The organism is Rhizobium mayense, assembly GCF_030272705.1.
In the GTDB taxonomy this organism is placed as follows: domain Bacteria; phylum Pseudomonadota; class Alphaproteobacteria; order Rhizobiales; family Rhizobiaceae; genus Rhizobium; species Rhizobium mayense.
Genome location: NZ_JARFYM010000001.1, coordinates 226,279 through 283,949, shown reverse-complemented (window position 1 = coordinate 283,949; position 57,671 = coordinate 226,279). Strand labels below are relative to the sequence as shown.

Annotated in this window: 52 protein-coding genes, 1 pseudogene and 1 riboswitch (2 of these 54 only partly in view); of the genes and pseudogenes, 26 read left to right on the top strand and 27 right to left on the bottom strand. The window is 59.3% G+C overall.

Annotated elements, in window-relative coordinates:
- The 4 genes from PY649_RS01405 to PY649_RS01390 form a co-directional block, all read right to left on the bottom strand.
- Positions 1–543, bottom strand: partial view of an NAD(P)/FAD-dependent oxidoreductase gene (locus PY649_RS01405; protein ID WP_285866298.1) — the 5' end (the start) only. The gene continues 651 nt to the left of window position 1, outside the view; only the first 543 of its 1,194 coding nucleotides appear in the window; the start codon lies at positions 541–543; the stop codon falls past the left edge of the window.
- An 82-nt stretch (positions 544–625) separates the two neighbouring features.
- Positions 626–1,183 (bottom strand): lytic transglycosylase domain-containing protein, encoded by a 558-nt coding sequence (locus tag PY649_RS01400; protein ID WP_285866297.1) that lies wholly within the window; start codon positions 1,181–1,183, stop codon positions 626–628.
- Positions 1,184–1,450: 267 nt separating this feature from the next.
- Positions 1,451–2,212, bottom strand: coding sequence for an N-acetylmuramoyl-L-alanine amidase (locus tag PY649_RS01395; RefSeq protein ID WP_285866296.1), 762 nt, complete (start codon positions 2,210–2,212; stop codon positions 1,451–1,453).
- Positions 2,209–2,919 (bottom strand): J domain-containing protein, encoded by a 711-nt coding sequence (locus PY649_RS01390; protein WP_285866556.1) that lies wholly within the window; start codon positions 2,917–2,919, stop codon positions 2,209–2,211. Before PY649_RS01390 ends, PY649_RS01395 begins: the two co-directional genes overlap by 4 nt.
- A 288-nt stretch (positions 2,920–3,207) precedes the next feature.
- Here PY649_RS01390 and PY649_RS01385 point away from each other — a divergent pair, with 288 nt between their 5' ends.
- The 3 genes from PY649_RS01385 (at position 3,208) to PY649_RS01375 (ending at position 6,481) form a co-directional block, all read left to right on the top strand.
- On the top strand, positions 3,208–4,419 hold the full coding sequence (locus tag PY649_RS01385; protein WP_285866295.1) for a pyrophosphate--fructose-6-phosphate 1-phosphotransferase: 1,212 nt from the start codon (positions 3,208–3,210) through the stop codon (positions 4,417–4,419).
- Positions 4,420–4,478: 59 nt separating this feature from the next.
- A complete protein-coding gene (locus PY649_RS01380) occupies positions 4,479–5,114 on the top strand; it encodes a LysE family translocator (protein ID WP_285866294.1) in 636 nt (211 codons plus the stop codon).
- 116 nt (positions 5,115–5,230) lie between these two features.
- Positions 5,231–6,481, top strand: a complete 1,251-nt coding sequence (locus PY649_RS01375) for a transglycosylase SLT domain-containing protein (RefSeq protein WP_432761310.1) — start codon at positions 5,231–5,233, stop codon at positions 6,479–6,481.
- Here the strand turns inward: PY649_RS01375 and PY649_RS01370 are convergent.
- The gene (locus PY649_RS01370) at positions 6,475–7,905 is read right to left on the bottom strand and encodes a serine hydrolase domain-containing protein (protein ID WP_285866292.1); all 1,431 of its coding nucleotides are present in this window, start codon (positions 7,903–7,905) and stop codon (positions 6,475–6,477) included. The two genes, PY649_RS01375 and PY649_RS01370, sit on opposite strands and share 7 nt — an antisense overlap.
- Before the next feature lie 188 nt (positions 7,906–8,093).
- On the opposite strand from PY649_RS01370, the gene PY649_RS01365 reads away from it, so the two are divergent.
- The 5 genes from PY649_RS01365 (at position 8,094) to PY649_RS01345 (ending at position 13,438) form a co-directional block, all read left to right on the top strand.
- Complete coding sequence (locus PY649_RS01365; RefSeq protein ID WP_285866291.1) at positions 8,094–9,341, top strand: BtaA family protein; 1,248 nt, start codon at positions 8,094–8,096, stop codon at positions 9,339–9,341.
- Positions 9,338–10,012 (top strand): class I SAM-dependent methyltransferase, encoded by a 675-nt coding sequence (locus PY649_RS01360; protein ID WP_432761309.1) that lies wholly within the window; start codon positions 9,338–9,340, stop codon positions 10,010–10,012. The genes PY649_RS01365 and PY649_RS01360 overlap by 4 nt, the downstream gene beginning before the upstream one ends.
- A gap of 216 nt (positions 10,013–10,228) precedes the next feature.
- Positions 10,229–11,020, top strand: coding sequence for a glycoside hydrolase family 25 protein (locus PY649_RS01355; RefSeq protein ID WP_285866290.1), 792 nt, complete (start codon positions 10,229–10,231; stop codon positions 11,018–11,020).
- A 79-nt stretch (positions 11,021–11,099) separates the two neighbouring features.
- Complete coding sequence (locus PY649_RS01350) at positions 11,100–12,344, top strand: lytic murein transglycosylase (protein WP_285866289.1); 1,245 nt, start codon at positions 11,100–11,102, stop codon at positions 12,342–12,344.
- A gap of 149 nt (positions 12,345–12,493) precedes the next feature.
- Positions 12,494–13,438, top strand: a complete 945-nt coding sequence (locus tag PY649_RS01345) for a DMT family transporter (protein WP_285866288.1) — start codon at positions 12,494–12,496, stop codon at positions 13,436–13,438.
- 464 nt (positions 13,439–13,902) lie between these two features.
- Here PY649_RS01345 and metF read toward each other — a convergent pair whose 3' ends face one another.
- The 4 genes from metF to PY649_RS01325 form a co-directional block, all read right to left on the bottom strand.
- Positions 13,903–14,805, bottom strand: a complete 903-nt coding sequence (metF, locus tag PY649_RS01340) for a methylenetetrahydrofolate reductase [NAD(P)H] (protein ID WP_285866287.1) — start codon at positions 14,803–14,805, stop codon at positions 13,903–13,905.
- 1 nt (position 14,806) lies between these two features.
- The gene (locus tag PY649_RS01335; RefSeq protein WP_285866286.1) at positions 14,807–15,832 is read right to left on the bottom strand and encodes an ArsR/SmtB family transcription factor; all 1,026 of its coding nucleotides are present in this window, start codon (positions 15,830–15,832) and stop codon (positions 14,807–14,809) included.
- 192 nt (positions 15,833–16,024) lie between these two features.
- The gene (ettA, locus tag PY649_RS01330) at positions 16,025–17,674 is read right to left on the bottom strand and encodes an energy-dependent translational throttle protein EttA (RefSeq protein ID WP_285866285.1); all 1,650 of its coding nucleotides are present in this window, start codon (positions 17,672–17,674) and stop codon (positions 16,025–16,027) included.
- Between the two features lie 117 nt (positions 17,675–17,791).
- Positions 17,792–18,541 carry a ribonuclease T2 family protein gene (locus PY649_RS01325; protein WP_285866284.1) on the bottom strand — a complete coding sequence of 250 codons (750 nt, stop codon included), beginning with the start codon at positions 18,539–18,541 and terminating at the stop codon, positions 17,792–17,794.
- Between the two features lie 166 nt (positions 18,542–18,707).
- On the opposite strand from PY649_RS01325, the gene PY649_RS01320 reads away from it, so the two are divergent.
- Genes PY649_RS01320 through PY649_RS01305 form a run of 4 tightly spaced genes read left to right on the top strand, consistent with a single transcriptional unit; the run spans position 18,708 to position 23,495 of the window.
- Entirely contained in the window at positions 18,708–19,640 is a 933-nt protein-coding gene (locus PY649_RS01320; protein WP_285866283.1) for an alpha/beta fold hydrolase, read from the top strand.
- Positions 19,641–19,659: 19 nt separating this feature from the next.
- Positions 19,660–20,619: a DMT family transporter gene (locus PY649_RS01315; RefSeq protein WP_285866282.1), complete on the top strand. Its 960-nt coding sequence runs from the start codon at positions 19,660–19,662 to the stop codon at positions 20,617–20,619.
- Positions 20,620–20,637: 18 nt separating this feature from the next.
- Entirely contained in the window at positions 20,638–21,840 is a 1,203-nt protein-coding gene (caiB, locus tag PY649_RS01310) for a succinate--glutarate CoA-transferase (protein ID WP_285866281.1), read from the top strand.
- Entirely contained in the window at positions 21,837–23,495 is a 1,659-nt protein-coding gene (locus PY649_RS01305; RefSeq protein WP_285866280.1) for a thiamine pyrophosphate-binding protein, read from the top strand. The genes caiB and PY649_RS01305 overlap by 4 nt, the downstream gene beginning before the upstream one ends.
- A 44-nt stretch (positions 23,496–23,539) precedes the next feature.
- Here the strand turns inward: PY649_RS01305 and PY649_RS01300 are convergent, their stop codons facing one another.
- From PY649_RS01300 to PY649_RS01290, 3 genes are all read right to left on the bottom strand, one after another.
- Positions 23,540–23,884, bottom strand: a complete 345-nt coding sequence (locus tag PY649_RS01300; RefSeq protein WP_285866279.1) for a RidA family protein — start codon at positions 23,882–23,884, stop codon at positions 23,540–23,542.
- A 94-nt stretch (positions 23,885–23,978) separates the two neighbouring features.
- A complete protein-coding gene (locus tag PY649_RS01295) occupies positions 23,979–24,317 on the bottom strand; it encodes a protein tyrosine phosphatase family protein (protein ID WP_285866278.1) in 339 nt (112 codons plus the stop codon).
- 72 nt (positions 24,318–24,389) lie between these two features.
- Positions 24,390–25,229 carry a DUF4432 family protein gene (locus PY649_RS01290; RefSeq protein WP_285866277.1) on the bottom strand — a complete coding sequence of 280 codons (840 nt, stop codon included), beginning with the start codon at positions 25,227–25,229 and terminating at the stop codon, positions 24,390–24,392.
- Between the two features lie 229 nt (positions 25,230–25,458).
- Between PY649_RS01290 and PY649_RS01285 the strand changes: the two genes are divergently transcribed.
- A complete protein-coding gene (locus PY649_RS01285; RefSeq protein WP_285866275.1) occupies positions 25,459–26,931 on the top strand; it encodes a L,D-transpeptidase in 1,473 nt (490 codons plus the stop codon).
- A gap of 70 nt (positions 26,932–27,001) precedes the next feature.
- Here PY649_RS01285 and PY649_RS01280 read toward each other — a convergent pair whose 3' ends face one another.
- The 6 genes from PY649_RS01280 to PY649_RS01255 all read right to left on the bottom strand — a co-directional run bounded on the left by PY649_RS01280 (position 27,002) and on the right by PY649_RS01255 (position 34,640).
- Positions 27,002–27,715: a ParA family protein gene (locus PY649_RS01280; RefSeq protein ID WP_285866274.1), complete on the bottom strand. Its 714-nt coding sequence runs from the start codon at positions 27,713–27,715 to the stop codon at positions 27,002–27,004.
- A 249-nt stretch (positions 27,716–27,964) separates the two neighbouring features.
- A complete protein-coding gene (locus PY649_RS01275) occupies positions 27,965–29,113 on the bottom strand; it encodes an iron-containing alcohol dehydrogenase (RefSeq protein WP_285866273.1) in 1,149 nt (382 codons plus the stop codon).
- Positions 29,110–30,495 carry an aldehyde dehydrogenase family protein gene (locus tag PY649_RS01270; RefSeq protein WP_285866272.1) on the bottom strand — a complete coding sequence of 462 codons (1,386 nt, stop codon included), beginning with the start codon at positions 30,493–30,495 and terminating at the stop codon, positions 29,110–29,112. The genes PY649_RS01275 and PY649_RS01270 overlap by 4 nt, the downstream gene beginning before the upstream one ends.
- Before the next feature lie 164 nt (positions 30,496–30,659).
- The gene (locus PY649_RS01265; RefSeq protein ID WP_285866271.1) at positions 30,660–32,030 is read right to left on the bottom strand and encodes a glutamine synthetase family protein; all 1,371 of its coding nucleotides are present in this window, start codon (positions 32,028–32,030) and stop codon (positions 30,660–30,662) included.
- Between the two features lie 149 nt (positions 32,031–32,179).
- Complete coding sequence (locus tag PY649_RS01260) at positions 32,180–33,751, bottom strand: amino acid permease (protein ID WP_285866270.1); 1,572 nt, start codon at positions 33,749–33,751, stop codon at positions 32,180–32,182.
- Between the two features lie 121 nt (positions 33,752–33,872).
- A complete protein-coding gene (locus PY649_RS01255; RefSeq protein WP_432761308.1) occupies positions 33,873–34,640 on the bottom strand; it encodes an N-formylglutamate amidohydrolase in 768 nt (255 codons plus the stop codon).
- A gap of 181 nt (positions 34,641–34,821) precedes the next feature.
- Here PY649_RS01255 and PY649_RS01250 point away from each other — a divergent pair, with 181 nt between their 5' ends.
- The 7 genes from PY649_RS01250 to PY649_RS01220 all read left to right on the top strand — a co-directional run bounded on the left by PY649_RS01250 (position 34,822) and on the right by PY649_RS01220 (position 41,021).
- Entirely contained in the window at positions 34,822–35,694 is an 873-nt protein-coding gene (locus PY649_RS01250; protein ID WP_285866268.1) for a MurR/RpiR family transcriptional regulator, read from the top strand.
- 186 nt (positions 35,695–35,880) lie between these two features.
- On the top strand, positions 35,881–36,984 hold the full coding sequence (locus tag PY649_RS01245) for an ABC transporter substrate-binding protein (RefSeq protein ID WP_285866267.1): 1,104 nt from the start codon (positions 35,881–35,883) through the stop codon (positions 36,982–36,984).
- 73 nt (positions 36,985–37,057) lie between these two features.
- Entirely contained in the window at positions 37,058–37,948 is an 891-nt protein-coding gene (locus PY649_RS01240; protein WP_285866266.1) for an ABC transporter permease, read from the top strand.
- On the top strand, positions 37,945–38,733 hold the full coding sequence (locus tag PY649_RS01235) for an ABC transporter permease (RefSeq protein WP_285866265.1): 789 nt from the start codon (positions 37,945–37,947) through the stop codon (positions 38,731–38,733). Before PY649_RS01240 ends, PY649_RS01235 begins: the two co-directional genes overlap by 4 nt.
- A gap of 11 nt (positions 38,734–38,744) precedes the next feature.
- Positions 38,745–39,806: an ABC transporter ATP-binding protein gene (locus PY649_RS01230; RefSeq protein WP_285866264.1), complete on the top strand. Its 1,062-nt coding sequence runs from the start codon at positions 38,745–38,747 to the stop codon at positions 39,804–39,806.
- A 91-nt stretch (positions 39,807–39,897) separates the two neighbouring features.
- A riboswitch (FMN riboswitch) is annotated at positions 39,898–40,046 on the top strand.
- Positions 40,047–40,136: 90 nt separating this feature from the next.
- A complete protein-coding gene (locus PY649_RS01225; RefSeq protein ID WP_285866263.1) occupies positions 40,137–40,613 on the top strand; it encodes a 6,7-dimethyl-8-ribityllumazine synthase in 477 nt (158 codons plus the stop codon).
- A 57-nt stretch (positions 40,614–40,670) separates the two neighbouring features.
- Positions 40,671–41,021: a VOC family protein gene (locus PY649_RS01220; RefSeq protein ID WP_285866262.1), complete on the top strand. Its 351-nt coding sequence runs from the start codon at positions 40,671–40,673 to the stop codon at positions 41,019–41,021.
- A gap of 3 nt (positions 41,022–41,024) precedes the next feature.
- Here PY649_RS01220 and PY649_RS01215 read toward each other — a convergent pair.
- From PY649_RS01215 to PY649_RS01190, 6 genes and pseudogenes are all read right to left on the bottom strand, one after another.
- Positions 41,025–41,219 (bottom strand): annotated as a pseudogene (locus PY649_RS01215) (UTRA domain-containing protein); the annotation flags it as partial.
- Between the two features lie 106 nt (positions 41,220–41,325).
- Entirely contained in the window at positions 41,326–42,330 is a 1,005-nt protein-coding gene (locus PY649_RS01210; RefSeq protein ID WP_285866261.1) for an ABC transporter ATP-binding protein, read from the bottom strand.
- Between the two features lie 13 nt (positions 42,331–42,343).
- Positions 42,344–43,408 carry a Gfo/Idh/MocA family protein gene (locus PY649_RS01205; RefSeq protein WP_285866260.1) on the bottom strand — a complete coding sequence of 355 codons (1,065 nt, stop codon included), beginning with the start codon at positions 43,406–43,408 and terminating at the stop codon, positions 42,344–42,346.
- Positions 43,405–44,244 (bottom strand): carbohydrate ABC transporter permease, encoded by an 840-nt coding sequence (locus PY649_RS01200; protein ID WP_285866259.1) that lies wholly within the window; start codon positions 44,242–44,244, stop codon positions 43,405–43,407. The genes PY649_RS01205 and PY649_RS01200 overlap by 4 nt, the downstream gene beginning before the upstream one ends.
- A 12-nt stretch (positions 44,245–44,256) precedes the next feature.
- Positions 44,257–45,210 (bottom strand): carbohydrate ABC transporter permease, encoded by a 954-nt coding sequence (locus tag PY649_RS01195; RefSeq protein ID WP_285866258.1) that lies wholly within the window; start codon positions 45,208–45,210, stop codon positions 44,257–44,259.
- Positions 45,211–45,509: 299 nt separating this feature from the next.
- The gene (locus tag PY649_RS01190; protein WP_285866257.1) at positions 45,510–46,769 is read right to left on the bottom strand and encodes an ABC transporter substrate-binding protein; all 1,260 of its coding nucleotides are present in this window, start codon (positions 46,767–46,769) and stop codon (positions 45,510–45,512) included.
- A gap of 550 nt (positions 46,770–47,319) precedes the next feature.
- Between PY649_RS01190 and PY649_RS01185 the strand changes: the two genes are divergently transcribed.
- Both PY649_RS01185 and PY649_RS01180 read left to right on the top strand, forming a co-directional pair.
- Entirely contained in the window at positions 47,320–48,204 is an 885-nt protein-coding gene (locus PY649_RS01185; protein WP_285866256.1) for a glucosamine kinase nucleotide-binding domain-containing protein, read from the top strand.
- A complete protein-coding gene (locus PY649_RS01180; RefSeq protein WP_285866255.1) occupies positions 48,201–48,965 on the top strand; it encodes a GntR family transcriptional regulator in 765 nt (254 codons plus the stop codon). Before PY649_RS01185 ends, PY649_RS01180 begins: the two co-directional genes overlap by 4 nt.
- Positions 48,966–49,044: 79 nt before the next feature.
- Here PY649_RS01180 and metH read toward each other — a convergent pair whose 3' ends face one another.
- Positions 49,045–52,821: a methionine synthase gene (metH, locus tag PY649_RS01175; RefSeq protein WP_285866253.1), complete on the bottom strand. Its 3,777-nt coding sequence runs from the start codon at positions 52,819–52,821 to the stop codon at positions 49,045–49,047.
- 269 nt (positions 52,822–53,090) lie between these two features.
- On the opposite strand from metH, the gene PY649_RS01170 reads away from it, so the two are divergent.
- Positions 53,091–54,347: an AGE family epimerase/isomerase gene (locus PY649_RS01170; protein ID WP_285866252.1), complete on the top strand. Its 1,257-nt coding sequence runs from the start codon at positions 53,091–53,093 to the stop codon at positions 54,345–54,347.
- A gap of 45 nt (positions 54,348–54,392) precedes the next feature.
- Here the strand turns inward: PY649_RS01170 and PY649_RS01165 are convergent, their stop codons facing one another.
- Positions 54,393–54,881, bottom strand: coding sequence for a heme-degrading domain-containing protein (locus tag PY649_RS01165; protein WP_285866250.1), 489 nt, complete (start codon positions 54,879–54,881; stop codon positions 54,393–54,395).
- Positions 54,882–55,124: 243 nt separating this feature from the next.
- Here PY649_RS01165 and PY649_RS01160 point away from each other — a divergent pair, with 243 nt between their 5' ends.
- The 3 genes from PY649_RS01160 (at position 55,125) to PY649_RS01150 (ending at position 57,032) form a co-directional block, all read left to right on the top strand.
- The gene (locus PY649_RS01160; RefSeq protein WP_432761307.1) at positions 55,125–56,096 is read left to right on the top strand and encodes a polysaccharide lyase family 20 protein; all 972 of its coding nucleotides are present in this window, start codon (positions 55,125–55,127) and stop codon (positions 56,094–56,096) included.
- A 135-nt stretch (positions 56,097–56,231) separates the two neighbouring features.
- Positions 56,232–56,528: a hypothetical protein gene (locus PY649_RS01155; protein WP_285866249.1), complete on the top strand. Its 297-nt coding sequence runs from the start codon at positions 56,232–56,234 to the stop codon at positions 56,526–56,528.
- Positions 56,529–56,828: 300 nt separating this feature from the next.
- Positions 56,829–57,032 (top strand): hypothetical protein, encoded by a 204-nt coding sequence (locus PY649_RS01150; RefSeq protein ID WP_285866248.1) that lies wholly within the window; start codon positions 56,829–56,831, stop codon positions 57,030–57,032.
- Positions 57,033–57,259: 227 nt separating this feature from the next.
- On the opposite strand, the gene PY649_RS01145 is transcribed toward PY649_RS01150, so the two are convergent.
- On the bottom strand, positions 57,260–57,671 hold the end of the coding sequence (locus PY649_RS01145) for a sugar phosphate isomerase/epimerase family protein (RefSeq protein ID WP_285866247.1). The gene runs 449 nt beyond the window's last position; only the last 412 of its 861 coding nucleotides appear in the window; its start codon lies off the right edge, out of view; the stop codon is at positions 57,260–57,262.

Here is a 57,671-nt window from a genome sequence, read left to right as displayed (position 1 = left end):
GACGGTTTGCTTGATGATGCGAGCCCCTGCCTTCTCCGCCAGCAGCGACTGCGCCTTCACCAGCCGCCGTGGGCTGATATGACCGGCGCCGTGCGGCTCGAAGACGCCCTCGCTGCCTTGCGCGAAGGAGAAGAAGGGGAATTTCGCCTTCAGCCCCGCATCATCCAGAAGTTCCGTCTGGACGCCGAGCCGAGCGGCGGCAGCAACGACATTATCGACATAGGTATGGGCGCCGCCTCGCTTCGGCCCTACCACGAGGCAGCCGACGGGTGCGTAGAATTGGATGCCGCTGTCGCGCTCGATCTCGGCATAGCGGGCGATCGAGCGGTTGGCGAGCCGCGCCCAATCGGCGTCGGGATCGATGGTTCGGGTGATGCGGCCTTCATCGTAGTGACTGCCGAAAACACCCCGATGGTTCGCGCGGTCTTCGGGTTCGTCCGGGCCGATGACGGCCACTCCATCCACCTGTTTTGCCAGATGGCGGGCGGCAGCCGCCCCCATCATTCCCCGACCGACGACGATGAACCTGAAATCCGCTGCCATGTTATGTCCCTCGCAAATGTTCGCGAACTCGATAACATGGAAAGCGGTTCCGCCCTACCCGCAATCCCCTCGAAAGCAGCCATTAGTCAAGGAGCGCCAGCACCTTGCCGCAATATTGCTGCGAGGTCGGATTCATGTGAGTCGCCGCGTGACCGGCATTGTATTTGAGGATGGTATTACAGGTCGGTCCGCCGCCAAGCTTCTGCGCCATGGCGAGATATTTCATGCCGAACTTGATATTCGTGTCGGGATCGTAAAGTCCCTTGGCGCTGCCGGAATAACCCATCAGCTTTGCGGTGGTGGGCTTGATCTGCATCAGGCCGATCTCGCCGGCGCTGCCGCGCTTTTTTGGATTGAAGTTGCTTTCGATCTGAACAACAGCGGTTGCCAGTTCGACCGGCACGCCGTTCTGCTTGGCGTATTTGGCGATCACGGCTGAGTAGGGATTTTGCGCGGCGAAGGAATTTTCAGCATCGTGCAATTCAGTAGAAGCATTCGGTGCGGCATAGCCGGTGGTTCGCGTGATGATCTTTAGAGGAAGGGTCTGGGTTTTAGTGTCGTGTGGGCCTGCAAAGGCGCAATCATATCCTGTCAGCAGCACGCTCACGCACGCCGCAGCGGCAATAGTCAGATTTTTCATGTAGTCTTTTGTCTCCAGGCGCGGGATCGCGGACAGCACTAATCCATCAGTCCGGCGGGAGGCAAAAAGAGCCGCCGGAGTGCACGGTCCCCGTTAGTCTTTACGGCCGCGCGACACACAAACCAGACTTGCGCGACCGCCGTTAAGCGGGCGTCGTTAGACCAGCGCAATGCGGAGATAATAGGGAAATGATGTGGCGCTGAAGCACGTTACGCATTTTGCGCGCTACGGTTTTTTTAGCATTGCAAAATGGAGATCCGCCTAACCTTACGAAAAGCGAGGCAGTGCGGAGAGCAACCGGTGCAGTGTGTCGATGGTCGAAAAATCGGCGATCCCGTCCACCCTCTCCTGGCGGAAATGACGCTGGAAAGCCTCGACGTCACCCTCCAGCTTCGTGGAGAATTCGCCTGTAATTTCGGTATTGTAACCATAGAGCGAGAGCATGGATTGCAGCGCCTCGATCGGCTGTCCCACATCGCCCTTCTGGAAGAACCGCCCACCGCTGATCGGTGTCGGTTCGACCCAGTGGCCGACCCCTGCTGCGGCCAGTCGCGCCCACGGGAATTTTTCGCCCGGATCGACCTTACGGACAGGGGCGACATCGGAGTGCCCAAGTACACGCTCAGGTGAAATTGCCCAGCGATGGCCGCAATCACGACAAAGTTCGACAACCGCTTCCACCTGCGCGTCGGGAAAGTCGGGCAGCCCGCCCGGATGGCCGGCATTGGCAATTTCAATGCCGATCGATAGCGAGTTGATATCCGCCTCGCTGTGCCAGGCGCTTTTGCCGGCATGCCAAGCTCGACGCTCCTCCGGCACGAGTTGGATCACGCGCCCATCCTCAAAGACGAAGTAGTGGCTCGACACCTGGCTCTCGTCGCGGCAGAGCCAGTCAAGCGCGCCTTCGGCCGTGCCCATGCCGGTATAGTGCAGAAGGATCATGTCTGGCTTTCGCCCATCCTTCCTCTCGCCATGGTTTGCCGATGGCTGCACGCTGGCGCCTAAAAAATCAGCCGAAAAGGAACTCATGCCGCGCGGCGTTCTTTCTCGATTTCCGCGTAGGCTGCGTTGAGTGCCGCCATACGCTCATTGGCGATGAGGTGGAATTCTTCCGGCACGCCGCGCGAGACGAGGCGATCGGGATGATTCTCATAAACAAGGCCATGATAACGGCGGCGGATGGTCGTGAAATCATCCTGGGGCGATACGCCGAGTACCTTATAAGGATCGCGGCCGCCCACACTGACATGGCGGGCCATGATCTGCTCGAACCGCTGCTCGCTCATATGGAAGATCTGGGCGATGTGCTGGAGGAAGGCTATTTCCTTCTCATGAATCAGGCCGTCAGCCTTGGCAATATGGAAAAGTCCGTCGAGCACGTCTTCCAGCACCGGACAGTTCTTCGCGCAGGTCACGCAGAGCGACGACAGCTTCTCGGCATAGGCTTCGTAGCCGGCGACGTCCTGGCGGGCCAGATTATAAAGACGCGCAACGTTCTTCGCCTGATCCGGCGGAAATTCGAAGATCTCGCGAAATGCGTTGACTTCGTTTTCCGTCACCACACCATCGGCTTTCGCCATCTTGGCGGAAAGCGCGATGATGGCGACGGAAAAGGCTACCTTGCGGCGGGTTTCCGGATCGCCTTCGAACAGCGTACGAATGGCTTCAACCACCGCCGACAGGGCATTGCCAGCGGTGCTACCAACAGCATTCAGCAATTTTTCCCAAAACGACATGATGGTCTCAACTACCCCTTCTGAATAAGAAACACGTTGATCAAATAATGGTTGCGATTTCAAGCGGTCCATTGGTCGCATAATCGAAAACACTTTTCACAATTCGGTAATGATGGCGTGTTGGAAGCCGCAATTTGCGATGCCGCACAGTGGGTCATGCCAATGGCCCGATTGAAAAAACAAAGCACGCCTTTCTTAAATTCTTTACTTTACAGCCATGCCCGCCTGTCGCATCCATTCGAACGGCAATCACCGCAATGAAGCAGCCCTGCTGCAAGGAGGATCCCCATGGCCAAACAAAAAGTCGCAATGCTCACCGCCGGCGGATTGGCGCCTTGTCTCTCCTCCGCGGTCGGCGGCCTGATCCAGCGCTACAGCGACGTGGCGCCCGATCTCGACATTATCGCCTACCGCTCCGGCTATCAGGGCGTTCTGCTTGCCGATCGCATCGAGATCACACCCGGGATGCGCGAACGTGCCCATTTGTTGCACCGCTACGGCGGTTCGCCGATCGGCAACAGCCGCGTCAAGCTCACCAACGCCGCCGATTGCGTCAAGCGTGGCCTCGTCAAGGAAGGCGAAAACCCGCTGCGGGTCGCCGCTGAGCGTCTCGCCTCCGACGGTGTCACCATTCTCCATACGATCGGCGGCGACGACACCAACACGACGGCGGCCGATCTTGCCGCCTATCTCGGCGCCAACGGCTACGACCTGACCGTGGTCGGCCTCCCGAAGACGGTCGACAATGATGTTGTGCCGATCCGCCAGTCTCTCGGCGCCTGGACGGCAGCCGAAGTCGGCGCCCATTTCTTCGACAATGTCGGCAACGAGCAGACCGCCGCTCCGCGCACCCTCGTTATCCATGAAGTCATGGGCCGCAGCTGCGGTTGGCTGACGGCGGCGACTGCCCGCGCCTATATCCAGAAGACCAGCGCCAATGAATATGTCGAGGGCTTCATGATGAATGCCGCCATGAAGAGCATCGACGGCCTCTATCTGCCGGAAATGGCTTTCGACATGGAAGCAGAAGCTGACCGCCTGAAGGCCATCATGGAAAAGACTGGCCAGGTAACGCTGTTCGTTTCAGAAGGCGCCGGCCTCGACGCTATCGTCGCCGAGCGTGAAGCTGCCGGTGAAACCATCAAGCGCGATGCCTTCGGTCATGTGAAGATCGATACCATCAATGTCGGCAACTGGTTCCAGAAGCAGTTCGCCACCCTTCTCGGCGCGGAGCGCTCGATGGTGCAGAAGTCGGGCTACTTTGCCCGCTCTGCGCCCGCCAATGGCGAAGACCTGCGTCTCATCCAAGGCATGGTCGATCTCGCAGTCGAAAGCGCACTGAATAAGGTGTCCGGCGTCACCGGCCATGACGAAGGCCAGGGCTGCAAGTTGCGCACCATCGAATTCCCGCGCATCAAGGGCGGCAAGCCTTTCGATCTGTCATCGCCGTGGTTTGCCGAAGTCATGGACCATATCGGGCAAAAATACGCCCAATCCTAATTGACGGATCACAAATCCAATGTCTTTGCTGGCGGCGAATAGGAATAGAGGAGGATTCCATGTCCATCGAAACCTGGCTCGCTTTCGCCGCCGCGTCCTGCATCATGCTGGCAATACCCGGTCCGACCATTCTCCTTGTGATCTCGTATGCGCTCGGCCACGGTCGCAAGACTGCGCTGGCAACGGTGACCGGCGTGACGCTTGGCGACTTCACGGCGATGACCGCCTCGCTCGCCGGTCTTGGTGCACTTCTCGCGACTTCAGCGACTCTGTTTACGATTCTTAAGCTGATCGGCGCAGCCTACCTCATGTTTCTGGGAATTAAGCTCTGGCGTGCGCCGATCGTGACCGGACCGTTGGGCGATAATGACAACCTTCCCGAGGAAAAACCGCTGAAGATTCTGCTGCACGCTTATGTTGTGACGGCGCTGAATCCGAAGAGCATCGTCTTCTTCATCGCCTTCGTTCCGCAGTTTCTCGACATGTCGAAGCCCTTCCTTCAGCAAACTCTTATTTTGGAGGCGACTTTCCTGACTTTGGCGGCATTGAATTCGCTGATTTACGCCTTCGTCGCCGACATGGCGCGTGGTTTCATCCGCAAGGCAAGCGTGCAACGTGCCGTCAACCGGACGGGTGGTACCCTGTTGATTGCGGCCGGTGCAGTCACCGCCGGATACCGCCGGATGGCCGCTTGAGTACGGTGCAGGGTTGCGGGGGGATCACGGATAGGTTAATGGGAGATTCATAAATTTATTGACCCTGTGACTGATTTGCATCGCAGGTTTGGTTTGGTTTTTTCGAAAGTGACAGAATGGTAACGATCGGATTTCCCAGCCTAAAGCGCAGCGTTGCCTTTTCGGCAATGATGTGCGGCGTTCTAGCGGGGTGTGCAAGCACTCAGCAGCAGACGTCTCAGGCAGGACTCCCGTCGGCACAAACCAACGTGCCGCATCCGAATACAAACCCGGCTTCGGTCGGTGCTGCATCGCCTTCAGGCGGCGTAGCGATGGCATCCACCGCACCGGCAGCAGCAGGTCAGCAGATCCAGCCGCAGGCAGCACTCCAGCCGCAGCAGCAGGCGGCGCCGATGCAACAGGCCGTATTGATGAAATCCGACCGGGTTGGCGGCGGTTTTGCTCAAAACGTTGGTGCCGGCTCGGCTGCTCAGAACGTCGGCGTCGGTCCGGTTGCTCAAAACCAGGTCCAAGCAACCCAGGACCGCATGGGTGGTCCGGTGACGAATGTGCCGAACGCAACCAACCAAGGCACCGTCGCTATTGCGACCGCGACCGGCACGCCCGTGGCGAACACATCCGCAGCGGCTGCCTATGCGGCCTCCGACGAGCCGCCGATCCCTGCCGTCGTCGCCATCCCGATCCCGAATCCGGCGCGTCCTGGCGATACCGCACTTCTGCCTGTTGCAAGCTCGGTGGCTGCGGCGCAAGCAACCATTCCGATGACATCGGACGTGGCCGCCATTCAATCCGTCGTCCCGACGCCCCGCCCCGGTGAAAATGCAGCAATCATGGCGCCGACCGAAGTTGCCTTTGCTGCGCCCACACAGATTCCCGGCATGGGTTATGTGGATAACCGCATGCATTACGATTTCAACTTCGATGCCAGCGGCCCCACGGTCGTTCCGGCGGTGCTGCTGCCTCAGAACGACGATTCCTCCGATGTGCCGACCGCTGAGAAGAGCTATGTTTCGAAGCTCATTCAGAAATATGCTAGGCTTTACGAAATTCCGGAATCGCTCATCCACCGCGTCGTTCACCGCGAGAGCCGTTACAATCCGAAGGCCTATAACAGGGCCGGTTATTTCGGCCTGATGCAGATCAAATACAACACCGCAAAGTCCATGGGTTACGAAGGTCCGCCTTCGGGCCTGCTCGACGCCGAGACCAACATCAAATATGCCGCGAAATATCTGCGTGGCGCTTGGATGGTGGCTGACAGCAAGACCGAGAACAAGGAAGTCAATGCCGTTCAGCTCTACGCGCACGGCTATTACTTCGATGCCAAGCGCAAGGGTCTTGAGGACATCGCCCACGGCAATTACTGATTATCCTGGACTACCCTGTCAGCGTCGGCCGGACCTGAGGTCTTGGCCGGCGTCGTTATATCCAGAATCTTCTTCAGCAGAATCTGCGGCTTGTAGTCCACCCAGCCCGGCGTCAGCCCCATGCGCACCAGCACGAGATTGGCCGACGGCACGATGGCGACGCTCTGCCCGTCATGTCCGAGCATCCAGAACGTATCCGTCGGCAGGCCGAACTGCGCGTCGGAGCCGCCGGGACCAGCGAGCCAGGCTTGAACCTGCGTATAGATGCCTTCCGATGACGTCGTCGGGGTGCGCATCGCGCCGACAAAGCCTTCAGGCAACAGGCGCTGGCCCTTCCAGACGCCATCCTGCAGCAGGAATTGCCCGAAGCGCGCCCAATCGCGCGCCGTCGCATAAAGATAGGAGCTGCCGACGTAAGTGCCACGCTCATCGGCTTCCAATACCGCGCTGGACATGCCGAGCGGCGCAAACAGCGCTTCACGCGGATAGGCGATCGCAGCACTCTCATTCGGAAGCCTGTTCATCCAGAGCCTCGACAGCAGCGTCGCCGTGCCGCTGGAATAGCTGAAGCGTTCGCCAACCGCGACCTCTTGAGGCGCGTTGGCGGCAACCCTCGTCGAGTCGGGATCGAGATAAAGCATGCGCGTCACGTCGGAGACGGCGCCATATCCTTCATTGAAGGCCAGCCCGCTCTCCATACCGAGGAGATCGCTGAGCTTGATGTTCTTGCGCACATCGCCGCTCCACTGCGGCAGAAGGTTCTGATCGTCGAAGGACATGCGACCAGAGAGCATCAGACGGCCGATGATGGCGGCATTGACCGTCTTCGTCATCGACCAACCGATCAACGGCGTAGCGTTGGTGAACCCGTCGCCATACGCCTCCGCGACGATACGGCCGTCCTTGACGATAACGATGGCACGCATCGCCGGACCGGCAAAGTCCGGATTGGCGAGGAGTTTCGAAAGCACGACGCCAGTCTCATCCTGATTCAGTGTGACCTTATTGCCGTCCGGCCAAAGGGAATCGCTTTTGGCCACCCGCACTTTATTGAGAAAGGCCGCGCTCCGCGCTGCCTGCAGGTCCCCGTCCGGCACCGTCGTGCAACCGAGCGCGCCACGATAGAGAGCATAGTTCGGTGCAAACATGCCGAGGAAACGGGCGGTTACCACCCCATCGTCTCGATCAACCGAAACATTGACGAGTTTCAGCGCCGGATTACCCGGTGCCTGCACATCATCCGCCAACACCTGCTCGGGATCGCGCTTGGCAATAAAGGTGTTCGAGCAGACGATTTTGGCGGCGTAACCGTCGCCGACCCTCAGCAATTCCGGCGGCGAGACCCAAAGCCAGACAGCACCACCCGCGACAATGATCAGCAGCAGCAGAAAAAGAGCTCCGATCACTCTCGATATCAAACGCATGTCACACCCTCCGAAAGTATTCGGACACAATCAGGAAACGCTGCAATATGAAAGGCCTATCGTCATGGCAGTTCCGCAAATGCCCACATGATGGTCCTTTGGGCGGGTCTACCAACAGCCCACGTCATCAGACTGTAGCATTGCCGAGTTACACGCCCTGAACCTGACAAATTGGTGACAAGACTCAGATGACGGAATTCGCCCCGGATGCCGGTCTCCGCAAGAACCGGAAAGTCAAGGAAGCTGTTCTGCAACACAAGGCCCTGTCGAAAGCCGGCTTTTCCGAGCGTCTGTTCGGCATGCTGTTTTCCGGCCTTGTCTATCCGCAGATCTGGGAGGATCCGGATATCGACATGGAGGCGATGGAGCTTCAGCCCCATCACCGTCTCGTCACCATCGGCTCCGGCGGCTGCAACATGCTCGCCTACCTCTCGCAGAGCCCGGCTTCGATCGATGTCGTCGACCTCAATCGCCACCACATCGCGCTGAACAAGCTCAAGCTCGCCGCCTTCCGGCTGCTGCCGGCTCACGCCGATCTGGTGCGGTTCTTCGGCACGCCCGGCCTCAGCGCCAACAGCCAGGCCTATGACCAGTTCATTGCGCCGCGGCTGGATCCGGCAACGGCTGCCTATTGGGGCGGCCGCGATATGTATGGCCGCCGCCGCGTTACCGTGTTCAACCGCAACATCTACAAGACGGGCCTGCTCGGGCGCTTCATCGGCGCCGCCCACGTGCTGGCGCGCCTGCATGGCGTCCGTCTCGCCAAGATGACGGAAGCGCGCACGGTCCGCGAACAACGGCAGTTTTTCGACAACGAGATCGCGCCGATCTTCGACAAGCCGATGGTGCGCTGGCTGCTCGGTCGCAAGAGTTCGCTTTTCGGCCTCGGCATTCCACCGCAACAATATGACGAACTTGCGAGCCTCGCCGGTGATGATTCCATCTCGGGTGTTTTGAAGCATCGTCTGGAAAAGCTGTCGTGCCACTTCCCGATGCGCGACAACTATTTTGCCTGGCAGGCCTTCGCACGGCGCTATGCCGCCCAGCATCAGGGTCCGCTGCCGACCTATCTGAGGCCCGAGCACTACGCCGCCATTCGCGCCAATGCCGACCGCGTCGACGTCCATCACGCCAATTTCACCGAGCTCTTGGCTTCCAAGCCGGCCGCTTCGCGCGACCGCTATATCCTGCTCGATGCGCAGGATTGGATGAACGACGAGCAGCTCAACCAGCTCTGGGCGGAAATCACCCGCACGGCCCGCGAAGGTGCCCGCGTCATTTTCCGCACCGCCGCCGAAAAGAGCATCATCGAAGGTCGTCTCTCCCCCGCCATTCGCGACCAGTGGGTCTATTTCGAAGAGCGCTCGCAAGAGCTTAACGTCCGCGACCGCTCGGCGATTTACGGCGGCTTCCACATCTACGGGAAAAAAGCGTGAGCCGGGCGGACACAGGTCTTCAGACAAGCTCCAAGAGCCATGCCGGACTGATGGACGGCATGTACCGCTACCAGCGGCACATCTACGACTTGACCCGTAAATACTACCTTTTCGGCCGTGACCGTACCATCGCGCACCTCAACGTGCCTTTCGGTGGCACCCTGCTGGAAGTGGGTTGCGGCACCGGCCGCAACATGTTGCTGGCGCATCGCCGCTTTCCGTCGGCCAAGCTTTATGGCCTCGACATCTCCCAGGAAATGCTGATCTCGGCCCGCAATAATTTTCGCGGCCTGAAGCAGACGCCGGACTTTCGTGTCGCCGACGCCACCGCCTTCTCGGCTGCCGAATTCGGTGTCGCTGGTTTCGACCGCGTCATGATCTCTTACGCTCTCTCGATGATCCCGGATTGGAAGAGCGCAATCGATGCCTCTCTCGATGCGGTTATCCCCGGCGGCGAACTGCACATCGTCGATTTCGGCCAGCAGGAGCGCCTGCCTGGCTGGTTCCGCTCCATGCTGAAGGGCTGGCTGAAGAAGTTCCACGTCACGCCCCGAGCCGACCTCCGCGCCGTGCTGGAAGATCGGATTCAGGCGCGCGGCGCGAAGCTGATGTTCGAAGAAATCGGACGGGGTTACGCATGGAGAGCCGTCGTCGTTAGCCCGGCCGCCTAGCGAAAAGAGTGGAATTCGACATCAAATCCGCTCAAACCGCATTCCAAGTATAAGAATTTACTTGAAGATAACACATTTTTTACGTTGATATGGTGAAAAAGTGGCAAGGGCGGCTGATGACAGCTGAGTCCGTGCCTCTTTTGGGTTTTGGGGACCACACATCACGGAAGCCAAGCTTTGGGGCAGCTAGATTACTCGCGCCATTACGAGATATCCATGCGCAGGCTTCTGTCATGCTTACTGCCGCTCGCCTTTCTCCTCAACAGCTGCACCTTGGGTTATGACAGCTTCCAGACTGCGTCGGTGCCGAAGTCTCGTTTCCAGGATACGAAGCCGCAGGACTTTGGCCGCGATCGTCCCCAACGCCATCCCATCCACGGCATCGATATCTCGAAATGGCAGGGCGATATCAACTGGCAGTCGGTGAAGAGTTCCGGTGTCGCCTTCGTCTTCATCAAGGCGACCGAAGGCAAGGATAGGATCGATCCACGCTTCGCCCAATATTGGAATGAAGCGAGCGCCGCAGGACTTCTGCACGCGCCCTATCATTTCTTCTATTTCTGCTCCACCGCCGACGAGCAGGCCGATTGGTTCATCCACAATGTGCCGAAGGATGCCATGGCGCTTCCACCTGTTGTCGACGTCGAATGGAACCCTGACTCGCCGACCTGCCGCACCAGACCGGCGCCTGGGACAGTGCGCGCCGAAATCAAGCGCTTCATGGACCGCCTCGAAGCATATTACGGCAAGCGCCCGATCATTTATACGTCGGTCGATTTCCACCGCGACAACCTCGTCGGATACTTCAAGGACTATAAGTTCTGGGTGCGCTCGGTCGCAAAGCATCCCAAGGAGATCTACGCCGATCGCAGCTGGGACTTCTGGCAATACACGTCGACCGGTCTGATCCCGGGCATCAAGGGACCAACGGACATCAATGTTTTTGCGGGTTCCGAACAGAATTGGCACAACTGGGTGGCGGCAGTAGAGAAGGAAGGAAATTCTTGAGACTGCCTGAACTTCTCTCTTGCTTCTGTCACAATCTTCTGTGAAAGCGACCCTATTCTACCGGCAAAGAGGATCGCCCATGGACCGCTATACCATTCGACGCAGCGCACTCGCGCTGGTCTTCGCTTCAGCCATGGCAAGCGTGGCAATGGCGCAGAACGCGACCCCCGCCGCCGCGCCGAATGCCGGTGGGACCGGTGCCCCACAGGTGGCTTGCGGCGGGGACCTCTCCACCTTCCTGGCTGGCGTAAAGGCAGAAGCCATCGCCGCCGGCGCGGATGCGGCCGCCGCGGACAAGACGCTGGCCGGCGCGCAGATCGACCCCAAGGTTCTCTCCATGGACCGCGGCCAGGGCGTTTTCCGCCAGACTTTCCTTGAGTTCTCTCAGCGCACTGTCAGCCAGGCCCGCCTCGACATCGGCCGCCAGAAGATGAAGCAGTATGCCGACGTCTTCGCCAAGGCCGAGCAGGACTACGGCGTCCCTCCCGGCGTGATCACCGCTTTCTGGGCCATGGAGACCGACTTCGGCGCCGTTCAGGGCAATTTCAACACCCGCAACGCCTTGGTCACCCTCGCACATGACTGCCGTCGTCCGGACTTCTTCCGCCCGCGCCTGATCGCGCTGATCGAATTGGTGCAGCGGGGCGATGTTGACCCGGCAACAACGACAGGCGCATGGGCCGGCGAAATCGGCCAGACGCAGATGCTGCCTCCCGATATCATTGCCTACGGCACCGATGGTGATGGCGACGGTCATGTCAATCTGAAGACAAGCGCACCCGACGTCATTCTGACCACGGCGAGATTCATCCAGCATCTCGGCTTCCAGCGCGGCCAGCCCTGGCTGCAGGAGGTGACGGTGCCGGATAATCTGCCTTGGGAGAAATCCGGCATCGGCGGGACACTCACGGCTGGCGATTGGTTCCAGCTCGGCGTCAAGCCGCGCGACGGCAACACGAATTTCGGTTCGCTTCCGGCCGCCCTCATCCTGCCGCAGGGCCGCAAGGGCCCTGCCTTCCTGACCTATCCGAACTACAACGCCTATCTCGGATGGAACCAGTCGTTCATCTACACGACGTCTGCGGCCTATTTCGCCACACGCTTCGCCGGCGCTCCGACCTATAGCAAGGGCACACCGGAAGCGGGCCTGAATGATGGCGATATGAAAGCGCTCCAGACCAAACTCGTGGCACGCGGCTACGATGTCGGCAAGATCGACGGCATTCTCGGCTCCGGCACGCGCGTCGCCGTCCAGAAGGAACAGTTTCGCCTGGGCCTTCCCGCCGATGGCTGGGCAACGCAATCGCTGTTGAACGCGCTCTGAGCGCTGCTGCTCTGCTATGAAAGGCGGCCGTTAGGTCGCCTTTTTCATTTTGTGGCGCCGAGATTGGTATCTGGTGATTTTCCGGATCTGATCTAGGGGCGGCAAGAAACGGGTGGCGGCTACCATACCTTTCGTCAAGATAGACTAAAATGGCGGAGGAGCAGACGTTGAACACCACCAATGGCATGAACGGATTGACCTGGGGGCTGCTGCTATTGCTCGGCCTGATCTGGGGCGGCTCGTTCTTCTTCGCCCGTATCGCCGTTCACTACGTGCCACCCTTCACGCTGGTCTTCCTCCGCTTGTCGCTGGCGGCAATGGCGCTGCATGCCTATATCGCCGGCCGTTTCGGGATCTATGATTTGCTGCGAACGCATTGGCGGCAGTTCCTGTTGTTGGGCCTCATCAACAACGCAGTGCCGCATGCGCTGATCTTCGTCGGCCAAACACAGATGGGTGCGGGGCTCGCATCTATTCTGAATGCAACAACGCCGATCTGGACCGTGTTGATCGGCAACCACTTCACCATCGATGAGCGGCTGACTTCCGCCAAACTGGCCGGTTGCCTGACAGGGCTGGTCGGCACGATCGTACTGCTCGGGCCAAGCGTGATGAGCGGAGCCGAGGTTCCGTTCTGGGCGCTGCTACTGCCGGTCCTCGCTGCGATCTCCTATGGCTTCGCCGCGATCTATGCCAAACGCTTCAAAGGCATGGCGCCGCCCGTTATTGCGGCAGGTCAATTGACTTGTTCGGCCGCCCTCATACTGCCGGTGTCTCTTTTGCTGGACCAACCCTGGACCCTGACAACGCCGCCGGCCAGCGCCCTCGCCGCTATTCTCGGCATGGCGCTGTTGTCGACCGCCTTCGCCTATATCCTCTACTTCCGCATCATGGCACTCGCCGGCGCCACCAACGCCTCGCTGGTGACTCTGCTCGTTCCTCCGAGCGCCATCCTGCTCGGCTTTCTTTTCTTGGGCGAAAGATTGGGCATCACCGAAATCGTCGGCATGCTGTTGATCGGTGCCGGCCTGCTCATTCTCGACGGGCGGCTCTACGCGCGCATGCGACCGAACGCGGAGGCGGGCAGCCAATAGCTCGGACAACAGTCTGCCGGACCGCTGTCCAAATTAACCGATTCATGGTTCGGCAGAACACATTCGCCTTAATTCGCCCACGGCTAAATTAACGATGCGTTAAATTTCGTGAGCGACGCGCCACTCAAATTTCCCACATGAAAACAATAGCTTGCTTGACGATCACGATTCAAGATCGGCGTTGAATGCCGCGACGCAGCATCGAATTCGCTTTCCAAGCGACACATTTTCGACATAGAGTTTACCAGTTGACTGAGGAGGAAGACATGGGATTGACGCGATCCATCAACGTCCTAGTGGTCAGTGCAGCGTTCGTATTCGTGCTGACGATGCTTTTCATCTAGCGAAATAACGAACATCGCAGGCAGCCGTACTCCTGAAAGCTAACAAAACAACCTATTCCATTCAAAGAGCGCGTGCCGAAATTCGACATGCGCTTTTTCATATTGGCATCCTGTATGCTGTCAGGCAGCCGCGCCCGCGGGCGCCTCTGCCTTGCGCCGAACGCCCAACCGCTCGAGAACGGCTGAGACAAGCGGCGAGCGATTCATCGTGTAAAGATGAAACTCATTGATGCCGCGACGAACCAGGTCTTCGATCTGCTCCGCGGCAACGTCCGCGGCGATATTGGCCCGCTTATCAGGCTGCTGGTCTAGGCCGTCAAAACGCTCGTCCAGCCAGGAAGGAATGCTGGTACCGCAGGCGCCGGCAAAACGCTTCAATTGCGTCAGGTTCTGGATCGGCATGATACCCGGCACAACGGGGATCTTGACGCCGGCGGCACGAACGCGGTCGTGATAGCGTTCAAAGGCGTTATTGTCGAAGAAGAACTGGGTGAGTGCCCTGTCGGCGCCGTTGTCGGCCTTGCGCTTCAGCATATCGATATCCGCTGCGGTATCACGGCTCTCCGGATGTTTCTCCGGATAGGCGGAGACGGAAATGTCGAAATCACCGCGTTCGCGCAATGCTGACACTAGCTCGGCGGCATTGGCATAGCCGCCGGGATGCGGCTGGTAAGCAGAGCCGACGCCGCCCGGCGGGTCGCCACGCAGCGCCACAAAGCGGCGAACGCCAGCGGCGAGGAAATCGTCGATGACGCGATGCGTCTCCTCCCGCGTTGCACCCACGCACGTCAGATGCGAAGCGGTCGAGAACGGCGTCTCGTGTACCATCCGGCGCACAGCAGACAATGTCGGTGCCTTGGTCGAACCACCGGCGCCATAGGTGACCGAGACAAAGTCCGGGTCCCACTCGGTCAGATCCGCAACCGTATTCCACAATTGCGTCTCGGCTTCTTCCGATTTCGGCGGGAAGAATTCGAAGGAAATGCGGATGCCACGCTGGCCGTTTTCAGTCTTTGAAGACATATCAAGCTCTCCCGGCAAGAACTGGGGACGACTGACGGTCCTGCTCGGCGGCGATCAGCAGCCGCGGGTCGCGTGCCAGCCAGATCGTGACCGTCAGCGCTTGACCGCCTTCCCTCCCCGAATGAAGGTCCAGCACCTGCTCGACATCGAGCCCCGCCATTTTCAACCATTCCGATATGGTCTGATGCGAGAAACCGAGTCTCAGATGCGCATGTTCGTCGCGTAGATATTCCAGCCCATGCGGGGCGAGATCGATGATCACCAGCCGACCGCCGGGCCTGAGCATTCGTGCCGCCTCATTGATGGCGATCTCCGGCTGGTCGAGGAAATGCAGCACCTGATGAATAGTGATCAGGTCGAAATCCTGCGCCTCGAGCGGCAGGTTGAAGATGTCGCCATGCCGCACCGAAGCGGCGGTAATATTCGATCGGTCAAGATTGGCGCGTGCCACGGCCAGCATGTCTCGGCTGGCATCGATGCCGACTGCGCGGCGATAATGGCCCGCCAGCAATTGCAGCATCCGGCCTGTACCGGTGCCGAGATCGAGGAAAGAGTCGATCTGCTGCGGACCTATCAATTCGATCAACGCCTTGTCGACATCCTCATCGGCCACATGCAGCCGGCGCAGTTCGTCCCATTCCGCCGCATTGCGGCTGAAATAGGCTTGTGCCCGCTCGGCACGAATGCGCTTGACGGCGGCAAGCCGCTCGCCGTCGCGCAACAATATCGGATCATTTTCGGCCGCGTGCCGCAGAAGCGTGCGCACAAGGATGACTGCCTTGCCTTCCTGCTTCAGACGGAAATAGGCCCACGCGCCCTCTTGATAGCGGTCAATCAGGCCGGCCTCTCCGAGCAGCTTCAGATGCCGCGAAATACGGGGCTGCGACTGGCCGAGGATTTCGGTAAGATCGGTGACGGTGAGATCGCCGGCAGCAAGAAGCGCCAGCAACCGCAGCCGCGTAGGTTCGCCCGCCGCCTTCAGCACATCCACCAGACCATCCAAACCGAATTTCACCAGATCCGTCATCCACCACCCAATCAAGATATAAAGATATCTTTATGTGATTTGCGCACGATCTGCAAGAGCCAATCGGCTCTGAATAGAATTCAACGTCGGAAATCTGTTAGTTTCTGTCGGCTCGGGAATATGCGCTTCCGATGCGTGGACAAAGAAAACCCCGGACGAGCCGGGGTTCTCGATAAGCCGAAATAGACGAGCTTAGCGCGTCAGCCGCTTGTACGTCACGCGGCTCGGATTGATGCTTTCGACGCCTAAGCGGCGCATCTTGTCCTGTTCGTAATCTTCGAAGTTGCCCTCGAACCATTCGACATGACTGTCGCCTTCGAAAGCGAGGATATGCGTCGCCAGACGGTCGAGGAACATGCGATCGTGGCTGATGATCACAGCGCAGCCCGCAAAGTTTTCGAGCGCCACTTCAAGCGCACCGAGCGTTTCTGTGTCGAGGTCGTTGGTTGGTTCGTCGAGCAGCAGGACGTTGCCGCCGGCCTTCAGCATCTTGGCAAGGTGCACGCGGTTGCGCTGACCACCGGACAGATTACCGACCTTCTGCTGCTGGTCTCCGCCCTTGAAATTGAACGTCGAGCAATAAGCTCGGGAATTCATTTCATACTTGCCAAGCTTGATGACTTCGGCACCGCCGGAGATTTCCTCCCAGACGGTCTTGTTGCCGTCAAGCGCATCACGGCTCTGGTCGACATAACCGAGATGAACCGTGTCGCCGATGCGGATGGAGCCGCTATCCGGCGTTTCCTGGCCGGTGATCATCCGGAAGAGCGTCGTCTTGCCGGCGCCGTTCGGGCCGATGACACCGACGATGCCGCCCGGCGGCAGCTTCAGCGACAGGTCCTCAATCAGGACGCGATCGCCATATCCCTTTGTGATGCCTTCCATCTCGATCACCACCTGGCCGAGACGCTCGCCGACCGGAATGATGATTTGTGCGTCGCCGGGACGCTGATTTTCGGCGGCATTGACCAAATCGTCATAGGCGCGGATACGGGCTTTGGATTTTGCCTGCCGCGCCTTCGGGCTGGAAGCGATCCATTCCTGTTCGCGGGCAAGGGCCTTCTGACGGCTCGCCTCTTCCCGGTTTTCCTGCAGCATGCGCTTTGCCTTCGCCTGCAGATAGGCGGAGTAATTGCCCTCGTAGGGAATGCCACGGCCGCGGTCGAGTTCGAGAATCCAGCCGGTGACGTTGTCAAGGAAGTAGCGGTCGTGGGTGACCATCAGAACGGCACCCGGATAAGCACGCAGGTGTTTTTCCAGCCAGGCGATGGTTTCCGCATCGAGATGGTTGGTCGGTTCGTCGAGCAGCAAAACATCCGGCTGCGACAGAAGCAGCTTGCAGAGCGCCAGACGGCGGCGCTCACCACCGGAGAGGTTGGTGACGTCGGCATCGCCCGGAGGGCAGCGAAGCGCGTCCATCGCCATTTCCACCTGGCTTTCGAGGTCCCAGAGGTTCTGGCTGTCGATGATGTCCTGGAGCTTGGCGCCCTCTTCCGCGGTCTCGTCGGAATAGTTCATCATCAATTCGTTGTAGCGATTGAGGATCTCTGTCTTCTTGGCCACGCCTTCCATGACGTTTTCAAGAGCCGTCTTTGCCGGATCGAGTTGCGGCTCCTGCGGCAGATAGCCGATGGTGGCCCCTTCGGCCAACCAGGCCTCGCCGGTATATTCCTTGTCAAGGCCGGCCATGATGCGCAAAACGGTCGACTTACCGGCGCCGTTCGGGCCGAGAATACCGATCTTGGCGTCGGGATAAAAAGAGAGATGAATATTTTCGAGAATCTTCTTGGCGCCATAGGCCTTATTCAGACCGGCCATATGATAGATAAACTGACGTGCCATAGCTTGGGTTACTCCACGGGGCGGATAACATTTCGAATTGTGCCGCTATGTAGGCGAAACCCCGCCCTCGGGCAACCTTGTCCGAAGGCATTTATAGTGCTCAGTCGTTGCGGGATGTCAGAAACCTGCCGCGTCCACTACACCTCGATCGCAGCCGAATGATGTGCTGCCGGCGCCCTGGATCAATTGCTCGAGACGCGGCTCGCCGCCTTGCGACGGCTGGATGGCGTCCTCCGACAGGCCAATCGTCAGTTCCGAGATCACGCGCACCTTGCCGACTTGGCGGCAGCTCATCTTCACGCGATCGCTGGCGCCATCGCCGAAGCTCTTGTCGAAAGCGGCCTTGATGGTTTCGGCATCAAGCGTCTTGCCGATATTCTGCGCGAAAAGATCACGCACGGCGGAAGCGTTGAGTTCATTGATCAAACCCACTGCACCTCCGAAATAATCATCGGCGCTGAGTTTCGTGCAACTGCCATGTTTGACCCATTCATGCCGCTCCAGACCGGATTGCGTACCGGGCATGACTTTGTCCAGTGCGGCCTTGGTTTCCGCCGATAGCTGCACAGCCGGCAGGTCTTTCCAGTCTCTGCTGCGATCGGACTGCTTCAGATCGTCGGAAACATCGCAATATTCCTGCCGCATCGGCCAAAGACCGTGCAGCGAAAAGTTCTTGGCGTCAAAATCATTCGCCGACTGGCTTCGGCACTCTGCCTTCTTCTGGTTTGTCGCGCAGAAGGCAGGCTCCCAACTTGCCGCCAGAATAAACCGTGTTCGACCCCGACTATTTTCCTGCGCCACCGCACTCGTCGCCATCACCGCCGCAGCCAGAACCGCAACTGCAAATCCCTGAAGCCAATGCCTCATTCCACGCCTCCAAAACAGAACAATATGAGAACAAATAAGCAGTTTGGTTGGCGGGACGCAACCCTGAATCGCAGACGCCAGCGAGATTTATTTCTGTGAGCTTTACCTGCCCTCCATTGCAATCCCACCGGCAATGACCTTTCGTCCCAATGGGGAGGAAGCGCGCATGTTTGCCGAAACGAGGCATCTGGTTAGCCCAACGGGCGCGACGCTCGCCTATCATCATTTGCCAGCGCTGCGCTGCGCGCGCGCCGCACTTCTCATCAGCCACGGCCTTGCCGAACATTCCCGTCGCTATGAACGTTTTGCCGAAGCGATGGCAGCGCGCGGCTTTCATATCTACGCCCACGATCACCGCGGCCACGGCGAGACGGTGGCGGCCGACGCGCCTATCGGGCGCTTTGCCCGGCGAGACGGTGTCGGGCAGGTCATAGCCGATGTGCTGGCCATGCGCGAGCTTGCCGCTACCGCCCATCCCGGCTTGCCGGTCGTCCTCTTCGGCCATTCCATGGGCGGTCTGATCAGCCTCAACGTGGCGGTGGCGCATCCGAACAAGTTTGACGCGGTCACTGTCTGGAACGCCAACTTCAATCCGGGGCTCGCCGGGCGCGCTGCCCAGGTCATCCTGAAAGCGGAACGCATGCTGAAGGGTTCGGACGTTCCGAGCGAGCTGCTGCCGAAGTTGACCTTTGGTGCCTGGGGCCAGTCGATCGCAAACCGCCGCACCGAATTCGATTGGCTGTCGCGCATTCCCGAGGAGGTGGATAAGTACATCGCCGACCCGCTCTGCGGCTTCGATGCCTCGGTCTCGCTATGGCTGGATATCTTCGAACTGACCTTCCGTGCACCACAAAAGACCCACCTCGATCAGCTTCGGCGCGACATGCCGATCCATCTCATCGGAGGCGGGCATGACCCGGCGACGAACAATGGAAAAGCGATTTCCTGGCTGTCAAAACATTTGAAAAAGGCCGGATTCTCGCATATCACCATGGCTATCTATCAGGACATGCGGCATGAGACGCTGAACGAGATCGGCGCGGCCGCGGCCATTTCGGATTTTGCGGACTGGTGTCAGCAAGTGACGGCAAGGGCCTGATTCCCAAAGGAATGTTCGAATGAGTGTCACCGGCAGTTCCCTGCCCCGTCTGCGTCAGTCGGAACTGACGTTCGGCCTGTTGATGATGTTCCTGTCGGTCGCCCTGTCACCGATCGTCGACATCTTTTCGAAGCTTGCCGCGACCACCATTCCGCCGGCGGAAGTCACCGCCGCCCGTTTCATCTTTCAGTGGCTGTTCGCGCTGCCGATGATGGCCCTGCGCGGCCAATGGGGCAGATGGTCTCTGCGCCGCAGCGGGGTGCATGTCATTCGCGCCGGCGTGCTCACATTGTCGATGGTATCCTTCGTCACGACGCTGCAGGTCATGGAGGTGGCCGACGCCATCGCCATTTTCTTCGTCGAGCCGATCATGCTGACCATTCTTAGTAGCATTTTCCTGAAGGAAACGATCGGTTGGCGACGCTATACGGCCTGCGCCGTCGGCTTCTTCGGCGCGATGCTGATCATTCAGCCGAGTTTCGAGGAAGTCGGCTTCGTGGCGTTGCTTCCGATCGTCACCGCACTCTGCGTCGCCGTCTATGTGATGATTACGCGCGTTGTCTCACATAGCGAGGACGCCTGGCCGATGCAGTTCCAAACCGGTATCTGGGGCATGGCCATCTGCCTCGTTCTGCTCGCGATCGGTCACGGCTCGGGCTCGCCGGTCATCGCCTCCGTCATCCCCGATGGTACCGCAATGGCCTATCTCCTGGGCGTCGGCGTCACCGCCGCCGCCTCCGGCATCCTCACAGTCCATGCCTATCGCGCCGCACCAGCCTCGACGCTGGCGCCCCTGCAATATTTCGAGATCGTCTCGGCGACGATCTTCGGCTGGCTGGTCTTCAACAACTTCCCAGGCCTGATCAAATGGGTCGGTATTTTCATCATCATGGCCTCGGGCCTCTATATTCTCTGGCGCGAGCGGCGCTTTGCTTCCAGGCCAGTATCCGATACATCTGAGACCACTTTCGCGCCGTAGCCGCCCATCTGGACCGACATGACCGACAACAAGACCAAGAATCCACCCCTTTCCGGTATTCGCGTCATCGAACTAGCCCGCGTTCTTGCCGGCCCCTGGGCAGGGCAGATGCTGGCTGATCTCGGCGCCGATGTCATCAAGGTCGAGAACCCAGACGGAGGCGACGATACTCGCCATTGGGGCCCGCCTTTCGTCGAGGGCAAGGATGGGGAAAACCTTTCGGCCGCCTATTACCACTCTGCCAATCGCGGCAAACGTTCCGTTGTCGCCGATCTCAAGACCGAAGAGGGCCAGGCCCTTGTTAAGCGGTTGGTCGCAACCGCCGACGTGTTGATCGAGAATTTCAAGCTCGGCGGTCTGGTCAAATACGGGCTGGACTACGAGAGCCTCAAAAAGATCAATCCGAAACTGGTCTATTGTTCTATCACAGGCTTCGGCCAGACCGGTCCCTATGCGGGCCTCGCAGGCTATGACTATATCGTTCAGGGCATGTCCGGCTTCATGTCGATCACGGGCGAGCCGGACGGACAACCGATGAAGGCGGGTGTGGCGATCGCCGATATCTTCACCGGCATCTATGCCGTCTCCGCGATCGAAGCGGCCCTGATCCACGCGCTAAAGACCGGCGAAGGCCAGCTTGTCGACATGGCGCTGCTCGACGTGCAATCCGCCGTACTCGCCAACCAGAACATGAATTACCTGATCTCCGGCAAGGCCCCGACGCGGCTTGGCAATGCCCACCCCAATATCTCGCCCTATGAGGTCGTGCCGACGGCCGATGGCTATCTGATCCTTGCTGTCGGCAATGACGGGCAGTTCCGTCGCCTCTGCGCGATCCTCGGCACCGAGATGCAGGCAAATGATGAGCGCTATGCGACCAACAAGACCCGCGTCACCCATCGCGACGACGTCCGCGCTTTCATCTCGGCGAAAACGCTTTCATGGAAGAAAGCGGATCTGCTGAAAGCCTGTGAGGACAATGCGGTGCCAGCGGGGGCCATCAATACGATCGAAGACATGTTCGCCGATCCGCAGATCCGGGCTCGCAGTCTGCGGATCGATCTCGAAGATGCTGCCGGCACGGTCATCCCGAGCGTGCGGACGCCGGTCGTCTTGTCGGAAACGCCGTTGACCTATACGCGGCCGAGCCCGCGTCTTGGCGAACATCAGGAGGAGGTTCTGGCCGAATTGGCGGAACTGGAGGGAGAGGCAAAAAAATGAAGCATACCGGCGGCCAGCTCATCGTCGAAGCCCTGAAGGCAAACGGCGTCCGGCGTATTTCCTGCGTTCCCGGCGAGAGCTTTCTCGCTGTGCTGGACGCGCTGCATGACAGCGACATCGACGTGCTCGTCTGCCGGCAGGAGGGCGGCGCGGCGATGATGGCGGACGCCTGGGGCCGTTTGACGGGCGAACCCGGCATATGCATGGTCACCCGCGGTCCGGGCGCGACCAATGCCTCCGCAGGCCTGCATATTGCGCGACAGGATTCGATCCCGATGATCCTGTTCATCGGTCAGGTCCAGCGCGATGCGCGCGAGCGCGAGGCCTTTCAGGAGGTGGAATTCCGGCGTGCCTTCACCGAATTTGCCAAATGGGTCGGCGAGATCGACGATGCTGCCCGTATTCCGGAATTCGTCACCCGCGCCTTCGCCGTTGCGACATCGGGCCGGCCCGGTCCGGTCGTGCTGACCCTGCCTGAAGACATGCTGCGCGACGAGGTCGAAGCCCCCAATGCCAAGCGCTATATGCCGGTCGCGGCCCATCCCGGCCGCAGCCAGATCGACGATCTCTATCTGCGGCTGATCGAGGCCGAACGGCCAATGGTCATCGTCGGCGGCACGCGCTGGGACGAGGATGCGGTGGCGGATCTCAGAAGCTTCGCTGAACGCTTCAAGCTGCCGATCGGCTGTTCCTTCCGCCGGCAGATGCTGTTCGATCATCTACACCCGAATTACGCCGGCGATGTCGGTATTGGCATCAATCCAGCCCTGGCAAAGGAGATCAAGGAAGCCGATCTGCTGATCCTGCTGGGCGGCCGTTTCTCGGAAATGCCATCCTCCAGCTATACGCTGATGGACATCCCCTATCCGCAGCAGCAGCTTATTCATATTCATCCCGATCCATCCGAGCTCGGCCGCGTCTACCGGCCGGATCTGGCGATCTGCGCCAGTCCCTCCGATTTCGTGGCTGCATTAGCCGATCTGGAAGCTCCAGCAGAACCGCGTTGGGCAGAGCAGACGGAGCGCATGCATGCCGCCTATCTCGCCTGGTCGAAAACGCCGGAAAAAAGTCCCGGCGACGTGCATATGGGCCGGATCATGGATTGGATCGAGGCTAACACTGTGCCCGACGCCATCTTCACCAACGGCGCCGGCAACTATGCCACCTGGCTGCACCGCTTCCATCGTTTCCGCCGTTTCAACACCCAGGCCGCACCGGCCTCCGGTTCGATGGGCTACGGCTTGCCTGCGGCTGTCGCCGCCAAACAGCTCTTTCCTGAGCGCGAAGTGATCTGCTTTGCCGGCGATGGCTGCTTCATGATGCACGGCCAGGAGTTCGCGACTGCCGTGCAATATCACCTGCCCTTGATCGCCCTTGTCATCAACAACGGCATGTATGGCACCATCCGCATGCATCAGGAGCGGGAATACCCCGGCCGCGTCAGCGCTACAGCCTTGAGCAACCCGGATTTTGCCGCCTTCGCCCGGGCTTACGGCGGCCACGGCGAAACGGTGAAGACCACCGAGGAATTCGGCCCGGCCTTTGAACGCGCACGTGCCAGCGGCAAGCCGGCAATCATCGAGGTCGTACTCGATCCCGAGGCGATCACGCCGTCGCGCACTTTGACGGAAATTTCACAATCAAAAAGCCGGTGAGCGCAAGCTCACCGGCCTTTTCAAAAAATTCACCGAATCTCAGATCAGTCGATCGCGGCGGTGACGATGAACTCGACCTTGTACTTCGGTGCAGCGAGCTTGGCTTCGCTGGTGGCGCGGGCCGGCGTGTTGGCAGGATCGACCCAGGCTTCCCAGGCGGCGTTCATTTCCGCGAAATAGGAAATGTCGGAGAGATAAATCAGCGTCTGCAGGATCTTCGACTTGTTGCTGCCGGCGGCAGCCAGCAGGCGATCGACTTCGCCGAGTGCCGACTTGCACTGGTCGGTGACGCTTTCGCCTTCACCAACCTGGCCGGCGAGGTAGACGGTGTTGCCGTGAATGACAGCGCCGCTCATACGGGCTCCGACGTCGATACGCTTGATGCTCATGGTTCTCTCCTGATGTTGTCCGGTGACGGGTAACAAACCGGGCGCTGCTCATCAGCAACGCCCTTAATCTCTCGCATGTTCGGAACGCGGTGACTTAGCCGCGGATATGATGGGTCTTCTGATAGATCGCGGTCGAGCGCGCACCGGAGCGGCAATAGCCGAGCATCGGCCGCGGGAATTCGTCGAGCGCATCGACCATGCCTTCCACGGCCTCTTCGGTCACGCCCATCGGCCCAACGGGCACATGCGCGATTTCGAGACCGAGTTCCTTGGCACGGGCTGCTATGACTGAAAACGGCGTCTGATCCGGGCTCTCGTTGTCCGGGCGGTGGCAAACGATCGAGTTGAAACCCATGGCCTTGATCTGATCGAGATCCTCCAGGGTGATCTGGCCGGAAACCGAGTATTCGTCATCGATCTGGCGGATATCCATGGTTCATTTCCTCTTTGAAACCGAGGGCCATGGTCTACGCCGCCACAAAGCAAGCGTCAACCGCTCAGACCTTCAGGCGAAGGCAAAGTTGAGTGCGAAACTCCTGGCTTCGCCGGGCTGAAGAATATTGAATTCGCCCGCCTCCTCCAGTTCGCCGCGTGCTGCCAAGCGGTGCGAGACGGGTTCGATGCCGAGGATATGGGCCGGCGCGCGCTGATTGCGCCAGACCTGCAGGAACGGCAACGTATCCGTGCCGAAGCGGACCCGCAGGGATTTGCCGCCGATGGCAGCGATCGGCCCGAGGCGCACTTCCGACCAATCCTCACCCTTCGCCGTCGCCGGCACGCAGAAAAGACCGCCCAATTCCTCACCGAAGGTCCAGGGAAAACCGCCGTTCTCCAGCATCTGGCCGGAGAGGCGCACTCCGTCATCGAACCATTTGGCGCCGACATTCATGTGATACATCAGGAAGACCGGCATAGCCTCGACGCTGGTATTGACGACACGGTCCGTGAGCGAAACCTCGCCTGTCGTGCCGTCGATGCGCCAATGGCGCTCCAGCCGTGCCGTGTGGCGTTCGGCGGTGACGACATCGATATCGGCACGGCACTCGGCATTGCCGTCCTCGAACCGAGTCCACAGGATTTTGGCCGGATGCGAGGAGAAAGAACCGTGCAGCGGATAGCGCCTGCCCTCGAAAGCGCCCGACATCGGTTGCGGATGGCGGATATGATCCGGGCCGCAGGTGAAGAGGAAGCCTTCCAGCGAATGATCGATGCGCGGGTCGCCGTCGTCCGGGATAGCGCGTCCTGGCGCAAGATTGTTGCCGTCGACGATACAGGCGCCGATATCCAGCACAGAACTTTCATCCAATGTCAGTTTCGGTCCCTTGGCCGCGGCAAAATCCATCATCTTCTGCAATCCTCCCTGGTTGGCTCTCGATCGGCCGTCCGTCATCGAAATGGTTTCAAAATGGGACAGGACGAAAATTAATGGTGGTTTCTCTTATCGAACGTTAACTTCGCGCCTTGATCACACAAAATTTTATCTTTTATTCAGCATGATAATCTTTAATTCCATACTGGCGTCAAAATTGCCATGTGTGTGTCGGCTCAGCCATCACCCGAGGGATTCCACAGACGTGAACCGGTTCCTGAAACTAAGCCTTACACTGGCCTTTGCGGCCACGGCATCTGCTCTCGCATTGACTGATGCGCAGGCACAATACTACCGCAACGGGAACAACGACATCATTCTGGTCACCCCCGACGGACGAATCCTCGATCAATATCCGGACCAAAGCGTCGTGACCGTCGCGCGCGACGGGCGTGGCCATCGCGTATTGATCGACCGCTACGGCAATGTCCTTGCAACCGAGATGCGCGCAAGCACCTATTTTCCGCGCGCCCCCGGCCGCAACGTCTACAATGACAACGGCAATGGCGACGGTAACCGGTATGGCGACACGCAGCTTTCCGACAATGGCGGCTACCGCGACTATCGCCAATATCGCGGCGGTGACTATGGAAATGACGGTGGCTATGTCGACAACGGCGATGGCCAACAGGACCGCGGCGTCATCACCAGCGGCATCCCGCGCGATGGTGATATGCAGCGCGAGCCTCTCGACAACCAGTCGCTGCCGGACATGAATGGCCAGTCCCAACCCAATCCGAGCGGCAACGACTACGCATCGATCGATCCCCAGGAGCAGACGCCCGGTATCGAGCGCAAGCCGCCGGCCGAGCCCGTCATCACGCTGAAAGGCAAGTCGAAACTGGAGATCACGGCGCTTGAGGTCTTCCTCTCCCGCCAGGGCATTTCGCCGGGCGCGATCGATGGCCGCATGGGTGCCAATGTCACCAAGGCGATCTACGCCTACCAGCAGATGACGGGCCAAACGCTGAACCCGAACGACACGGATTCGATCCTGGAGCAACTGCGACTGTCAGGCGGCATGCCGATCGTCAACTACACGATCACGCCTGCCGATGCCGCCGGTCCCTATGTAGCGTCGATCCCTGAAGATTATGCCGCAAAGGCGCAGATGCCTTCGCTCGGCTACACGTCGACCACGGAAATGTTGGCCGAACGCTTCCATATGGACGAAGGCTATCTGAAAGAACTCAATCCCGGCGTCGACTTCACAGTTCCCGGCAGCACGATCAAAGTGGTCAATACCGGTCCCGGCAAAACCGGCACCGTCGCAAAAATTCTCGCCGACAAGGGACGCAAGCAGGTTTTCGCCTATGATGCCAGCGGCGCCCTGATTGCCGCCTACCCCGCGAGCATCGGCTCGACCGACACGCCGTCGCCCTCCGGCACGGTGACAGTCGAACGCGTCGCCTTCAATCCCGGCTACACATACAATCCGAAGATCAACTTCAAGCAGGGGGCCAACGACAAGATCCTCGACATTCCGCCCGGCCCCAACGGCCCGGTCGGTGTTGTCTGGATGGCGCTATCGAAGCCGACCTACGGCATCCACGGGACACCAGATCCTTCGAAGATCGGCAAGTCGCAGAGCCACGGCTGTGTGCGCCTGACCAACTGGGATGCGACGGAACTCGCCAAGATGGTCAAACCCGGCGTAGTCGTCGAATTCGTCGATTGATCGCACTTGGCACAAATGACAAGGCCGCCGGATGAGCGATCCAGCGGCCTTTTTCTATTGTGAAAATTCGTCAGGCCGCAGTGCGGATCGCCTCTTGGCCATCGCCGCGAGCTGAAGCCGTCAGCCGTGCCGGCAACAGCCGCATCATTTCCTCGGCAAAGGCGCGGGCATTTTCCTGGGCCTTGTCGAGATTGCTGACCCGGGCTGGGTCCATCGTGTAGAGCGTACCGCCACAGTCGAAAATATCGCGGAAGGCCGAGCGTTCGATGATCGGCGTTTCGAGAACCGTGACACTCCGCTCGGACAATAGCGCTTTTACCGTCTGCAGTGCTCTGGTCGTCACCATCGAGTTGACGCGGGTCAGGACGACCGAGTGATTGATGTGAATGCCGGCCCGCTGTCCGAGATATTGCAGCAGCTCCAGCACCTGGGCCCCGCCTCGCGCATCCATCGCGCAGCCTTGGATCGGAATAAGCACATGATCTGAGAGACCGAGCGCCGTTGCCAGCAGCGGCGTGCGAGCGCCCGGCAGGTCGAGGATGAAATAGTCCGTCTCACCGTTCTCGGAAAGATGCACGGGCAAGGATGCGCTGGTCACGAAGTCGATGACCGAGATGTTAGGCACATGGCCTGAGATTTCGTACCAGTGCGAAATCCAGTGCTGCGGATCAGCGTCGAGAATAGTGACGCGATAGCCGCGCCGTGCCAGCTCCGTGGACAACAACAGAACCGCCGTCGTCTTTCCCGCCCCACCCTTCGTATTCGCAAATGTGATAACTGGCATTGTCGGTCTCCGGCAGATGGCGGCGAGCACGAACATCGCTCTTTTCCGCACCATCTGAGTCATCGGTGCAGTTAACGCATTGTTTCGAGATATGGTTAACAAAGCCTTAATGGCTCCTTGCCGACAGCGCGGTGTTGCGTCGGCGAAACCAAAGTGCAGCGCCAAGATTTCTGCCGCCGACCTGGCAGATAGGCACAAAAAATCGTGCCGCAATCGTCTCGCGGCACGATCGAAAGCTGAGCGATGCGACTAGAAGCAGTCGTGGAACAGCGCTTTGGTGTTTTCCAGCGTCATTGGCACGGGATTGCCGCCGGCGCTCGGATCTTCGATCGCCATGGCTGAGAGCTCATCGATGCGATCGGGCGCAATGCCCATGGCCGAGAGGTTTTCGGGCACGCCGAGTTCGGCCCGCAGCTTCAGCACATAATCATAGAAACCGTCGAAACCGCCGGCAATGCCGAGGTAAGCAGCCGCACGGGCGATCTTGTCTTCGATGGCCTTGCGATTGAAGCGCAGGACGGCCGGCATGACGACAGCGTTGGTCATACCATGATGCGTGTTGTAGACGGCGCCGATCGGATGCGACAGCGCGTGAATGGCGCCAAGTCCCTTCTGGAAGGCGACGGCGCCCATGGCGGCGGCGCTCATCATGTTGGCTCGAGCTTCGAGGTCGGTGCCTTCTCTATGGGCGCGCGGCAGGAATTCCTTGACGAGCCGCATGCCTTCCAGCGCGATGCCGGCCGACATCGGGTGATAGAAGGGCGACGAATAGGCTTCCAGGCAATGGGCGAAAGCATCCATTCCGGTGCCGGCGGTGATGATCTTCGGCATGCCGACGGTCAGTTCCGGGTCGGCGATGACAACGCCCGGCAAAAACTTCGGATGGAAGATGATCTTCTTCACATGCGTTGCGGAATTGGTGATGACGCTGGCGCGGCCGACTTCGGAGCCGGTGCCGGCAGTGGTCGGCACGGCGACGATCGGGGCGATGCCCTCGACATTGGCACGGGTCCACCAATCGCCGATATCCTCGAAATCCCAGACCGGCCGCGTCTGGCCTGCCATGAAGGCAACGCATTTTCCGAGATCGAGCCCCGAGCCGCCGCCAAAGGCGACGACGCCGTCATGGCCACCATCCTTGAAGGCCTTGACGCCGGCATCGAGGTTCTTCTCGTTCGGATTCGGATCGACATCGGCGAAGATGGAGCGACCGAGGCCGGCGTCTTCGAGAATATCCAGAGCCGTCTTGGTGATCGCCATCGAGGCGAGACCCCGGTCGGTGACCAGGAGCGGCTTCTTCATGCCCAGGCTCTTGCAGGCATCCGCCAGTTCCGTAATCCGGCCGCGGCCGAGCTTGAAGGCGTTCGGATAGCTCCAATTGGCTGAGATATTGCTCATGCTGTTACCTTCTTCAAATGGTAGGATTTCGGGCGCGTCAGGTTGTGGAATCCGATGATCGAGAGCGAGCCGCCACGACCGGTTTCCTTGACGCCGGTCCAGCAAAGCGCCGGGTCGAGATAGTCGGCGCGGTTCATGAAGACGGTGCCGGTTTCGATGTCGCGGCCGATGCGCGAGGCGCGCTCGGCATCCCTGGTCCACAACGAAGCCGTCAGGCCATAGGGGCTGTCGTTCATCAATTCCAGCGCTTCGGCATCGCTCTTCACCTTCATGATACCAACGGCCGGGCCGAAGGTTTCCTCGCGCATGAAGGCCATCGAGTGATCGACATCGACGAGGATCTGTGGAGCGAGATAAGCGCCACCGTCATCAGCCGGGAAAAGCTTGGGGTCGACCAGCGCCTTGGCACCCTTGGCAACGGCGTCAGCGATCTGCTCGCGCACCACCTTGGCGAAACGCTTGTTCGCCATCGGGCCAAGTGTGGTGTCCGGATCAAGCGGATTGCCGAGCTTGTAGTTCGACACCCAGGCTACCGACTTCTCGACGAAGGCGTCGTAGAGCGATTCGTGCACATAGATCCGCTCGATGCCGCAGCAGCATTGGCCGGAATTATAGGTGGCGCCATCCATCAATGTGTCGACGGCAGCATCGAGGTCGGCATCTTCCATGACATAGCCCGGATCCTTGCCGCCAAGTTCGAGGCCGAGACTAGTGAAGGTGCCGGCGGCAGCGCGTTCGATCGATCGCCCGCCTTCGACGGATCCGGTGAAGTTGATGAAGTTGAAGCTGCCGGCGGCGATCAGCACCGAAGTCGTCTCGTGGTCGAGATAGATGTTCTGGAAAACGTCGGCGGGAACGCCGGCTTCGACGAAGGCCTGGACCAACCGCTCACCGACCAGAAGCGTCTGGCTGGCATGCTTCAGAATAACGGTATTTCCGGCCATCAATGCCGGAGCGACCGTGTTGATCGCGGTCATGTAGGGATAGTTCCACGGCGCGATGACGAAGACAACGCCGTGCGGCTCGCGCTCGATGCGGCGTGCGAAATTCGCGCTGTCTTCCACCACCATCGGCGACAATGCATCGGCTGCGATCGATGCCACATAATTTGAGCGCTCGTTGAAGCCCCTATATTCGCCGCCGTATTTGATCGGGCGGCCCATCTGCCAGGCGAGCTCCGACACGACGACATCTGCCATTTCGTTGAGCCGGGCAACGCCCTTCAGAACGAGCTGAACGCGATCCTCCAGCGGGCGACGCGCCCAATCCTTCTGCGCCTTGCGGGCACGGGCGACAGCTTCCTTTGCGGCCTCCAGCGACAGCGCCGGACGCTCCGCATAAACCTCCCCGTTCACCGGGGATATGCATGTGATCATGGTCATGATCGAAATCCTGTTTTTATAGTCACCAATTTGATCGCCGGATGTTTCTCAGCCCGCCGCCGCTCGATCGCGTGAAGCGACTCGGTGAATGCGCAGCACATCCTAGCGCCGCTCCTGCCCGACGATGGAATGAAAACCTGGCAGGAAGCATATTGCAACCAGCCTTACGCCCTTTCGAATCCGCGCGCCACTTCCCAATCGGTAACGCGGCGATCATACTCTTCCTGCTCCCAGTCGGCAGCGCGGGTGTAATGATCGATGACGTCGTCGCCGAAAGCCGCGCGCAGCATCTTCGAATTGGTCATGGCCGTGGTGGCATCGCGCAGGGTGCGCGGAATTTCGCGAACCTCACGGGCGCCGTAAGCATCCCCCACGAACGGCGCTTCCAGCTCAAGCTTGTTCTCGATACCGTCGAGGCCGGCGGCAATCAGCGCCGCGAAGGCGAGATGGGGATTGAGATCGGAACCGCCGACGCGGCATTCGATTCGGATCGACTTGGTGTCTTCGCCACAAAGACGATAACCCGCCGTGCGGTTGTCCTTGCTCCAGATCGCCTTGGTCGGCGCGAACGTGCCGGCCATGAAGCGCTTATAGGAGTTGATGTAGGGCGCCAGGAAGTAGGTGATTTCGCTGGCATGGGTCAGAAGGCCGGCGACATAGTGCTTCATCATCGGCGACATGCCGTACTTGCCGCCCTCTTCGAAGAACATCGAGCTCTTGCCGTCGAGGCTCCAGAGCGACTGGTGGATATGCGAGGAACTGCCGGCGGCGCTATAGCTCCACTTCGCCAGGAAGGTGATGGCCTTGCCCTTCGACCAGGCGATTTCCTTGCAACCGTTCTTGATGATCGCGTGGCGGTCGGCCATGGTCAGCGCGTCGGCATAGCGGACATTGATCTCTTCCTGGCCGGCGGAAGCCTCGCCCTTGGAATTTTCGACCGGGATGCCGGCGCCTTGCAGCCCCGTGCGGATCGCCCGCATGACCTCTTCTTCCTTGGAGGTCTGGAAGATGTGGTAATCCTCGTTGTAGCCGCTGGCGAGCTTCAGATGGCGGTAGCCGGACTCGCGCGCGCTGTCATAGCTCTGATCGAAGAGGAAAAATTCGAGCTCCGAGGCCATGTACGCCTTGAGACCCATGACCTCCAAGCGCTTGACCTGCTTCTTGAGGATGGCGCGCGGCGAATGCGCCACCTCCTCATGCGTGTGATGGTCGAGGACGTCGCAGAGAACAAGCGCCGTGCCTTCGAGCCAGGGAATACGGCGAAGCGTGGCAAGATCAGGCTTCATCGTATAGTCGCCATAGCCCTTCTCCCAGCTTGTCGACTTGTAGCCTGAGACGGTTTCCATCTCGATGTCGGTCGCCTGGAGATAATTGCAGCTATGCGTTTCCTTCCAAGCGCTCTCGAGGAAAAATTCCGCCTGGAAACGCTTGCCCATCAGGCGACCCTGCATGTCAACCTGACATGCCAGAACCGTATCGATGCGCCCCTCGGCCACATCCTGTTTGAGGTCGTCGAACGTATAGCTGGTGCTCATGAGTGATCCGCCTGAACAGTGAATTGGGACTTCGGACAACAAAACGACAGCTTGCGGCAGGATGCGACCCGGCGCTGTGCGTTTCGTTCATACCGGTGAAGGGGCCGCGCGCAGGCGGCCCCACGGTTTAAGAAATGCAGCTCCGAGGGTCAGCGTTCGCCGACGGCGGCTTCAGCCGCTGCGATTTCGGCTTTGCGCCTAGCGATCTCCTCGCCGATCGGCGGGCCCCGGAAGCGGCGACGTTCGAAACCGAACCAGACGATCCCCGTCAGGACAAGGAAGCCGACGGTGATGATACCCGCCCAGTCATTCGGCGGCTGAATGCCGATAACAAAGATCACGATCATCGCGATGATCGAGAGCACGGCAAAAAGCTTGAACCCCATCTCGCCGAGATTCCACGGGCCCATCTTGTCCCACTTCGACGTGCCCCATGCGAATAGACCGAGCGTGATCGGGATCGCGAAGGAGAAGAAGAGGAAGATGACCGTGCACGAAACGACGATCGTGTACACCGGCGTGTCGCCGATCGATACCAGCGACGAGCCCCAGACGAACAGCACCGAAAGGATCGAGCCTGTCCAGATCGCGGATACCGGCGTGCGGAATTTCGGGCTGACCTTGGAAAGCCCCTTCGATGCCGGAAGGCCGCCATCACGCGAGAACGCGAAGATCATGCGCGATACCGACGTGACCGTCGCGAGGCCGCACAGCCACTGGCTGACGAAGATCAGGAAATACAGGATATCCTTGACGATGGGATTGACCCGAGCGTCCATCGCCCAGAAGAACACGTTCCAGCCCTGCTTTGCGGCATCGTCCATGTTCGGCAGCATCAGAACGAACGCACATAGCATGATGTAACCGAACAATGCCGACCAAAGCACCGAGGCGACCATGCCGCGCGGAACGGAATGCGCTGCCTTGAGAGTTTCCTCCGAGGTGTGCGCCGAGGCATCGTAACCGGTGATCGTGTAGATCGGCAGCAACAGGCCGAGGGCGAAGACCCAGAAGGTGGACACCTGCGGCCAGACCGGTACTCCAGTCGCCGACCCGTCAGCAGCGATGGTCGCCACGCCGGAGTAGTTTGTGAAGGTGAACAACCGTGCGAAATCATAGGACGGCGCGGCGATCAGGCACACGACCGCCAGCGCGATCGAAGTGGCGAAGATCAGATAGCCGGAGAAGTCGGTCAGCTTCGCCGTGAGCCCGATACCCATGTGGTTCACGAGTGCCTGAAGGCCGGTGATGACGACCAGGAACACAATCCGGACCACTGTTGTATCGACCATGCCAAAATAGCTGCCGAGAGCGCCGAGGAAGAAATAATAGGTGCCGACATTGATCGCCCCGAGAACGGTGACGAGGCCGAGCAGGTTGAACCAGGCTGTCAGCCAGCCGGTGAAGCGGTTGCCGAGGATCGAACCCCAGTGATAGAGCCCACCCGCCGTCGGATAGGCCGAGCTGATCTGCGCCATCGCGACGGCGAAGACCAGAGAGATGAAGCATCCGACTGGCCAGCCGATGCCGATCGCGGCACCACCTGCTCCCGAAGTCGCCTGAGCGAGCGAATTGATGCCGCCCGAAAGAATGCAAATGATCGAAAAGGATACGGCGAAATTCGAGAACGAGCTCATGCGCCGCTCCAACTCCTGGGCATAGCCCATGGAGTGCAGAATATGCACGTCCTGCTTTTTGTCTAACTCTGTGTAATCAGACATGTCATTCCCCCTAAAACCCGGCCGTCCGCGGAATTGCGGAAAACCATGTACCATGTGCGCCACCGGCTTTTGCCGTGCGGCCCGATCGCAGTTGAACTGCTCCCCGGGGTCATTTTTATACTCAGGCTTCCAGGCTGCTCTGGATAAGCCCTGTCAGATAGCCGGCCATGACCCCTTGGCCGACGTCATCTCCGATGAGGTCGTTGCGGACCTCGATCATTGCGTTATGCAAACCATTGGCGAGCCCATGCAGTTTCAGCGTATGGGTAACACCATCCTCTGGCCCATAAGGCTCGTTTCGTTCCGTGCGGTAGAGCGGCGCCTGTGTGGCCGCTTCGAGCATGCGATCCGCCAGCCAATGGTCTTCGTCGTGCAGGATGCCGAGCTCCACTGCCCGCTGCCTGCCGTTGTACACGGGCGTAAAACTGTGAACCGTGACGATCACGGTTTGTTGTTCCCTCGCCGCTCGCTCTTTCAAGAGAGCCCGAATGCGGTCGTGGAATGGTATATAAAGAGCGTCGGTTCGTGCCTGTCGGTCGGCCGCCTGCAGGTGCTGATTGCCGGGGATCGTGTAGATCTCGCTGGTTTCCGGCATGGCGCCCGCGCTTTCCGGCGGCCGATTGCAGTCGTAGATCAAGCGCGAGAAGCGTTGGTAGACCAGCGTAGCATCGAGGCTATCAGACATTTTCCTGGCGACGGCCAGCGCACCGGGGTCCCAGGCGATGTGACTGGAAAGCGCTTCGGTCGAAAGGCCGAGATCGCCGAAATATTCCGGCAGCGTGCGCGAAGCATGTTCACAAATGATCAGAACCGGGCTTGCTCCGGCCGGTCGTTCGACCGCAACGCAATCGCCATCCGCTTCCGTCAGAATCCCCTGCCGAGCAAGCATCAAAGGAGCCCCACCGCTACCTAATAAAATCTTTATAAGAAAAGAATTCTTCAGGTTTCGGCGACTGTCAACTGGGAACTGAAATTATTTCTTCATTTGTGACATTGACACCAAATGTGACAGCGTAGTTATATCTTTATAGGAGACTGGCATAAGACCGTCCCTGGGGAGCTAAAATCGAGTGAGCAATGCGTCGAAAACAGTTTCGGACGTTATCCATGCCCAATTCGACGCGTTGACGCGCGCCGAAAAGCAGCTCGCCAAGAGCCTGCTCGACAACTATCCGGTCTCGGGGCTGGGCAGCATTACGACGGTTGCCGAAAATGCGCGGGTTTCCACGCCGACAGTGGCCCGCATGGTGCAGAAGCTCGGTTTCAAGGGGTATCCGGATTTTCAGTCCCGCCTCCATCAGGAGGTCGAGGCGACCATCTCAAATCCACTGACGAAGCATGACCGCTGGGCATCCAATGCCCCCGGCACACATATCCTCAATCGCTTTGCCGACGCCATCATGGGCAATCTTCGCCAGACACTGACGGATATTGATGCGGCAACCTTCGATAGCGTCGCTGCGCTGTTGTCGGAGCGCAAGCGCGGGCTTTATTTCGTCGGTGGGCGCATCACAGGCGCGCTTGCCGAATATTTCTTCACCCATATGCAGGTCATCCGCCCGAACACGACCCTGCTCTCCTCCAACTCCAGTTCTTGGCCGCAATATGTTCTGAACATGAATCCCGGCGACCTGCTCGTGATCTTCGATATCCGTCGCTATGAGCAGGAAATAGTCAGCCTCGCTGCCGCCGCCCGCCGCCACGGGGCCGAGATCATCGTCTTCACCGACCAATGGGCCACCCCCGCCGCCAAGCATGCCAAACACACGTTCCGCGTGCAAATCGAAGCCCCATCGGCTTGGGATTCTTCCGTCGTCACCCTCTTCATCGTCGAGGCCCTGATCGAAGCCGTACAAAGCTCGACCTGGGATGAGACCAGTGAGCGCATGAAAACGCTTGAAGGCCTGTTCGAACAAACAAGGCTGTTCCGCAAGCTAGGTTAGAGGGAGGGGAAGTATAAAAAATATAACTTGGGGATCGCCGACAAGTTAGAGCCTGTCATCGTTAGCGGATAAAAGTAAATCCCCGACGTTTCAGGAAACGCAACCCGCTGCAACCCGTCACACAACCTTCATGCAACGTCATTAACAGCAACGCCAGACACTGAAAACCCAAAAGGAGGAATACCAGTGATCTCGAAAATTCATCGTCTTCTGACGCTCTCCACTGCGATGCTCGTCGCTTCGAGCGCTATCGCTGCTGCTGAACCGAGCGCAGACCTCATCGCTGCCGCCAAGAAGGAAGGCACGCTGACCACCATCGCCCTGCCCCACAACTGGTGCGGTTATGGCGACCTGATCGCCGCCTTCAAGGCAAAGTACGGCCTCGAGGTCAACGAACTGAACCCGGACGCCGGGTCGGGCGATGAAGTCGAAGCCATCCGCGCCAACAAGGGCAACACCGGCCCGCAGGCTCCCGACGTCATCGACGTCGGTCTCTCCTTCGGCCCGACCGCCAAGAAGGACGGTCTGCTGCTGCCTTACAAGGTTTCTACCTGGGACTCGATCCCGGACAGCGCCAAGGATGCTGACGGCTCCTGGTACGGCGACTACTACGGCGTTCTCTCCTTCGTCGTGAACAAGGACGTCGTCAAGAATCCGCCGAAGGATTGGGCTGACCTGCAGAAGTCGGATTACGCCAACACTGTATCGCTCGCCGGCGACCCGCGCGCTTCCAACCAGGCTGTTCAGGCGGTTTACGCTGCCGGTCTCGCCGCTGGCGAGAAGGATGCAACCAAGGTTGGCGACGCTGGCCTGAAGTACTTCGCCCAGCTCAACAAGGCTGGCAACTTCGTTCCGATCATCGGCAAGTCCGCTTCGCTCGCTCAGGGCTCCACCCCGATCGTCGTCGCTTGGGATTATAATGGTCTCGCATGGCGCGACAGCCTGAACGGCAACCCGCCGGTCGACGTTACGGTTCCGGCTTCGGGCGTTATCGCTGGCGTTTACGTCCAGGCGATCTCGGCTTTCGCTCCGCACCCGAACGCTGCCAAGCTCTGGATGGAATTCCTCTATTCCGACGAAGGCCAGATCGGCTGGCTGAAGGGCTATTGCCACCCGATCCGCTTCAACGACCTGGCGAAGAACAAGAAGGTTCCGCAGGAGCTTCTCGACAAGCTGCCGCCGGCAGCAGCCTATGAAAAGGCTATTTTCCCGACGCTCGACGAACAGAACGCCGGTTCGGCTGTCATCACCAAGCAGTGGGACAGCGTCGTCGGTTCGAACGTTCAGTAATCTGACTTGACGTGACCTCCCCGCTTCGGCGGGGAGGTTTTCCATTTTCCGACGCCGCAAATTGGGGCCCCTCATGAGCACCGTCACAACATCAGCAGTCAGTACCGCACCTCTGATCAACAAGCGTATCGTCGTCGACTGGCTGGGCATCGCCCCGTTCGTGATCTTCACGCTGTTGTTCCTGATAATCCCGACGCTCTATCTCGTCATGGGCGCGTTTTTGACGCCGGACGGGAGTTTCACGCTCAAGAATCTCGGCGATCTGTTCACGCCGACCATCCTGAGCGCCTATTGGATCAGTATCAGAATCTCGGTTGCCTCCGCGCTCGGCGGCGCGATCATCGGCTTTTATCTCGCCTGGGCGCTCGTACTCGGCGGTCTCCCCACCTGGATCCGCAGTGCCTTTCTGACCTTTTCCGGCGTCGCTTCCAATTTTGCAGGCGTACCGCTGGCCTTCTCTTTCATCGCAACGCTAGGTCGCCAGGGCCTGGTCACCATATTGCTTGCCCATTTCGGTTTGAACCTTTACGCGACCGGCTTCAATCTTCTGAGCTTCTTCGGTCTCACCATCACCTACATGTACTTCCAGATCCCGCTGATGGTGCTGATCATTACGCCGGCGCTGGACGGCATGAAGAAGGAATGGCGCGAAGCCGCGTCCATTCTCGGCGCCACCAACAAGCAATATTGGCTGATGGTCGCCCTGCCGATCCTCTGGCCCAGCCTGCTCGGCACGACGCTGCTGCTTTTCGCCAACTCCTTCGGCGCCATTGCAACCGCTATCGCGCTGACCGGCAGCTCGCTGAACATCGTCCCGATCGTGCTCTATGCGCAGATCCGTGGCGACGTACTGCACAATGCCAACCTTGGCTATGCGCTGGCGCTCGGCATGATCGTCATCACAGGTATTTCAAACGTCATCTATATCTTGATGCGCATGCGCGCTGAACGGTGGCAAAAATGAAGCTGCAAAAATTCTTTGCCTGGATCGCAGTCGCCATCGGCGTCATCTATTTCTTCGTTCCACTTATCGGTACGCTGGAATTTTCGCTGCGCATGCGGCGCGACGTCTATAGCTTCGACGCCTATAGATCGGTCTTTTCGGACCTGGGCTTCCTGACCGCCTTCGGCTTCTCCATGCTGATGGCGCTCCTGACCATCATCTTCGGCATGCTCCTTGTCGTACCGACTGCCTACTGGGTGCGGCTGCGTCTGCCGCAGATCCGCCCCTTCGTGGAATTCGTCACGCTGATGCCGCTGGTCATTCCCGCCATCGTCATCGTCTTCGGCTATCTCCGCCTTTATAATTCGTCGTCGATCCTGCCGCTGACCGGCTACAACCAGACAACGAACCTCCTGCTCGTCTGCTCCTACATTGTATTGTCGCTGCCTTATATGTACCGTTCGGTGGATACGGCTATGCGCACGATCGATGTCGGCACGCTGACGGAAGCGGCGGAAAGCCTGGGTGCTAAGTGGACGACGATCATGTTCAAATGCATCTTCCCGAATGTGATGAGCGGTGTGCTTTCCGGCGCTTTCATCACGCTTGCGATCGTCATGGGTGAATTCACCATGGCGTCGCTGCTCAACCGTCCGGCCTTCGGACCCTATATGCAGCTCATCGGCGCCAACAAGGCTTACGAGCCATCGGCGCTGGCGATCATCGCGCTCGCTGTAACCTGGCTCAGCATGGGCCTGCTCCAGCTTGTTTCACGCTTCTCCAAATCCGCTCCGATTAAGGCGTAAGGCTTCACACCATGGCTTTTCTCGAACTCACCCACATCAAGAAGTCCTTCGGCGACGTCCAAGTCGTTCACGACTTCACCATGCATATCGAGAAAGGGGAGTTCATCTCCTTCCTCGGACCGTCTGGCTGCGGTAAGACGACCGTTCTCCGCATGATCGCCGGTTTCGAAACCCCGACCGCCGGCACGCTGACGATCAACGGCAAGGACCAGCGTCCGCTGAAGCCGAACCAGCGTAACATCGGCATGGTGTTCCAGGCATACGCCCTGTTTCCCAACATGACCGTCCATGACAATGTCGCCTTCGGCCTCAAGGTCGCCGGCGTTGCAAAGCCCGAGATCGACAAGCGCGTCAAGGAAATGCTGGCCTTGATCAAGCTCGATCATCTTGCCGGCCGCTACCCCTTCCAGATGTCCGGCGGCCAGCAGCAGCGCGTGGCGCTTGCCCGCGCTATCGCCGTCAAGCCGCAGGTTCTGCTGCTCGACGAACCGCTCTCGGCCCTCGATGCCAAGATCCGCGTATCGCTGCGCGAAGAAATCCGCGCCATCCAGCAGCAGCTCGGCATCACCACCGTCTTCGTGACGCACGACCAGGAAGAAGCTCTGTCGATCTCCGACCGCATCGTTGTCATGAACGCCGGCCGCGCCGACCAGATCGGCACGCCTTTCGAAATCTACAACACCCCGGCTACCCGCTTCGTCGCGTCCTTCGTCGGCACGTTGAACCTCATCGAAGGCCAGGTCGTCGATCCGGATAGCAGCCGCATCATGATCGGCGATCAGGGCATCACCTTGAAGCAGTCGGTTACGGCCTACAAGCCGGGCGATAAGGTATCGCTCGCCTTGCGCCCGGAAGCCGGCTCGCTGGCGGAATCGGCCAAGGGCGACACCGCGCTGACCGGCGAAGTCTCCTCGGCACACTTCCTGGGTTCGGTCATCCGCACGCGCATGAATGTCGGCGGCAACACCATTTCCTTCGACATGTTCAACAGCCCGGGCATGATGCCTCCGAGCGTTGGCGAGAAGGTCACGCTGCGGTTCGCCTCCTCCGATCTGCTGGTCATCCAGGACTGACGGACAAGGGCAGACGGATAGATTTTTCGCACGCGCCGGGCAAATCGCCCGGCGTTTTTCTTTGATTTTTGTTGCACCGCATTTATAGTTCAGCCGTTCTCAGGGCGGGGTGAAATTCCCCACCGGCGGTATGGAGATTTTGTCTCCGAGCCCGCGAGCGTCTTCCGGTCTGCCGGGAGGGTCAGCAGATCCGGTGAGAGGCCGGAGCCGACGGTATAGTCCGGATGGAAGAGAGCAAGCTGGACCGCACCCTCCTCCCTCGTGAGGAGCGTAGTGACCCGCGTGTTCGCCCAAGGGATATTTGACAACAACCCTTGAAAGGCAAAATTCATGACCATTTCGATCTCCACCCAGCCCAGCCGCATTGCGCTGATCCGGGCCCGGTGGCATGCCGACATCGTCGATCGTTGCGTCGATTCATTCGTCACCGAGTGGCAGACGGCAGAGGGGGCATCCCCCATCGATATTTTCGACGTACCGGGCGCGTTGGAAATTCCGCTGCATGCCCAGACGCTCGCTCGCAACGGCCGCTATTCCGCGATCGCCGCCACCGCTTTCGTTGTCGACGGCGGCATCTATCGCCATGAATTCGTCGCCAACACCGTTCTGGATGCGATGATGCGCGTGCAGCTCGACACCGGGGTGCCCGTTCTGTCGGCCGTCCTGACGCCGCATCACTTTCAGGAATCGGAAGCGCATATCCAATTCTTCAAGGAGCATTTCATCATCAAGGGCCGCGAAGTCGCATCCGCCTGCCGGCAGCTTCTGAGCGAACGCGCCAAGCTGCTGCCATCGGTAACGGTCTGAGGTAGGATGGTGGAGGCGCGGTAATCGCCCGCCTCCATTTCTCGTGCGGAGCATCGCATGACCGTTCTGCGCATTGTCCCCAATCTGCATTCCGTCGACCCCGCCAGCGCCCGTGCCTTCTATGGCGACCTGCTCGGCTTGGATATTGTCATGGACCAAGGCTGGATCGTGACCTTCGCCTCCGACGCGCCGACCGTCCCGCAGATCAGCATCGCAAGCGAAGGCGGCTCCGGAACCGCAGCGCCCGATCTCTCGATCGAGGTCGACAATATCGATCAAGTCTACCAGCGCGCTCAATCGATGCAGCTCGATATCGTTTACGAACTTACCAATGAGCCCTGGGGCGTTCGGCGCTTCTATGTTCGCGATCCCTTCGGCAAGATCGTGAACATCCTGTCGCACCGATAGACATTACCCCACATCGACCTTGAAGGTCACCCGCTCCGCCGACCATAGTGTCTCTGAATAGGTAATGGGTGCGCCGTCGCTATCGACATCCACTTTGAGGACGACCAATACCGGTGTCGACTTCGGCTGCCGCAGCAGCCGCGCCTCCTCGGCACTCGGCATGCGTGCCTCGATGTCGGTCGACAGACGCACATAGTCGTGGGCGAATTCGTCCGGACGACTGGACTATTTGAAGCCATCGCTGGACAAATAAAAAGAGGACCCCGCCGAAGCAGGGCCCTCTTCAATTTGCTGAATGCAGGGCCTACGCCCGAACGGCCTGATCATTCGCGTCGAAGCGATGCATATGGCCGGCGTCGGGCGTCGCATAGACCGTTTCGTCCGGCTCGTATTTATGTTCGCCGAAGAGGCGCACGGTCAGAAGGCCAGTGTGGTTGGATTCGAGATAGATGATCGTGTCGGCGCCGAGGTGTTCGACATGGATGACCTTGGCGGACCAAGTGCCTTGTTCGCGCGACAAAGTGATGTGCTCCGGACGGATGCCGATGGTCTTTGCGCCGCTCTGTTCGAGCTTTTCCGCCGGGATGAAATTCATCTGCGGCGAACCGATAAAGCCGGCGACGAAGATGTTCGCAGGCCGATTATAAAGCTCCATCGGCGAGCCGATCTGCTCGATCGCACCGGCGTTCATCACGACGATCTTGTCGGCCAGTGTCATGGCCTCGACCTGATCGTGGGTAACATAAATCATCGTCGCCTGCAGGCTGCGATGCAGACGGGCGATTTCAAGGCGGGTCTGGACGCGCAGCGCCGCGTCGAGGTTCGACAGCGGTTCATCGAACAGGAAGAGTTCCGGCTCGCGCACGATGGCGCGGCCGATGGCGACGCGCTGACGCTGGCCGCCGGAAAGTTCCGCCGGGCGGCGGGCGAGATAGGGTTCCAGGGAGAGCATGCCGGACGCCTTGTCGACACGACTGTCGATCTCGTCCTTGGCGGTGCCGGCCTGCTTCAGGCCGAGGCCCATATTGTCCTTTACCGTCAGATGCGGATAAAGCGCATAGGACTGGAACACCATGGAAATGCCGCGCTTGGCGGGTGGCGTGACCGTCACGTCCTTGCCATTGATCAAGACCGCGCCCGAGGTAACATCCTCAAGACCTGCGATGCTGCGCAGAAGGGTGGACTTGCCGCAGCCGGACGGGCCGACGAAGATGACGAACTCGCCGTCCTTCACATCGAGGTTGATGCCCTTCAGCACGTCATGTGTACCATAGGCCTTGTGGATGGATTTCAGTTGAAGCGATCCCACAGTCTCTAATCCCTTACAAATAAACGGGCTTGCCGGTGCGCACGCTCTCGTCGGCGGCGAGGCAGATGCGTAGCGATTGAACGGCGTCGGCCATATGGCGGCTAAGGTCGGCATCTTCCCGGATGGCCTTCAGCACGAAGGCCTGCTCGAGGTCACAGAGCTCCTGATGACCCGGCTCGCCGTCCATGCGCAGATCCTGGTCCGGCCGGATGAACTTGCCGTCCGGGCCGGTTTCGGCGGTGTGCAACCGGATGATCGAGGTTTTGGTGTGCGTATCGATGTCGTCAGACTTGGCATTCGGATCCATGACGATCGAGACCGCGCCATTCGGCGACATCACGTCCTTCACGAAGAAGGCGGTCTCGGAAATCATCGGGCCCCAGCCAGCCTCATACCAGCCGACCGAGCCGTCCTCATAGATCACCTGCAGATGTCCGTAATTGTACATGTCCGGCGCGATCTCGTTCGACATGCGCAGGCCCATGCCGCGCACTTCGACCGGCTTGGCGTCGGTGATCTGGCACATGACGTCGACATAATGCACGCCGCAATCGACGATCGGCGATGTCGTGCGCATCAGCGCCTTATGCGTCTCCCAGGTCGGCCCGCTCGACTGTTGATTCAGGTTCATGCGGAAGACATAAGGGCCGCCGAGCTTGCGGGCTTCCGCGATCAGCCTCATCCACGACGGATGGTGGCGCAGGATGTAGCCGATCACCAGCTTACGGCCGGCTTTCTTGGCCGCGGCCACAACGCGCTCCGCATCCTCGACGGTCGTTGCCAGCGGCTTTTCGACGAAGACGTCGCAGCCTGCCTCGAAGGCCATGACGGCATAATCCGCATGGCTGTCGGAATAGGTGTTGATGGAGCAGAGATCGGGCTTCAACTCTTTCAGAGCTGTCTCGAAATCCGGATGGATCGTGTAACCCCGCAGTTCTTCCGTCAGCTTCGGCTTGGAGCGGTTGACGAGGCCGACGATCTCGAAACCGGGGTTGTTGTGATAGGCCAGCGCATGGCTGCGACCCATATTGCCAAGGCCGGCGACGAGGACGCGGATCGGCTTTTCGGATGAGCTCACTTGACTGCTCCGGAGGTAATGCCACGAATGAGTTGACGGGAGAATATGACGTAAAGCACGAGGATCGGCAGGATGGCGAGCGTCAGCGCCGCCAGAACGGCGTTCCAGTTGGTGACGAACTGGCCGATGAAGATCTGCGATCCCAGCGTCACCGTCTTGGTCGCCTCGCTCGGAGCCAGGATCAGAGGGAACCACAGGTCGTTCCAGATCGGGATCATGGTGAAGACGGCAACCGTCGCCATGGCCGGACGAACCAACGGCAGCACAAGACGGAAGAAGATCGCATATTCGCTGAGCCCATCGATGCGGCCCGCATTCTTCAGGTCATCCGACACGGTGCGCATGAATTCTGACAGGATGAAGATGGCAAGCGGGAGGCCCTGTGCCGTGTAGACAAGGATCAGCGCGGTCAGCGTGTTGACCAGCCCGAAGGCGACCATGCCCTGGAGGATGGCGACCGTGCCGAGGCGGATCGGGATCATGATGCCGATCGCGAGATAAAGGCCCATGATCGTATTGCCACGAAAGCGGTATTCCGACAGCGCGAAGGCCGCCATGGCGCCGAACAGCAGGGTCAGGACGATCGAGACGATCGTCACGATGAAGCTGTTCTCGAAATAGGTCAGGAAATCGCCCTGCTTCAAAACCGTCTGATAGCCGATCAGGCTGAAGCTGGACGGCGTTGGGATGCTCAGGGGCGCCCGAAAGATCGAGGCGCGATCCTTGAAGGAATTGATGATGGTCAGGAACACCGGGAAGATGGCAAGCAACGTGTAGGCGATGAGCGCCAGATGCACGAGGCCGGAGCGGACAACGGAAGTGCGTGCCTTGGTCATGGTCGCCTCTCCTCAGAATTGGTAACGGCGGATGCGCCGCTGGACAATGAAAAGATAGAACGAGACGCCGGCGAGGATGATCAGGAACATCACCGTTGCAATCGTCGCGCCCATTGAACGGTCGCCGAGCTGCAGCTGGAAGCCGAAGAAGACGCGGTAGAGCAGCGTGCCCAGGATGTCCGTGGAGCCATCCGGCCCTGCCAGCGCGCCCTGCACGGTATAGACCAAGTCGAAAGCATTGAAATTGCCGACGAAGGTCAGGATCGAGATGATGCCGATCGCCGGCAGCACCAACGGCAGCTTGATCTTCCAGAACTGGCTCCAGCCGGTAATGCCATCGCATTCGGCCGCCTCGACGACTTCTTCCGGGATGTTCAGTAGCGCCGCATAGATCAGCATCATCGGGATGCCGACATACTGCCAAACCGAGATCAGCGCGACCGTGACCAAGGCCGTACCCGGCTTGCCCAGCCAGGGAGCGAAGAACGACTTAAGGCCGACCAGGCCCATCAAATCGGGCGCCACACCCCATAGCGGCGACAGGATCAGCTTCCAGATGAAGCCGACGATGACGAAGGAAAGCAGGGTCGGCAGGAACATGGCGGTGCGATAGAAGGCGACGAACCGCAATCTCGGAAGCGACAGAAGCGCCGCGAGCGCGACACCGATCGGGTTCTGCACGCACATGTGGATGACGAAGAAGATAAAATTGTTGCGAAGCGCGTTCCAGAAGTCATTCGACCAGCGATCATCGCCAAACAACACTTTGAAATTGTTGAGACCCACAAAGGTCGATTGGTTGTCGACGACGTTATACAGCGACAGCCGCAATGTCTCGATCAGAGGCAGGATCATCACCGCCGTGTAGACGATGAAGGCCGGAAGAAGAAAAACGAAGATATGCCAACGCCTTTGGCGCTTGATCGGAACCGCATCAAAAGCGGCAGATATAACGGCTTCGCTCATGGCTTTCTGCCTGTTTTTATTGGCTGCTGATCGGGGCGGCAGCGCAAATGTTCAAATCCGCCCGCTGTTCCGGCTCCCCAGCCAAGCATGGAGAAACAATATCGGGCGCGGCACAATGCTGGTGTGGCGACCGCGCCAGTCCAGCGGCTAATTGGCATAAGAAATAACAAAGGCGCGTCATGCGCTTACCCATAAAGGCGGGAAGCCGCGCTTCTGTTCGTCTCTCCATCTGCATGCAACAGGGAGAGCATGAGGTGAGGGACCATGAGGCCCCACACCCGCATTGCGTCAAAGCAGGCTTACTTGGCCGGCTTGAACCACTTGTCGAGGCCGTCCTGCAGCTTTTGAGCAGCAGCTACCGGCGTTTGCGTGCCGTTGATCACGTTGGCAGATGCCGTCCAGGTTTCGTTCTCCAGGTTCGGCGTGCCGCGCGACAGGATCTGGTAGGTCGAACGAACGGTCGACTTATGATTGTCGCGCCAGGAGACGAATTCCTGAGCGAGCGGATCGCTCATCTTAACCGGGTGCGAATTCAGGCTGAAGAAGCCCGGCAACGCGTTGGCATAGATGTTGGCGAACTCGTCGGAAGCAACCCAGGTCAGGAACTTCTTGGCCTCTTCCGGATGCGTGCTCTTGGCATTCAGGCCGACGCCGATATCCGGATGGTCGGAGATGTAGGCCGTATCACCAGCCTTTGCGACCGGCGGCGGGAAGGCACCCATCTTGAACTGAGCCTGAGTGTTGAACAACGCGATTTCCCACGAACCGGCCGGATAGATGGCGGCCTTGCCGAGCGTGAAGAGGTTCTGGCTGTCCGAGTAGCTCTGGGCTTCGAAGCCGTCGCCGAGGTAAGGCTTCCACTTGGCGAGTTCGTTGAAGGGGTCGACCCACGGAGCATCCGTCAGCTTCTGCTTGCCGGCGATCAGAGCCAGGCGGCCGTCTTCGCCCTTCCAGTAGTTGGGACCGATGTTCTGGTAGCCCATGGTCGCGGCTTCCCAGAGGTCCTTCGTGCCCATGGCCATCGGAATGTAGGTGCCGTCAGCCTTGAGCTTGTCCAGCAGTGCGAAGAATTCGTCGCGCGTTGCCGGAACCTTGAGACCGAGCTTGTCGAAGGCGTCCTTGTTGTAGATGAAGCCGTGGATGACCGAAGCCATCGGCACGCAGAAGGTCGACTTGCCGTCGTCGGTGGTCCAGGCGGCCTTGGCGACCGGCGAGAAGTTGTCCATGCCCTTCAGCGACGTCAGGTCGGACAACTGCTTCTTGTTGAAGAGGTCCAGCGAAGCGTCGAACGGACGGCAGGTGATGATGTCGCCGGCGGAGCCCGCATCGAGCTTGGCGTTCAGCGATGCGTTGTACTCCGTAGGAGCTGTCGGCGAGAAGACGATCTTGATGCCGGGGTTCTTGGCCTCGAAAGCCGGGATGATCTTTTCCTGCCAAATCTGCAGGTCGTCGTTACGCCAGCTTTCAACCGTCAGCGTCACGTCCGCCGCATGCGCAAAGCCGACCGAAGTCAGCAGGCTGGATGCGAGGAGCAAGCCTTTCAGAACATTGTTTTTCATTTCCCTCTCCTGTTTAAGCGCCTGGAATAAGGCACTGTTCTCGATCTGAAAAATCCGCTGGCATATCTGAGGAAACAGCCAACGCTCCACAAGGACCGCCAACATTGCCGGCCCCATATGCACAAGGGCGCAAGGCACTGTGCCTGATCGGCCCTACCAATCGTGACCTGCCGGATGACCGGACAGAGACACCGGAAACTCAATACACGGGAAATTCATGACGAACGCAGTCGCACGGATCCTCCTGATCCACGCGGCTCCTGACAACGGCAGAGGTCTGCCACCTTCTGCTGAGCCTCCGGCTATTATTATCCTGCCGGTTCTGCCGATGCCTGTTCGAACTGTTCCCTTGATAGGAATTAAGGCCAAAAAAATACCAATTGTCCAGCCGAATTTAACTTTTTTGGGCAAGAAAAGCAGATAAAAAAATTTTATCGATATTTTTCAATAGTATACAAGAATGAAAAAAGCGGAGCCTTGCCTATTGGTAAATGGTATTTTTTTGGTATTGTAAGAAAAAATGGGGAATGGGTGGTATCCGGAGGGTGCGATGGCAGAGTTTGCGATCGGTATCGACGGCGGCGGGACAAGCTGCCGCGCTGCTGTGACGGACAGAATGGGTAAAGTTCTCGGCACCGGCAAGGCAGGTGCCGCCAACATCCTTTCCGATCTCGAAAATTCATTGATCAACATCGTCGCATCCGCCCGGCAGGCACTCGATGATGCCGGGCTAGATCCCGAGCTGGCTCACGAACTGCCCGCAGTCGTCGGCACGGCCGGCGCCAATGTTGGCGACTACGCCAAGCGCGTCGAAAAGGCCCTGCCCTTCGCGAATGGTCAGGTTGTTACGGATGCAATGATTGCCCTACAGGGCGCGCTCGGCGATGCCGACGGGATCATCGGCGCGTTCGGCACCGGCTCCGTCTACAATGCCCGACGCAACGGCAAGATTCGGGGTATCGGAGGCTGGGGCTTTATCGTCGGCGACCAGGCTAGCGGCGCGCGTCTCGGCCGCGATCTTCTGGAACGCTCGCTTCTGGCGCATGACGGAGTATGCCGACCCTCGCCGGTCACGCAGAAAATCATGACGGAATTTGGCGGCGATCCCGAACGCATCGTCGAATTCGCGCATGTCTCCAAGCCGAAGGATTTCGCGCGTTATGCACCGATGGTCTTCGAATATGCCGAAAGAGGCGATGAGATCGCTGTCGGTATCGTCAAGGCGGCGATAAACGCCATCGCCGAAAGTCTCGATGCCCTGCTCTGGCCTGAATGTCCGTCTATCTGCCTGCTCGGCGGCCTCTCGAAGGCATATCATCCCTGGCTGGACGCGCGGCATAAAGCGCTTCTCGCGGAACCGAAAGGCGACGTATTGCGCGGTGCGGTCGAACTGGCGGCCAAGCTCCTGCAATGTGACACGGGGAGCACCCGATGACCGAGGATCTGAGCCGCATCTTCTTGCCGGAACGCCTGCTCGCCGGCGGCACCGGCCCACTGTATGTCAAATTGCGCCGCACACTCGAAGACGCCGTCAAGGTCGGAACGCTGAAGCATGGCGATGCCCTGCCGCCGGAACGTGACATCGCAGAATACGCCGCCGTCAGCCGTGTGACAGTGCGCAAGGCGATCGACGATCTCGTCGCCGAAGGCGTCCTCGTCCGCCGCCACGGCTCCGGCACTTTCGTCGCAAAACCTGTCTCCAAGGTCGAACAACGTCTGTCGCAACTAACGTCCTTCACCGAGGACATGGCGCGGCGCGGCATGACGGCGCGCTCCGAATGGCTGCACAAGGGCGTGCACACCCCCTCGCCCGATGAAATGATGATCCTCGGCCTTGCAGCTGGCACGAAGGTCTCCCGCCTCAGCCGCCTGCGTATCGCCGACGACCAGCCGCTCGCCATCGAACATGCCAGCGTCTCCGGCGAGTTCCTGCCCGACCCATCGATCGTGACATCCTCGCTTTACGCCGAGCTCGAAAAGCGCCAGGTCCGCCCGGTCCGTGCCGTGCAGCGCATCTCCGCAACCAACATGAAGGAAGCCGACGCCGGCCTGCTTGGCGTCCCCGTCGGCGCCGCCGGCTTATCGATCGAGCGCATCTCCTACCTGGGCTCCGGTCGCGCGGTGGAATTTACCCGCTCGCTCTATCGAGGGGACGCCTATGACTTTGTTGCGGAGCTGACGATCGGGGCGACGTAGCCTCTAGTTCGCCAGACCCAGGCTATCCAACCGAAGCCATCGGCAAGCCCGTCGAACTTGCACCGTTAAATCATATCCGTCATGCCGCGTCATCCACCGCGGCATCTCGCTTTTCCGGCACATAATTGAGAACCGGTCCGAGCCAGCGCTCCACCTCCACAACCGGCATGCCCTTGCGGGCTGCATAGTCGTCCACCTGATCGCGCTCGATTTTGGCAACACCGAAGTAATAGGAGTCGGGATGGCCGATATAGAGGCCGGAAACGGATGAGCCCGGCCACATGGCGTAGCTTTCGGTGAGCTTCACGCCCGTTGCCGCTTCCGCATCGAGCAGGCGGAACAGCGTCTCCTTCTCGGTGTGGTCAGGCTGGGCAGGATAGCCCGGCGCAGGGCGAATACCGGCATAGGCTTCCGCCAGTAGCTCGTCGCCATTGAGGTCCTCATCCTTGGCGTAGCCCCAGAATTCGCGCCGCACCCTCTCATGCATCCGCTCGGCAAAGGCCTCGGCGAAGCGATCGGCGAGCGCCTTGACGAGGATCGAGGAGTAATCGTCATTGGCACGTTCAAAACGCTCGGCAATGGCGATTTCCTCGATACCGGCCGTGACGACGAAGCCTCCAACGTAGTCGCCGACACCACTCGAAACCGGCGCCACGAAATCCGACAGAGCCACGTTCGGGCGGCCATCCCGCTTCGACAATTGCTGACGCAGCGTATAGAAGGTCGCGAGTTCGTCGGTGCGGTCCTCATCGGTGAACAATCTGATGTCATCGCCGACTGTGCCCGCCGGCCAGAAACCGATGACGGCGCGCGGACGGAACCAGTTTTCCGCTATGATCTTTTCGAGCATGGCCTGCGCATCGGCATAAAGCTGGCGCGCTGCCTCGCCCTGCTTTTCGTCTTCGAGGATCGCCGGGAAGCGGCCCCTCAACTCCCAGGTCTGAAAGAATGGCGTCCAGTCGATATATTTGGCCAACTCCGCCAGATCGTAATTCTCAAACACCTTTGTTCCGAAGAACTGCGGCTTCACCGGCTTGTAGCTCGCCCAATCAACTTTTTCGGCATTCTCGCGGGCCCTTGCGATAGGCAGGCGCACTTTCTCCGCCTCGCTGCGGGCATGCGCCGCCGCGACCTTGGCATATTCGGCACGAACGGTGTCGACATAACCCTGCTTGGCCTCCGGCGATAACAGCGCCGAGACGACGCCGACAGCACGGCTCGCGTCCGTAACATATACCGTCTGCCCCTTCTCATAGCGCGGATGAATCTTCACGGCCGTATGCACACGGCTGGTGGTCGCGCCGCCGATCAGCAATGGAATATCAAACCCTTGCCGCTCCATTTCCGCCGCAACATGCGCCATTTCGTCCAGAGATGGTGTGATCAGACCGGAGAGGCCGATGATGTCGACCTTCTCGGCGATCGCCGTTTCCAGAATTTTTGTCGCCGGCACCATGACGCCGAGATCGATGATTTCGTAGTTGTTGCAGGCGAGTACGACGCCGACGATGTTCTTGCCGATATCGTGTACATCGCCCTTGACGGTCGCCATCAGCACCTTACCCGCCGCCTGACGCTCACCGCCGCCGCCATTGGCAAGCTTTTCCGCCTCCATATAGGGCAGCAGCACGGCAACGGCCTGCTTCATCACCCGGGCAGACTTCACCACCTGGGGCAGGAACATCTTGCCCGAGCCGAAGAGGTCGCCGACGACATTCATACCGGCCATCAGCGGTCCTTCGATGACATGCAAGGGCCGCTCTGCCTTTTGCCGCGCCTCTTCGGTGTCTGCTTCGATATATTCGGTGATGCCGTTGACCAGCGCATGTTCCAGCCGCTTTTCGACCGGCCAGTCGCGCCAGGCGAGATCCTGCACTTTGGCTTCGCGGCTGCCCGCGCCACGAAAACGCTCGGCTATTTCGAGCAGCCGCTCGGTGCCGTCGGGCCGGCGGTTGAGCACGACATCTTCGCAAGCGTCACGCAGCTCGGGATCGATGTTGTCGTAAACAGCGAGCTGTCCGGCGTTGACGATGCCCATGTCCATGCCCGCCTGAATGGCGTGGTAAAGAAACACCGCATGCATCGCCTCGCGTACCGGCTCATTGCCGCGGAAGGAGAAGGAAAGGTTCGACACGCCACCCGAGATATGCACCAACGGCATGGTCTGGCGGATCGTCCGTGTCGCCTCGATGAAATCGACGCCGTAATTATTGTGTTCTTCGATGCCGGTCGCGATCGCGAAGATATTCGGATCGAAGATGATATCTTCCGGCCACAGCCCGGCCTCTTCTGTCAGAAGCTTGTAGGCGCGGGCGCAAATCTCGACCTTGCGCTGATAACTATCGGCCTGCCCCTTCTCGTCGAACGCCATGACGACGACGGCAGCGCCGTAATTGCGCAGCAATCGCGCCTGTTTGAGGAAGTTTTCTTCGCCTTCTTTCAGCGAGATCGAGTTGACGATCGGCTTGCCCTGCACGCATTTCAGGCCCGCCTCGATGATCGAGAATTTCGAGCTGTCGATCATGACCGGCACGCGGGCAATATCCGGTTCGGCGGCGATCAGGTTGAGGAACTCGACCATCGCCTTTTCCGAATCGATCAGGCCCTCGTCCATGTTGATGTCGATGACCTGCGCGCCGTTCTCGACCTGGTCACGGGCGACAGCCAGCGCTGCCGCGTAGTCGGCATTGGTAATCAGTTTGCGGAATTTTGCCGAACCGGTGACATTGGTGCGTTCGCCGACGTTGACGAAGGGAATATCCTTGGTCAGCTCGAAGGGCTCGAGACCGGAGAGCGCCATGAATGGGCGGTGCTCCGCAAGCTGGCGCGGCTGGTATTTCGAAACCGCTTGAGCGATCGCGGCGATGTGCTCCGGCGTCGAGCCGCAGCAGCCGCCGACGATATTGACGAGACCATCGCGGGCAAAGCCCTCGACCTGCGCCGCCATCATCTCGGGCGTTTCGTCATATTGGCCGAACTCGTTCGGCAGGCCGGCATTGGGATAGGCGCAGATGAAGGTATCGGCAGCGGCCGAGAGCTCCTGCAGATGCGGCCGCATGGCATTGGCGCCGAGCGCACAATTGAGGCCGATCGTGAAGGGGCTTGCGTGGCGCACCGAATTCCAGAAAGCCGATGGCGTCTGGCCAGACAAGGTACGGCCGGAAAGATCGGTGATCGTGCCGGAAATCATCACGGGCAGGCGGACGCCCTTGGCCTCGAACCGCTCCTCGCAGGCGAAAATTGCCGCCTTGGCGTTCAGCGTATCGAAGATGGTTTCGATCAGGATAATATCGGCACCGCCGTCGATCAGACCGTCGATCTGCTCGGCATAGGCCAGGCGCAAATCGTCGAAGCTCACTGCGCGGTAGCCGGGATTGTTGACATCGGGAGAAATCGAAGCGGTGCGGTTGGTCGGGCCGATGGCGCCGGCGACAAAACGGCGCTTGCCGTCCTCGCGTTCGGCACGGATCGCCGCCCGGCGGGCAACCGCCGCGCCCTCCTTGTTCAGATCGTAAACCGCACCTTCCATCTGATAGTCGGCCTGCGCGATGCGGGTCGAAGAAAACGTATTGGTTTCCAGAATATCCGCGCCGGCCTTAGCGTAGCGATAATGGATTTCTTCGATGGCATCGGGCTGTGTCAGAATGAGAAGGTCGTTGTTGCCCTTTTGATGGCAAGCGCAGCCGATGAAGCGATCGCCGCGGAAATGATCCTCGTCGAAGCCGAGCCCCTGGATTTGCGTGCCCATGGCGCCATCGAGCACGAGGATTCGTTCGCTCGCTGCCTGCCTCAGGGCGGCGAACACTTCGCTGCCATCGCGTTTCGCTGTTTCTGAACCAAAAAGATTGTCAAACATAAGCGAACTCCATTGGCCTGATTGCGACTTCGCATCCAGATCACATAAAGATATCTTTATGTCAACATATCTATGCCGTGAAGAAGCATGGCGCAAGGACAATGCTGCTGTCATTCACCGCGCTTCCGAAAAATATCGATGTGATCGGCTGCTAATCCCCTCAGGCATGGACAACGCTTAGCAGCCGACACAGTTTCATTCCATAAAGCCATGACAGCGCTTTCAGGCGGCGCTATAGGGCTTATGGCAAAAGAGTCTTGGAGGATAGCATGAGCATACAGCGTGAAACGGCAGCCCTCGGAAATTGGAGCACGCGAGCCTACCACCGGCGCTGGCTGCTGGATCAAGCAAGCGGGCTTTTCGACTTCTTCCAGTATCGCGGCGTCGATCCTAAGGGCGGCTTCTACGATATGGACGATGCCGGCAGGCCGCTCGATGTGGTCAATCCTGTGCGCGGCATTCATTCAACCGCGCGTATGGTGCACTGCTTCTCGATCGGTTCGCTGCTCGGTCGTCCCGGCTCCGAAGATATTGTCGATCACGGCATGAATTATCTGTGGAAGCAGCACCGTGATGCGACCCATGGCGGCTATGTCTGGTCGCTCAACAATGACGGCCCGGTCGATGCCAGCAAGCAGGGCTATGGCCACGCTTTCGTGCTACTTGCGGCCTCGTCTGCCAAGACCATCGGCCATCCGCTCGCTGACGGCATGCTCGCCGACGTCACCGAAATCCTGAACACGAAATTCTGGGAAGAAAAACACGGCGCGATCGCCGAAGAGTTCAATCAGGATTGGTCGCCGATCGATGGCGGCAGCTATCGCGGCCAGAATTCCAATATGCACCTGACCGAGGCGCTGATGGCTGCTTTCGAAGCGACTGGCGACAGAACCTACCTCGACAAGGCCGAAAGCATTGCCGATCTCATCATCCGCTGCTCCGCCGGTTCCGTTGGTTGGCGCGTCGCCGAACATTTCAATGCCGACTGGGAGCTCGACAAGGACTATCGCGGCAACGAAATGTTCCGTCCCTCCGGCACGACGCCCGGCCATTGGTTGGAATGGGCGCGCCTCGTCCTGCAGCTTTGGTTCCTCGGCGACAAGCGTCACGACTGGATGCCTGACGCCGCTAAGGGTCTTTTCTCCCAATCGATGTCACTGGGCTGGGACAACGACAAAGGCGGCTTCTTCTATACGCTCGATTGGGCTGACGCGCCCGCTAAGCGCAACAAGCTCTGGTGGCCGGCCTGCGAGGGCGCCGGTGCTGCGCACTACCTCAACGAGCATATGCCGAGCGATTTCCACGAGGTGAGCTACCGCAAGATCTGGGGCGCCATCGGCCGCGCCTTCATCGACCACAAGAATGGCGGCTGGCACGAGGAACTGACGGAAGACCTGGTTCCTGCCCACACGCTTTTCCCTGGCAAGGGCGATATTTATCACGCCCTGCAGGCCTGCCTCATCCCGCTCTTCCCAGCGACCGGCAGCCTGACCAAAGTCATCGCCGAAGCCGGCGGGAAAATCTGAGATCAAGTGCGGCGTCCGCCTCGAGCGTGACGCCGCACTCCTCTTTTACGACAGGCTGAGGTTGTGCAGTTCGTGACCAAGCGTGAGCGCCAAGGCCTCGACAACGAGATTGTGGTCCTCGCGCTGCGGAAGTCCCGACACAGTGACAGCACCGATGCAGCCTGTGCCGTTGACGAAGATCGGAAAGCTGCCGCCGGATGCGGCATAGTCTGCGCTTGAAAGCCCGTTGTGCTCGATCGTCTTACCCTGTTGCTCCAGCCGCAGCGTGCTCGCGTAACTGCTGCGGAAATAGCGCAAGACCATATTGCGCTTACGGCGAATCCAGTTGGAGTTGTCCGGCGTCGAGCGAGGCAGCGCGATGTAAAAGACCGGCATCGAATGCAGCGTGATATCAATCGCGACGGGCAGATTGCGCTCACTGGCAAGGTCGTGCAGCAGTTTGCCGAGCACCCAGGCGGTCGAAAGATCGAAAGCGTCGAAGCGCAGCGTCTCTTCCTGCAGCGCGATGCGGCTGAGGTCATGTTCGATCGTCATGGAAATCCTTCCTCCAAAATTGATCGGCTTATCAAACGCGGACGAGGCGATTTGTCTACTGCTCTCTTCGGTACGTCGAAATCGAGCCGCCATTTTCGGCCGAGGATGCGAATTTCCACCAATGTTTTCTGGCATCACCCGACGAGCCCTAAACCAATGTCGACTGTTGCATCCCCTTGCCCCTTGAAGACGAACAGGTATTGATACTGTTCCAAGATCACCCCGCCGAAGGAGCCTCCCGTCATGAACGCAAAATATGCACTGCCCGCCATCCTGGCCTGCACTTGCACCTGCGTCATGACACCGGCATTGGCCGAGGACCCCGCTCAATTGGTTCTGCACGATGGTTTCGATGGTAAAGACTTCGCCCCCTCGGGCCATCTCTACTATCGTGACAATTCCGAACAGGAAGCCGGCAAGGTCGAATTCCAATCGGAAGTAAAGCGCACCGGCACTGGTGCGCTGAAGCTCAGCGTCAAGCCGCTATGCGCTCCAGGTAAGGTAAACTGCAGCGAGCGAGCCGAAATCTGGGAACGCACCAAATCTCGTGTCCCCTATAACCAGGGTGTCTGGTACGGTTTTGCGGTCAAATTCGCTGACCCCATTCCCTCCGGCGATCACCGCTACCTCATTGCGCAGTGGAAGCGGGAGATCGGGCCGAAGGCAAAGGGGGACTTCAGCCCTTTCCTCGCGCTACGATTGAACAATGGCAGGCTTTTTGCCACGGTTGAAACGAACTATATCGCCCCACCAAAGACCGACGTAAGCGCCGGGGCAAAGACATGTGACGACAATCAGACGCCAGTCTGGTTCCGTGCCGACACGAACCAGATGCGTGCACTAGTCGCAACCGACAGCAATTGGGGCAAGGCGGATGGCAAGGAATTTACCGGCTGCACCAGCGCCATCACAATTACCGATCACGGCAACAAGTTGCCGACGCCGGATTCCGGCTGGATCGACTTTGCGATCTACAGCAGACCAGGCCCTGACGGCACCGGCCATATCGAGCTCTTCGCCAACGACAAATGGATTGTCACCGTGAAGGGACATATCGGTCATGCCGACAAGGGCCTGGGCAAGAACCAATATTTCAAGTTTGGCCCCTATCGCGCTGCCGACACGACAGATTGGACGCTTTATTATGACGATTTTCGTCGCTCACCGCGCTGTGCTGATGTATTGTCTGACGTGAAGCTCTGCCCGATGAAGTGACCGATTTTCGCGCGTTTCAGAGTCGATGACGTCATTAAAAAAAACCAATCGCCACGGGACCAGATTTTCATAGAATTTGGCTGAACCTTTTCGCCTCTCATTGGTTATCTGCCTCAGCAGAGGAGGACCGCTGAAATGCTCACAACTCATCGTGATTGCAAACACCATGTGGAGAAAAATGCCATTCCTTCACTCGGCGAAATCGAGGGACGTGTCGCAGTCCTCGAAGTCGTCGCGCAATCCGCCCTGACGCATGTCTTCTATGAAGGCCATGTCGATATCGACGCGGCGTTGCTGTCGGAGATTCGCCGGGCCATGCATCGCAAATGCCGGGAATTGAAACTTGATGGCGAAGACACGGCCTCCGCCCTCTCCTATGCAGAGGAATTGATCGAAGCGGCAGTTGAGGCGTCTCACCCGGTTCATCAATGATGCCTTCGCGGCCGAGACTTATCCTTATGATCATGGTGGCGCTGGCTCTTGTGCTGGGCGTTCTCCTGTTCGTAGTTCCGCATAACGGCAGGGATCAGACCGTAAATCCGGCGCCGCACGCGCCTGATCAGACGCCGCAGTAGCGTCTTCCAGCGAGCATCTGTGCCGATACGAGACTGGATCTGTATCATATCAGGCAGGCGTTAACGCCGGCGCTAGATGTCGATTGCAAACTTTTGGAATCAAAGCAGTCTATGCTCCGCCCCGCTCATGTTTGAGCTTCCAACCACGGTGTAGCGAATGTCTATGATGGTCAACTCGCCCCTATTCGACGATGTCGATATTCTCGCCGGCGCGCTTTATGCTTGGTGCGCCGAACGCAGCATCAAACTGCATAGCCAAGAAGGCTTGTCCGCGGCCAATGTCGCGATCAACCTCTATGACGCCGGCTATCAGACGCAGGATCGACTGCTCGGCGCCCTGCACGAGTACGAATTTCACTGAAGTTCGCAGCTCGCTTCCAGGCGAACACTGGCACCTCAACGATGGAAGTCAATCTCCGATAGCAGGTTCCGCTATTCGCGTGAGCCCGGCTACGATAGGTCGATAAACCGCGAACGTGGGGGCTCTCCCGCGTCAAAGTCTGCCGTGTTCCCTGACGGTTGCTCTGCTTGCGGAGGTAAAGCTTGCGCGCCGCGAAAGGGCCCCTCCTCTGCGGTAAGGTCGTGCCATCACGCCGCCGCAGCCGCCTTCCGCAATACTCCGGCGACGCAATCCCGTTCTTCAAGAATCCCCAGCCATTCGTCCTCGTAATACGAGGAATCGTAGATCAGCGTGAACGGGCCCTTGTAACCGGCGGCATTGGAAAGTTCGACACAGCGAACATAGTCCTCGATATCGAGGCCAGTGTCCGAATAATGTGCTTTGGCATGGCAGAGCTCGGCGCGGCCCATGATCTGGGCCAGATCGTCGTATTTGCCCGCGCCTTTCCAATTGCCGAAATCGCCGTTGAGACCAAGCTTGCCGTCGAGCGCGTCCAGCACATGGTTGACCTCGACAGGCCCCGGCAGCAGTGAAAACCAGTTTTCAATGACAAGGCGGATATCTGTGCCGGCGATCCGATCCGCCAGCCAACGAAGATGT

Bases quoted from the DNA above. Each gene is read 5' to 3' on its own strand.
- PY649_RS01240 (WP_285866266.1), top strand. From the start codon at position 37,058: ATGAGCACCGTCACAACATCAGCAGTCAGTACCGCACCTCTGATCAAC.
- PY649_RS01395 (WP_285866296.1), bottom strand. From the start codon at position 2,212: ATGAGTTCCTTTTCGGCTGATTTTTTAGGCGCCAGCGTGCAGCCATCG.
- PY649_RS01155 (WP_285866249.1), top strand. From the start codon at position 56,232: ATGCTCACAACTCATCGTGATTGCAAACACCATGTGGAGAAAAATGCC.
- PY649_RS01235 (WP_285866265.1), top strand. From the start codon at position 37,945: ATGAAGCTGCAAAAATTCTTTGCCTGGATCGCAGTCGCCATCGGCGTC.
- PY649_RS01315 (WP_285866282.1), top strand. From the start codon at position 19,660: ATGAGTGTCACCGGCAGTTCCCTGCCCCGTCTGCGTCAGTCGGAACTG.
- PY649_RS01390 (WP_285866556.1), bottom strand. From the start codon at position 2,919: ATGTCGTTTTGGGAAAAATTGCTGAATGCTGTTGGTAGCACCGCTGGC.
- PY649_RS01350 (WP_285866289.1), top strand. From the start codon at position 11,100: ATGGACCGCTATACCATTCGACGCAGCGCACTCGCGCTGGTCTTCGCT.
- caiB (WP_285866281.1), top strand. From the start codon at position 20,638: ATGACCGACAACAAGACCAAGAATCCACCCCTTTCCGGTATTCGCGTC.
- PY649_RS01270 (WP_285866272.1), bottom strand. From the start codon at position 30,495: ATGACCATGATCACATGCATATCCCCGGTGAACGGGGAGGTTTATGCG.
- PY649_RS01290 (WP_285866277.1), bottom strand. From the start codon at position 25,229: ATGATGGATTTTGCCGCGGCCAAGGGACCGAAACTGACATTGGATGAA.
- PY649_RS01400 (WP_285866297.1), bottom strand. From the start codon at position 1,183: ATGAAAAATCTGACTATTGCCGCTGCGGCGTGCGTGAGCGTGCTGCTG.
- PY649_RS01335 (WP_285866286.1), bottom strand. From the start codon at position 15,832: ATGACGGATCTGGTGAAATTCGGTTTGGATGGTCTGGTGGATGTGCTG.
- PY649_RS01385 (WP_285866295.1), top strand. From the start codon at position 3,208: ATGGCCAAACAAAAAGTCGCAATGCTCACCGCCGGCGGATTGGCGCCT.
- PY649_RS01160 (WP_432761307.1), top strand. From the start codon at position 55,125: ATGAACGCAAAATATGCACTGCCCGCCATCCTGGCCTGCACTTGCACC.
- PY649_RS01195 (WP_285866258.1), bottom strand. From the start codon at position 45,210: ATGAGCGAAGCCGTTATATCTGCCGCTTTTGATGCGGTTCCGATCAAG.
- PY649_RS01265 (WP_285866271.1), bottom strand. From the start codon at position 32,030: ATGAGCACCAGCTATACGTTCGACGACCTCAAACAGGATGTGGCCGAG.
- PY649_RS01320 (WP_285866283.1), top strand. From the start codon at position 18,708: ATGTTTGCCGAAACGAGGCATCTGGTTAGCCCAACGGGCGCGACGCTC.
- PY649_RS01275 (WP_285866273.1), bottom strand. From the start codon at position 29,113: ATGAGCAATATCTCAGCCAATTGGAGCTATCCGAACGCCTTCAAGCTC.
- metH (WP_285866253.1), bottom strand. From the start codon at position 52,821: ATGTTTGACAATCTTTTTGGTTCAGAAACAGCGAAACGCGATGGCAGC.
- PY649_RS01375 (WP_432761310.1), top strand. From the start codon at position 5,231: ATGGTAACGATCGGATTTCCCAGCCTAAAGCGCAGCGTTGCCTTTTCG.
- PY649_RS01170 (WP_285866252.1), top strand. From the start codon at position 53,091: ATGAGCATACAGCGTGAAACGGCAGCCCTCGGAAATTGGAGCACGCGA.
- PY649_RS01295 (WP_285866278.1), bottom strand. From the start codon at position 24,317: ATGGATATCCGCCAGATCGATGACGAATACTCGGTTTCCGGCCAGATC.
- PY649_RS01230 (WP_285866264.1), top strand. From the start codon at position 38,745: ATGGCTTTTCTCGAACTCACCCACATCAAGAAGTCCTTCGGCGACGTC.
- PY649_RS01150 (WP_285866248.1), top strand. From the start codon at position 56,829: ATGTCTATGATGGTCAACTCGCCCCTATTCGACGATGTCGATATTCTC.
- PY649_RS01380 (WP_285866294.1), top strand. From the start codon at position 4,479: ATGTCCATCGAAACCTGGCTCGCTTTCGCCGCCGCGTCCTGCATCATG.
- PY649_RS01225 (WP_285866263.1), top strand. From the start codon at position 40,137: ATGACCATTTCGATCTCCACCCAGCCCAGCCGCATTGCGCTGATCCGG.
- PY649_RS01260 (WP_285866270.1), bottom strand. From the start codon at position 33,751: ATGTCTGATTACACAGAGTTAGACAAAAAGCAGGACGTGCATATTCTG.
- ettA (WP_285866285.1), bottom strand. From the start codon at position 17,674: ATGGCACGTCAGTTTATCTATCATATGGCCGGTCTGAATAAGGCCTAT.
- PY649_RS01200 (WP_285866259.1), bottom strand. From the start codon at position 44,244: ATGACCAAGGCACGCACTTCCGTTGTCCGCTCCGGCCTCGTGCATCTG.
- metF (WP_285866287.1), bottom strand. From the start codon at position 14,805: ATGTCTTCAAAGACTGAAAACGGCCAGCGTGGCATCCGCATTTCCTTC.
- PY649_RS01280 (WP_285866274.1), bottom strand. From the start codon at position 27,715: ATGCCAGTTATCACATTTGCGAATACGAAGGGTGGGGCGGGAAAGACG.
- PY649_RS01255 (WP_432761308.1), bottom strand. From the start codon at position 34,640: ATGCTTGCTCGGCAGGGGATTCTGACGGAAGCGGATGGCGATTGCGTT.
- PY649_RS01345 (WP_285866288.1), top strand. From the start codon at position 12,494: ATGGCGGAGGAGCAGACGTTGAACACCACCAATGGCATGAACGGATTG.
- PY649_RS01190 (WP_285866257.1), bottom strand. From the start codon at position 46,769: ATGAAAAACAATGTTCTGAAAGGCTTGCTCCTCGCATCCAGCCTGCTG.
- PY649_RS01305 (WP_285866280.1), top strand. From the start codon at position 21,837: ATGAAGCATACCGGCGGCCAGCTCATCGTCGAAGCCCTGAAGGCAAAC.
- PY649_RS01370 (WP_285866292.1), bottom strand. From the start codon at position 7,905: ATGCGTTTGATATCGAGAGTGATCGGAGCTCTTTTTCTGCTGCTGCTG.
- PY649_RS01180 (WP_285866255.1), top strand. From the start codon at position 48,201: ATGACCGAGGATCTGAGCCGCATCTTCTTGCCGGAACGCCTGCTCGCC.
- PY649_RS01185 (WP_285866256.1), top strand. From the start codon at position 47,320: ATGGCAGAGTTTGCGATCGGTATCGACGGCGGCGGGACAAGCTGCCGC.
- PY649_RS01165 (WP_285866250.1), bottom strand. From the start codon at position 54,881: ATGACGATCGAACATGACCTCAGCCGCATCGCGCTGCAGGAAGAGACG.
- PY649_RS01365 (WP_285866291.1), top strand. From the start codon at position 8,094: ATGACGGAATTCGCCCCGGATGCCGGTCTCCGCAAGAACCGGAAAGTC.
- PY649_RS01355 (WP_285866290.1), top strand. From the start codon at position 10,229: ATGCGCAGGCTTCTGTCATGCTTACTGCCGCTCGCCTTTCTCCTCAAC.
- PY649_RS01220 (WP_285866262.1), top strand. From the start codon at position 40,671: ATGACCGTTCTGCGCATTGTCCCCAATCTGCATTCCGTCGACCCCGCC.
- PY649_RS01325 (WP_285866284.1), bottom strand. From the start codon at position 18,541: ATGAGGCATTGGCTTCAGGGATTTGCAGTTGCGGTTCTGGCTGCGGCG.
- PY649_RS01300 (WP_285866279.1), bottom strand. From the start codon at position 23,884: ATGAGCATCAAGCGTATCGACGTCGGAGCCCGTATGAGCGGCGCTGTC.